This is a genomic window from Bradyrhizobium sp. CCBAU 25360 (assembly GCF_028128695.1).
Lineage (GTDB): Bacteria > Pseudomonadota > Alphaproteobacteria > Rhizobiales > Xanthobacteraceae > Bradyrhizobium > Bradyrhizobium ottawaense.
Window position 1 is genome coordinate 170394 of record NZ_LBJA01000045.1, and the last position, 56246, is coordinate 226639.

A 56246-nucleotide genomic window follows, 5' to 3' on the forward strand; every position below is an offset into this window, starting at 1 on the left:
TGGTCGACGTGACGCAGATGCCGGCGGGCGCGTTCGGCTACGTGCCGACGCCGGCGCTGGTTGCGCCGATCGAGTTCACGATGAAGCTGTCCGACTATGCCGCGCTCGGCGGGCACATGGACTATGTGAAGCCGCTCTCCGAGGTGCAGAGCGGCGACGATGTCCGCCAGCTGCCCTGGCAGAACCCGATCCCGGGACCGCGGGCATGACAAGGCTCCCGCAAATCGCATTGCTGTCTGATGGCCGGCGGCTGCATTTGCAGGATGGGCCGATCGATCTGGTCGTTGAGGCGAGGGGGCGCACGGACGATGTACGTGCGGCCTATGAGGCGGCCGCGCGCCGCTTCACCGGACTGCTCGACGAACTCTGCGCGGAGTTGCCGGAACTGCGGACGGCCGCCGGGAAGCGCACTTCGCTGAGGGGCGTGGTGGCGCGCCGGATGCACGCAGCGGTCGCGCCTTACGCCTCCGATTGCTTCATCACGCCGATGGCGGCTGTTGCCGGTAGCGTGGCTGAGGAGATTCTGGGCGCCATGCTGGGCGCTGTGACGCTGGATCAGGCCTATGTCAACAATGGTGGCGACATCGCGCTCCATCTCGGCAAGGGCGAGCATTTTTCGGTCGGCCTGATGGACCGACCCGATCGCGCTGGCGTGATGCGAACGATGAGGGTGGATGCGGATGACCCCGTGCGGGGCATCGCGACCAGCGGACGCCACGGCCGCAGTTTTTCGTTCGGCATTGCCGACGCCGTGACGGTGCTGGCGGCAACGGCGTCGCAGGCCGATGCGGCGGCGACGGTCATAGCCAATGCCGTCGACCTGCCCGGGCATCCCGCCATCATCCGAACGCCTGCAAACGAGCTTCAGCCCGACAGCGATCTCGGCTCGCGCCTCGTCACCCGCGACGTCGGCGAGTTGTCGCAGGACGAGGTCGGGACAACGCTCGAATCTGGCGCGGAATGTGCACGCCAATTGTTCGATCGCGGATTGATCGAGGGTGCCGTCTTGCAGCTTTGTGGTGATATGCTTGTCATCGGAGCTAAGGATATAGAAGAGCAACGAACGCGCCCGCATCTGCCGGAGAACGCCGTCTGTGCCTGAACAGGGAAGTGAAACATGAGCGCGATCATCCGCAAGATCGTCACCGTCGTCGAAGAGACGCAGATGGAGATGGGCCGCCAGGTCTCGCCGCCGACCCGGCGCGCGGCTGCGATCGCCGTGATCGAAAATCCCTTTGCCGGACAATATGTCGAGGACCTCTCGCCGCTGATCGCGATCGGGGAAGAGCTCGGTGAGCTCTTGTCGAAGCGCGCCGTGGCGGCGCTCGGCATCGATGGCGCGAAGGCGCAGAGCTACGGCAAGGCTGCCGCTGTCGGCGAGAACGGCGAGCTGGAGCATGCCGCCGCGATCCTCCACCCCAAGATGGGCGCGCCGGTGCGGAAAGTACTGAGCAAGGGCGCGGCCCTGATCCCGTCGTCGAAGAAGCGCAGCGGGCCGGGCACGACGCTCGACATCCCGCTTGGGCACAAGGACGCCGCGTTCGTGCGCAGCCATTTCGACGGCATGGAGGTGCAGATCAACGACGCGCCGCGGGCCAACGAGATCATGGTCGCGGTCGCCGTCACGGACAGCGGCCGGCCGCTGCCGCGCGTCGGCGGTCTTACCGTTGCGGAAGTGAAGGGCGAGGACGGTCTGAGATAGGGCTCGAAGCGGGAGGCGGGCACAGCCTCTCCGATGAGATCAGGCAGAAGACGTAAAGAGTTCAAAACTGGAGGTTGGGATGCGAGCAAGAAATTACTTCGTCGGCGCGGCCTTTGCGCTTCTGGCGGGCGGCATGGCTCATTCGGCCCTGGCGCAGGACATCAAGATCGGCGAGATCAACAGCTATTCGCTGCTGCCGGCGTTCACCGAACCCTATCGCAAGGGCTGGCAGCTCGCGGTCGAAGAGATCAACGCGGCCGGCGGTATCAATGGCAAGAAGCTGGTCGTGATCTCGAAGGACGACGGCGGCAAGCCGGCGGACGCGCAGACTGCGGCGAATGAGCTGGTGTCGAGCGAGGGCGTCGCGATGCTGACGGGTACGTTCCTGTCGAACATCGGCCTCGCCGTCAGCGACTTCGCCAACCAGAAGAAGGTGTTTTTCCTCGCGGCCGAGCCGCTGACCGATGCCGTCACCTGGTCGAAGGGCAACAAATACACTTTCCGCCTGCGCCCTTCCAACTACATGCAAGCGGCGATGCTGGTGGAAGCAGCCGCCAAGCTGCCCGCCAAGCGCTGGGCGACGATCGCGCCGAACTATGAATACGGCCAGTCCGCGGTTGCCGTGTTCAAGAAGTTGATGTCGGAGAAGCGCCCTGACATCCAGTGGGTCGACGAGCAGTGGCCGCCGCAGGGCAAGATCGACGCGGGTCCGGTGGTGCAGGCTGTTGCCGCCGCCAATCCCGAAGCGATCCTCAACGTCACCTTCGGCGCCGACCTCGTCAAGCTCGTGCGCGAAGGCAACACCCGCGGCCTGTTCAAGGGGCGCGAGGTTGTCTCGTTCCTGACCGGCGAGCCGGAATATCTCGATCCGCTCAAGGACGAGACGCCCGAGGGCTGGATCGTCACCGGTTACCCCTGGTACTCGATCAAGACGCCCGAGCACGACGCGTTCCTGAAGGCGTACCAGGCCAAGTACAACGACTATCCGCGCCTCGGCTCGATCGTTGGCTACCAGACCATCAAGGCGGCCGCCGCGATCCTGGCGAAGGCGGGCTCGACTGATCCGGAGAAGCTGATCACCGCGGCAGAGGGGCTGTCGATGCCCTCGCCATTCGGCGAGATCACCTTCCGCAAGATCGACCATCAGTCGACGCTCGGTGCCTTTGTCGGCAAGACCGCGCTGAAGGACGGCAAGGGCGTGATGGTGGATTCGTCCTACAAGAAGGGCTCGGACTATCTGCCCAGCGATGCCGAAGTCGAGAAGCTGCGTCCGAAGGATTGATCCCCGCTGCCGTAGGGTGGGTTAGCCCTGCAGATGCGCAAAGCGTATCTGCTCGGCGTAACCCACCTCTTTCGGTGCCACACGAGAAAAGGTGGTGGGTTACGCTGCGCTAACCCACCCTACGAGTTCCCCGAACCCGGACCGCCGATGGCCTTTTACGTCGTACAGTTTCTGACCGGTCTCGCCAGCGCGGCGTCGCTGTTCCTGGTGGCCTCGGGCCTGTCGATCATCTTCGGCGTGACGCGGATCGTGAATTTCGCGCATGGCGCCTTCTACATGATCGGCGCCTACATTGCCTTCACGCTGACGGAGCGCCTGTCGGGCGCATTTGGCTTCTGGGGCAGTATCGTGCTGGCCGCGATTGCCGTGGCGATGATCGGTGTGCTGGTCGAGATGGTGCTGCTCCGCCGCATCTATCACGCCCCCGAGCTGTTCCAGCTGCTTGCGACCTTCGGCCTGACCTTGATGGTCGAGGATCTCGTCGTCCTGATTTGGGGGCCCGACGATCTCGTCGGCCGTCGTGCGCCCGGATTCAAGGGGGCCATCGATTTCTTCGGCCAGAACATCCCGAGCTACGATCTGTTCCTGATCGTGCTCGGGCCCGTCGTGCTCGGCATTCTCTGGCTGCTGTTCCAGCGCACGCGCTGGGGCGTCCTGGTACGCGCGGCGACGCAGGACCGCGACATGGTCGCAGCGCTCGGCGTCAATCAGAAATGGCTGTTTACGTCGGTGTTCGCGGTCGGCGTCTTCCTCGCCGCGCTGGGCGGCGCGCTTCAGATCCCGCGGGATGCCGTGCATCACGCGATGGATCTGCGCATCATCGTCGAAGTCTTCGTCGTGGTCGTGATCGGCGGCCTCGGCAGCATCGTCGGCGCGTTCGTCGCGGCGGTGCTGGTCTCCGAGCTCAATGCCTTCGGCATCCTGATCTTCCCCAAGATTTCCATCATCCTGGTCTTCCTGGTGATGGCGGTGGTGCTGATCGTGCGACCCTGGGGTCTGTTCGGCAAACCGGAGGCGCCGGCGCGCAAGACGCCCGGTCTCACCGTCAATCCCTGGCGCCCGCTGACGTCGAACGAGCGGCTTGCAGCGCTTGCCGCGCTCGTGATCGCAGCGACGCTGCCGCTGTTCGCCGGCAACTATGCGCTGACCGTCGGCTCGGAGATCGCGATCTTCGTCATCTTTGCCGTCAGCCTCCACTTCCTGATGTCGGTCGGCGGGCTCGCGTCCTTCGGCCATGCCGCCTATTTCGGGCTCGGTGCCTACGGCGTCGCCTTCCTCGCCAAGATGGCGGGGTTGCCGATGATCGTGTGCCTGCTGCTCGGGCCGCTGCTCGGCTGCATGGGCGCGGCCGTGTTCGGCTTCTTCGCCGTGCAGCTCTCCGGCGTCTACTTTGCGATGCTGACGCTCGCTTTCGCGCAGATCGTGTGGTCGATCGCATTCCAGTGGGTGAGCGTCACCGGCGGTGACAACGGCATCTTGGGCGTTTGGCCGGAAAAATGGGCGGCTAGCCCGTCGCACTTCTATTGGCTGGCGCTCGGCGTTGCGGCGCTGGTGACCATCGCACTGCGGGCCATGGTATTCTCGCCATTCGGCTACGCGCTCCGCGCCACGCGCGACTCGCTCCTGCGTACGGAGGCGATCGGCATCAATGCCAAGCGCATCCAGTGGACCGCCTTCGTGATCGCAGGCACGACCGCCGGCATCGGCGGCGCGCTGTTCGCCTACCTCAAGGGCAGCGTCTTCCCTGACAATCTCGGCATCTCGCTCTCGGTCGATGCGCTGGTGATGGTGCTGCTCGGCGGTGTCGAGACGGTGTCCGGCGCGGTGATCGGCGCCATCGTCTACAAGGCCTTGAACATCTGGCTGGTCAGCCAGACCGATTTGTCGAAACTCGTGCTCGGCGGTTTCATCGTTCTGATCGTCGTCGTCTTCCCCAAGGGCATTGTCGGCATGCTGGAGATGCTGGCGCAGCGTCGCAGGAAGGCGTCGCCGCCGGGATCACCTCTGCTCGCCAAGCCGATCGAGTCTGCCGAATGAGTGTTGCACCCCCACTTCTTGCGGTCGAAGGTCTGACCAAATCCTATGGCGGCATCCATGCCGTGCGCGGCGTCGCGTTCTCGCTGCGCGCCGGCGAGATTTTGGCGCTGATCGGGCCGAACGGCGCCGGCAAGAGCACCTGCTTCGACATGCTCAACGGCCAGAACAAGCCTGATACCGGGCAAGTCCGTCTGCTCGGCGAAGAGACCACCGGGAAGAAGCCGCGCGAGATCTGGCGCATGGGTGTCGGGCGTACCTTCCAGATTACCGCGACCTTCGCCACCATGACCGTGCGCGAGAACGTGCAGGTTGCGCTGATCTCGCACGGGAGGCAGCTGTTCAATCTGTTCGGCTCGGCGCCGAAGTTCGACCGCGGCGAGGCCGGCCGTCTGCTCGAGCTGGTCGGCATGGGCGGCTATGCCGATCGCCCCTGTGGTGAGCTTGCCTATGGCGACCTCAAGCGGCTCGAGCTTGCGGTGGCGCTCGCCAACCAGCCCAAGCTGCTGTTGATGGACGAGCCGACCGCCGGCATGGCGCCGCGCGAACGCGTCGACCTGATGCGGCTGACCGCGAGCATCGCGCGGGAGAAATCGATCGGCGTGCTCTTCACCGAGCACGACATGGACGTGGTGTTCGAGCATGCCGACCGCATCATCGTGCTGAATCGAGGGACGCTGATCGCCGAGGGCACGCCGGCCGAGGTGCGCGGCAATCCGCAGGTGCAGGCGGTCTATCTCGGCGAGGGCCTGGTCTACGATGCCCGCCATCGCGACGGAGCATCAATATGAAGCTCACCGTCGAGGGCCTCAACAGCCATTATGGCCCGGCGCATATCCTGTTCGACATCGGCTTCGAGGTCGGCGAGGGCGAGGTGGTTGCGCTGCTCGGGCGCAACGGTGCCGGCAAGTCGACGACGTTTCGCTCGATCGTCGGCCTGGTCGCGCAACGAACCGGCCGCATCATGTTCGAGGGCAAGGACGTCTCGGCCAAGCCGACCCACGAGATCGTGCGCGAGGGGCTCGGCTATGTGCCGGAGGAGCGCCGGATATTCACCGACCTGACCGTCGAGGAGAATCTCGAAGTGGGCAGGCAGCCCAAGCGTCCGAACGCGCCGCATTGGACACGCGAAAAGCTGTTCGCGCTGTTTCCAAATCTCGGCGAGATGAAGAACCGTCCCGGCGGGCGCATGAGCGGCGGCGAGCAGCAGATGCTGACGATTGCGCGGACGCTGATGGGCAATCCGTCGCTGGTGCTGCTGGACGAACCCTCGGAAGGTCTGTCGCCGAAGATCGTGGAGCAGATGGTCGACGCCATCCTGACCATGAAGAAGGAGGGCGTCAGCATCGTCGTCTCCGAGCAGAATCTGCATTTCGCGCGGCTGATTTCGGATCGCGCCTACATCATCGAGCGCGGCCGCATCTGCTTCGGCGGCACCATGGCCGAGCTCGATGCGCGTCCGGATATCCGCGACGCGCATCTGTCGTTGTGAACGCAAAGGGAGGGGCAGCGAGCGGATGGCGAGAAGCGTCACGGCCAAGAAGAGCGTCAAACCGGGAAAACCGCCTTACGTGCTCGACGAGCAGGTCGGTTTCATCCTGCGCCAGGTCTGGCAGCGCCACAGCTCGATCTTCTCCCGCGATATCGGCACCAATCTGACGCCGACGCAGTGGGCGGCATTGTCGAAACTCGCCGAGACCGGGCCGTGCTCGCAAAACCAGCTCGGCCGGCTGACGGCGATGGACGTCGCGACCATCAAGGGCGTGATCGATCGGCTCACGGCGCGCGGGTTGACCGAGACCAGCCAGGATCCCGAGGACGGTCGGCGGCTCCTTGTCAGCCTGACGCGCGCCGGTCAGCAGCTTTCGGAGAAGGTCGCGCCGAACGCGCTGGCCATCACCCGCGAGACGCTGGCGCCGCTCGAGCCCAGGGAGCGCGAGATGCTGATGGCGTTGTTGAACAAGCTGCGGTGAGGGTGCCGTAGACGGTCTCGTAGAGTGGGCAAAGGCGCGAAGCGCCGTGCCCACCACTTCTCAATGGTGGGCACGCTTCGCTTTGCCCACCTACGGCAGTTGAACAAGGTGCGAGGACTGGCGACTAATCTCGATGGAGGGTCTGTCGAGGTCTTTATTCATGAGAGTCGCCACGAGATTTGTAATGCTCCTCACTCTCGGTGCGGCGCTGGCGGGCAGCGCGCCTGCCTTTGCCGCGCAGCCCTACGAAGGCTTCTGGGCGTCTACCAAAAAGGACTGCCGCGACGACGACAGCCCCAACCGCATGAGCATCGAGGGCGGCAACCGCCTCTACTGGTACGAGACGCGCTGCCGCGCCGGCGAGATCACCGCCGACGGAAAGCTCGGCTGGAAGATGAAGCTCGCCTGCGAAGGCGAGGGCGAGAAGTTTCGGTCCAATCCCCGGGTCTCCATCGCAACCGACGGCAAGCTGGTGATGGACAACGGACCGGTCGGGCAGGCTAAGCGCCAGACCTATGTGCGTTGTGAGATCGCGAACAAGCGCTGATCTCGAACGCTTATGTCTTGCCCGGCCATTTGGCGCGGTAGCGGATTTCGCTGCCGTCGGCGAGCCGCCGCCAGGTCCCGAACTCCGGCGTATGCGGCGCCCGGGCCGTCAAGTCGATCGGGTAGATTCGGCTCGGCTGGCCCTCGATATTGACGGCGAGCTGCCGGTGCGAGGTTCGAAACGCGAGCTCGACGTCGCCTGCGATGACGGGCTGGTCGCCGTCACGATAGAAGGCGGCCGGGGTCACTTCGCCCGGCATCGTGTTGAGGTCGGTCTGCAATTCGATGGTGATGCCCTGGGCTGATGTCGGCACCGTGACCCCGGCCGGAAAACGCACCTCGAATACGAGCAGGGGATTGCCGCCGTTCCGGTTGAGCCAGGGCGTCGCCGTCGCATAGGCGTAGGCGATGTAGATGCCGATCCCGGCGACGCAGAGCAGGACGACGACGCCGAGAGACTTCAGGCTGTTGCGCCCGACGCTGCCATTGCCTGCGTCCTCGCCTGAACGCGTCACCAGCCAGTTGGCAAACACCGCGCCGGCGATCGCGCCGATGGGGGAGTAGACGAACAGTCCCAACAGACCCGAGGTGATCGGGTCCGCGCGGTTGCCGAATTCGAACAGGGAAAACAGCACAAAGATCGCGACATAGCCCGCCACCGCGCCAGCAACGCCGAGGGCTATTCGCGATGAGTTCTTCATGTTTTCCTCGATGGTCCAGCAATCAAATGCCGCCACCGGGGGCTGCCTGCGTTAGACGCAGCAGGTCGCAGACTTGTTCAACGCCATCGAGGGAGGTGCGGAGCAGTGTGCCGCTCCGGCTGCGTCACTTCGCCACCACCTCCGGCACCTTGCCCGCCGGCGGGGTGTTGCGGCTGCGCTGGGTGCGCACGATGCCGTCGATGATGGTCATGCCGATGCCCGGGAGGTCGCCGAGCTGGACGCTCTCCAGGATGTTCTTGCCGGGCGAGTGCTGGGCCTTGTCCATGATGACGAAGTCGGCGGATCGCCCCACTTCAATGAGGCCGCAATCGAGTTCGCGCATCCGGGCGGTGTTGCCGGTGGCGAGACAAAAGGCGATCTCGGCCGGCAGCTCGCCGAGCGAGGACAGCATCGAGACCATGCGCAAAATGCCGAGCGGCTGCACGCCGGAGCCGGCGGGCGCGTCGGTGCCGAGGATGACCCGGTGCAGATCACCCATCTCGCGCGCGGTGCGCAGCGTGAACAGAGCGGAGCGCTCATTGCCGTTATGCACCAGCTCGAGACCGCGCTTGCAGCCCTCGCAGATGCAGCGGATCTGGTCGTCGGGAAGGGCGGTGTGGCCGCCATTGATGTGGCCGACCACGTCGGTGTCGGCCTCCAGCACGACGTCCTTGTCGATCAGGCCGGAGCCGGGGATCGAGGGGCCGCCGGTGTGGATGGTGCTCTGGATGCCGTATTTGCGTGCCCAGCCGACCATCTTGCGTGCGGTGGGACCGTCCTTGACGCCGCCGAGGCCGACCTCGCCGAGCAGCTTGACGCCGGCGGAGGCCAGCTCCTTGAAGTCCTCCTCGACCATCTCGCATTCGATCACCGGCGCGCCGGCGTGAACCTTCACGCCGCCCGGACGCAAGGTCCAGAACGCGCGCTGGGCGAAGATGGCCATCGCCTTCAGGCCGACGACGTCGCGGGGGCGGCCCGGCATGTGAACCTCGCCGGCCGAGATCATGGTGGTGACGCCGCCATGCAGATAGCTGTCGATCCAGTTGATCTGGTTCTGTCGCGGCGTCCAGTCGCCCGCAACGGGGTGGACGTGGCTGTCGATCAGGCCCGGCGCCACCGTGGTGCCCTGGGCGTCGACAATGGTGGTCGCGCCTTCGATGTCGACGTCCTTGAAGCGGCCGATCGCGGTGATCTTGCCGTTCTCGGCGACGATCGTGTCGCCATCCAGGATCGGCTTTTCCAGGGCGCCGGACAGGATCAGGCCGATGTTCCGGATCACGAGCTTCGAGGGTCCGGCGGCCTGGGGTGCGTCATGCGCCATGGAAGGGGCTCCTTATTCCTAACTGCAACGCTTTCGATCTTGGGCAGCCTTGACCGCGGGATCAAGCAGGATTATTCATTAGTATACGAATGATCGTGTACAAACGACGCATAGCTGCCCGCCTCGGAACCGCATTGGACGCGACAGGGAAGGTGAGATGAGCAATTTCAATCAGGAAAGTGTTTTGAGCGTCCACCACTGGACCGATACGCTGTTCTCCTTCAAGACCACCCGCAGCCCGACCTTCCGCTTCCGCAACGGCGAATTCACCATGATCGGGCTCAAGGTCGGCGAGAAGCCGCTGCTGCGGGCCTACAGCGTCGCCAGCGCCAATTACGAGGACACGCTCGAGTTCTTCTCGATCAAGGTGCCGGACGGTCCGCTGACCTCGCGGCTCCAGCATTTGAGGGAAGGCGACGAGATCATCGTCAGCCGCAAGGCCACGGGCACGCTGGTGATCGACAATTTGGAGGAGGGGCGCAACCTCTACCTCATCGGCACCGGCACGGGTCTTGCGCCGTTCCTGAGCGTGATCAAGGACCCCGAAACCTACGAGCGGTTCGAGAAGGTCGTGCTGCTGCACGGCTGCCGGCACGTCAAGGAGCTCGCCTATGGCGAGATGATCACCGAGACGCTGCCGAAGGACGAACTGATCGGCGAGTACATTCAGAATCAGCTGATCTACTATCCGACCGTGACGCGCGATCCCTTCCGCAACCGCGGCCGCATCACCGACCTCATCACCACGGGCAAGCTGTTCGCCGATATTGACCTGCCGGCGCTGGAGGCTGCCCACGACCGCGTCATGATTTGCGGCAGCCCGGCACTGGTCGCTGATACGCGCGTGCTCCTGGGAGAGCGCGGCTTTGTCGAGGGCAATCACGGCGAGCCGGCCCAATTCGTGGTCGAAAAGGCCTTTGCCGAGCGATAACGCGCAATTTTTGCTTGAGAAGACCGCATTTTCGCCGCGTCGGGCCCGTTGCGGCGCCGATTCGGCGCTTGATACACTGTGGGAACGAATCAGCGGAGTTCCCACATGGTTGCGGACAGCGACAGCAACATCGCCTGGCACCGGGTCCAGTTGAAGAAGAACCGCGCCGAGTTGAAGGCGCTGGAGACCGCGCGCTTCACGATGGGTGAGATCGCCTCCTCGAAGCGGAACGGCCAGACCCAGAAGGCGACCGCGGAACTCAAGCGCAAGATCGCCCAGTCCGAGCGCGTGATCGCCGATCACGACAAGCGCACGCGCCGTCCGCTCGGCACCGACATGCAGAGCCTCAGCAACGGCAGCTGGAGCCATTGGGACGCCTATACCAACCAGCAGCAGCGCAAGACCGGCCAGCGCTCGCCCGGGCGTGGATAGGTCTTCGTCTCCTCGCGCCAGTTCCGACCCTTGCGCGTTGGCCCGCCCATACCATTTGGGTGAGACGCCAACAATCACTCCGGTGATCCCATGACAGCGCGCCTCGATTTCACAAGCGAGGCCTTCTTTCGTGATCCGCCCAAGGCGATCGCGGCGTTGCGCATGTCCGGTCCTCTCGTCGCGACGCGATTTCCCCTGGTCGGCAATGTCTGGATCACCACGACCCATGACGCGACGGCACAGGTGCTGAAAGACGGCGCCACCTTCACGCTGCGCAAAGAGGATGGCGACGTCGCGAGTCTGCGCTGGTGGATGCCGAGCTTCGTCAGGACCATCGCCAACAACATGCTGACGATGGACGAGCCAGATCACACGAGGCTCCGCAGCATCGTGGACGAGGCCTTTCGCCGTCGTGCCATCGTCGCGATGGAGCCGCGCATCCGTGCCATTGCCGACGGCTTGGCCGACGAGCTGTTCGCGGAGGGACGGCCAGCAGATCTGGTCCAGCGCTACGCGCGCATCCTGCCGCTCGCAGTGATCTCCGAGCTTCTGGGATTGCCTCTGGCCGACCGGCCCAAATTCATCGCCTGGGGCAACGCGATGTCCTCGCTGACGAATGTCGTCAGCTTCTTTCGATTGCTGTGGGCCTTTCGCAAGATGCGGGCCTACCTCGAGCAGCAATTGCAGGCCGCGCGCGTGCAGGGCGGTGAAGGCCTGATCGCCGAACTGGTCCAGGTCGAGCGCGAGGGTGCTCAGATCACGCCGGATGAAATGGTCTCGATGGTGTTTCTGCTGCTTGCAGCCGGCTCCGAGACGACCACGCATCTCATCAGCGGTTCCGCCTACGAGCTGCTCAGGAATCCCGGCCTTCGCGATTGGCTGGAACAGGACTGGAGCCGCGCTGGGCTTGCGGTGGAAGAGTTCTTGCGTTTCGTCTCTCCGGTGCAATTTTCAAAACCGCGCTATGTGCGGCGGGACGTCGAGGTCGAAGGCGTGCGTTTGAGGAAGGGCGACCGTGTCATGGTGATGCTCGCCGCCGCAAACATGGATCCGGCGATGCATGATCGTCCCGAAAGCCTCGATCTCGAGCGCAAGCCGAACCGTCACCTCTCGTTCGGGACAGGAATCCATTTCTGCCTCGGCCATCAGCTGGCGCGCATCGAGGCGGCCTGCGCGCTGGAAGCGCTGTTCGTGCGCTGGCCGAAACTTGGTCTGGCCGTCGATCCCTCGCAGATCCATTGGCGCAAGCGGCCGGGGATTCGCATGATTGCGAAGCTTCCTGTCACGGCCGCGGTCCACGGAACATTTACCGCTGCGGCGCCGGCGATGGCTGATCGTTCTCCCGTTCGGGCGGAGTGAGGCTCTCTCTTCGGCAAATCGTCGCTGACCATGATCTGCTCGGAACAGCCTGTGGCGCTTGCTGTTGTCCACCGGGACCTGATGGCATGCGAAGGAACAGTTGCGTGTCCAGGGATTCCCATCTCTCAGAGAGGTTGGATCATGACCAGCAAAATGCCGAATGTTCCGCCGGACAATCAGAGCCGGAAGGGAACTGGCGACACTAAGCAAACGTCGGCCGATCAGACTCCGCGCGGCCAGCAGCGCGCGGAAAATCCGGACCAACAGGGCCAACAAGGCAACATCAAGCAGAACACGACCAATCAGGGACACCAGCAAGACCGTTGAGGAGGCGACATTCATGTCGACATCCACCAAGACACCCAGCAGCATTCGTCAGGGCGGCCCCGGGGCATCGCATGAGAACGCGAAGGCGCCGCTGGAGGTGAAGAAGCCGCCTGCGGACGATGAACAGCGAAGCCACAGCCGCGTCTCCGGTGGTGGAGGCGAGCAGGATTCCCATCACCGCCACGATGCGGCCGGCAAGGGCGGCGGCAGATAGACCACAGCGGCCGCCGCGACCGACGCCGGTGCAACGGGAGTACCGAGCTTTCAACGGGCGATCACTGCAAGAGGAGAGACTGATGCCAAGTGGGCACGGCAGCAAGACGCACTTCAGATCCGGCATGCATGGCAAGGGCGACGGCACCGGTGCATTGACCGAAGTGCCCAAGGACAAGATCGGCGATAACATGGTCCTGTCCAACCGCGACAAGGCCCAGCATTCGGACATTCGCGGCATGGACGGCAAGTCCATTCAGACCGAACAGTATCAGGATCATGCAGCCAACCGGCTCGACGAGACGCCGGAGACTGACGAGACCTGAGAGAGCCGTTCCTCCCGCTGAAACTTGCGGACCGGTCTTCAGCCGGTCCGCTTTTTTGTCGGCACGAGATCGCGCTCCCAGCCGAAGACGGAGCGGCCGTCGAGGTCGGGTGACGCCGCGCGCTCGCCGGCGATGTAGGTCTCGACCGACGGGCCGTGCGCGGTGCGTTCCAGCCGCCGTGCCTGATCATCTAGCCGCTTCATCGCCTGCATCTCTTCATCACGCCCGAGCTTGGCGTTCTGGATCGCGCCCTTCAGCACGCGGATGGTCTCGTCATAGACCTTGATCGGGACAGGGTAGGGATGCCGGTCCTTGCCGCCATGGGCGAGCGAGAAACGCGCGGGATCCCTGAAGCGATAGGGCGCGCCGTGCACGACCTCGGCGACCATCGCCAGCGAGCGCACGGTGCGCGCGCCGACGCCGGGCGTCAGCAGCAGCTCCGGGAAATCGACCGGGCCGCGTTCGGCGGCTGCGGCGAGGGTGCCGTGCAGGCGCCGCGCGAACACATCCTTCGGCCGGACATCGTGATGCGCGGGCATGATCAGATGCGGCAGCATGGCCTGCGCAGGCTCGGGCGCAGGCCCGGTGAGCCGCTCGAATTCAGTGAGGATTCGATCGGGGCCGAGATCGTTGAGGAGCTCGAGCTGCGCGCTCCGCGAGATATCGGCGCGGTGGTCGGTGAGATTGACGATCTCGCCTTGCTGCGGGCCGTCGATCGCGCTGTGCGGCGTATCGACAAAGCTCTTCAGCGCCTCGGAATGCCAGTGATAGCGGCGGGCCTGCCGCTTGTCGCCGTTCATGCCCTGCTGCACCACCGTCCATTTGCCGTCGGCGGTCACGAAGAAGCCGTGGAGATAGAGGTCGAAGCCGTCCTGCACGGCCGCGCTGTCGACCTTCGCCACCAGGCGGCTGGCGCTGGTGAGCTTTGCGCCGTCGAATCCAACGCGGTCGCCGAGCTGCATCAACTCGTCCGGCGTCTTGCGCGAATGCTGGCCGCGGCCGCCGCAGACATAGATGCCAAGCTCGTCCTGGAGCGGCCCGAGCCCGCGCTTCAGTGCGCCGATCACGGATGTCGTGATGCCGGAGGAGTGCCAGTCCATTCCCATCACGGCGCCGAATGACTGGAACCAGAATGGATGGGACAGCCGCTGGAGAAACGCATCGCGGCCGTAATGATGCACGATCGCCTGCGTGACGATCGATCCCAGCGAAGCCATGCGGCTCGCGAGCCACGGCGGAACCCGTCCGGTGTGCAAGGGAAGATCGGCGCTGCCGGTACGTCTGGTCATGGTGCTCACAAATTAGCGCAGTTCGGCGACGGTTGCATCTGCGGAATGCTGCGTTGCACGAGAGAGGGGAGCGAAGCCGGCCGGGAGGCGTTGAGCGGGCTATGCGAATGCAATGACGGGGACAATCGATGAATTTGCAGGCCCTGATGGCTGACATCGACAGGATGTTCGGCTGGATACCGTCGTGGTTTGTCGGCCTCGGCCTGGTTGTCGGCGCGATCTTGCTTGCGCTGTTCGTCTACCGGCTCGCCGTATGGCTGCTCGCGCGCGCCTTCGGAACCCGCCTTCCGCTCCTGAGCGTATTCATCGACCGCACCGCCGGCCCGGCCCAGCTGGCGCTTTGCCTGGCGGCCGTCGCATTGGTCCTGCCGCTTGCCCCGCTCGACGACATGATCCGCACGCCGCTGATGCGCCTGTTCGTCGTGGCCGTCATTGCCCTGATCGGCTGGATCTCGATCCGGATCGTGGACATGAGCGCGGCGCGCTATCTGCAGAATTTCCGCGACGTCAGCGAGAATTTCGTCGCGCGCAAGCACGTGACGCAAGTTCGCGTGTTCAAGCGCGTCACCGACACCATCATCGTCGTCATCACGGTGTCCACCGCGCTGATGACGTTCGATTCGGTGAGGCAATATGGCGTCAGCCTGTTCGCCTCCGCCGGCGCGGCCGGCATCATCGTCGGCCTTGCCGCCCGGCCGCTGCTCAGCAACCTGATCGCAGGCCTGCAGATCGCGATCACGCAGCCGATCCGCATCGAGGATGCCGTGATCATCGAGAACGAATGGGGCTGGGTGGAGGATATCGCCTCGACCTATGTCGTGATCCGGCTGTGGGACTGGCGCCGCATGGTGGTGCCGTTGTCCTATTTCATCGAGAAGCCGTTCCAGAACTGGACCCGCGACACCGCATCCCTGATCGGCGTGATCGCGCTCCACGTCGACTATCGTGCCGACGTCCCGCGCATCCGGCGTTGGCTGGAGGACGCCGTGAAACAGTCCAAGCTCTGGGATGGTGCCGTGGTCAATCTCCAGGTGATCGACGCGGACTCGCGGACCATCGAGCTCCGCGCGCTGGTCAGCGCGAGAAACGCGCCGCAGTCGTGGGACCTGCGCTGCGAGATCAGGGAAAAGCTCGTGGCCTTCATCCGCGACGAGATGCCGGAGGCGCTGCCGCGCGAGCGCGCGATCCTGATCCCGTCGACCGACGATGATGCCGATTTCCTACGGCCCGTTACGCCGGAGAAGATGCGGGCGAGGGCCCACAACTGAACAGGCCCTTGTTGCTGAGCCGAGGCTTGCTACGCGCGCGAAGTCCTGACCGCGCCGCGCAAGGCCGCCTGCTGCTGCTCACTGCGCGCGGATGTTGGCAGCCTTCAGCACCGGCTCCCATTTGGTCGCCTCTGCGTGCATGTAGGCGTCAAACTCCTTGGCGGAGGAGCCGACCGGAGCGGCGCCGATCTTGCCGAGCGTCGACAGCACGTTCGGGTCCTGCAGCGCTGCCTTGAGATCGGTTTCGAGCTTCGCCACGATCTCCGGCGGCATTTTTGCCGGACCAAGCACGCCCCACCACACCGAAACGTCGTAACCGGCGACGCCGGATTCTGCGACGGTCGGGACGTCAGGTAGCGCCTTGGAGCGTTCGGCCGAGGTCACCGCGAGTGCGCGCACCGGGCCGCCTTCGAGCTGACCGATCGCTTCCGCGAGCGGATTGATGCTGAGCGGGATTTCGCCTGCGATCACGGCGGTCAGCGCCGGCGCGCCGCCCTTGTAGGGGATCGCGACGATTTTGCTGCCGGACATGTGTTTCAACAGTTCGCCGGCCAGATGCGCCGAGGTGCCATTGCCGGACATGCCGTAGGAGAGCTTGTCCGGCTCCTTCTTCGCCCCAGCGAGGAGATCTCCGAGCGTCTTGTAGGGGCTGTCCTTGGCCACGACGATCGCGAGCGGTGAGGAGGCGACTTCGGTGATTGCGGTAAAATCCCTAAACGTGTCGTAGGGCACGCTCGGATAGATGAACTGGTTGAGCGGATGGCCGCTCGCGACCAGGATCAGCGTGTAGCCGTCGGGCGCGGCCTGTGTCAGCGCCTGCGAGGCGACGATCCCGCCGGCGCCTGGACGATTGTCGACCACCGGCTGCTGCCCCCAAGACTTGGCCAGCGCCTGGCCCAGCGTGCGCGCGAGCACATCGACCGCGCCGCCGGCCGCGTAGGGAACGAGGATGTGAACCGGCTTGCTCGGATAATTGTCGGCGGCCTGCGCGGCGCTGCCCGCCAGCAGCAAACCGGCGCCCAGCATCAATCCGCCGATTGTCTTGTTCAAACCCAGCATTTTCCCAGCACTCCTTGCGGGCGCGCATCCTTGCATCGGTCTTCGAGTCGTCTGGATGCCGCCATGGTTTTTGTTGACGAGACCTGATCTTTTGTACGATAGTACAAATCACATGGTACGCAAGCCCACCAGCAAGGAAACGGCCCGCAAGCCGAACATGCGCGAGGCGATCCTCGCCGCGGCCGAGGAGCTGTTCGCCACCAACGGCTTCAATGCCGTCTCGGTGCGCGACATCGCGCAGGCTGCCGGAGCCAATCCAGGCAGCGTCACCTATCATTTCAAGACCAAGGACGGCCTGCTGCTGGAGATCTACCGCCGCCATTGCGGGCCGATGAATTTGCGCCGTTCGGAACTGCTCGCCGCCGCGAGGCGCGTGCGTGATCTCCAGGACCGGCTGGAGGCGGTGGTGCGCGCCTATGTCGTGCCGGCTTTCACCTCAGGCAGCGATCTTGCCGGCGGCGGTGCGCGCTTCACGCGGCTGCGCGCCGTGATGTCGGCCGAAGGCAACGAGGTCGCGCGAAAAATCATCGCGCAGACATTTGACGACACCAGCCACGCCTTCATCGATGCGATCCACGAGAGCCTGCCGCACATTCCGCGCACCGACATCGTCTGGCGCAGTCACTTCCTGCTAGGCGCACTTTATTACTCGCTGGTGACGCCCGATCGCGTCTCGCGCCTGTCGCGCGGCGAAGCCGATGGCGGCGATGCCGCCAGCGCTATCGAGCAGCTGGTGCAGGCCACGGTTGCCTCCTTCCAGGCGCCGCCGCTCGATCATGTCGCGCCGTCGCGGCGGCGGCCGGTCGTCGGCAGCAGGACTTGAAAGAAGCCGTCTCGCTCGACGGTTGAAGTGATGACGATGATGTACACGCCCACCATTCCGCCGCCCGATCCGAACACGCGCACGCCCAAGTTCAAGCTGCCGAAGCTGTCATGCGACGCGCATTGCCACATCTTCGGTCCCGGTGCGAAATACCCTTATGCGCCTGACCGGTCCTACACGCCGCCGGACGCGCCGCTGGAGGATTTCAGGGCGTTGCATGCCAAGCTCGGCGTGGAGCGTGCGGTCATCGTCAATGCCAGCGTGCACGGCACCGACAACAGTGTGGCGCTTGATGCGATCGCTGAGAGCAACGGCGCCTACCGTGCGGTCGCCAATATCGACGACAGCATCACCGAGCGCGAGCTCCGTGTGCTGCACGAAGGTGGCTTCCGCGGCTGCCGCTTCAATTTCGTCCGCCATCTCGGCGGCGTGCCCGACAAGCGCGTGTTCGACCGTATCATCGCGATGGTCACGCCGCTTGGCTGGCACATCGACCTGCATTTCGATGCGATCGATTTGCCTGAATATGCCGACATGCTGACCAGGCTGCCGCTCAGCTACACCATCGACCATATGGGCCGTGTGAAGGCGGCGCAGGGGCTCGATCAGCTTCCGTTCAGGATCCTGATCGAGCTGATGCAGCGCGACGAGAAATGCTGGGTCAAGATCTGCGGCTCGGAGCGGGTGTCCTCCAGCGGTCCGCCCTTTACCGATGCGGTGCCGTTCGCGCGAAAGATCGTCGAGACCGCGCCGGATCGCGTCATCTGGGGCACCGACTGGCCGCATCCCAACGTCAAGGTGATGCCGAATGACGGCGACCTCGTCGACCTGATTCCGCTGTTCGCGCCCGAACCCGAGTTCCAGCAGAAGATCCTTGTCGACAATCCGGCGCGCCTGTTCGAGTTCGACCGATGACCGTGCTTGCAATCGACAAGCCGCGCGGGCGGCCCTGGTGGAGGGAGCTCTGGATCCAGGTGCTCATCGCCATGGCCGCCGGCATCGCGCTTGGGATCGCCAGTCCCGAGGCGGGCGCCAAGATGCAGCCGCTGGGGGATGCCTTCATCAAGGCGATCCGGATGCTGATCGCGCCGATCATCTTCTGCACCGTCGTGCACGGCATCGCCCATATGGCCGACACGGCGCGGGTCGGGCGCGTCGCCGTGAAGGCGATCGTCTATTTCGAGATCATGACCACGATCGCGCTGATCATCGGTCTCATCGCGATCAACCTGCTCAAGCCCGGCGTCGGCATGAACATCGATCCCGCCAGCATCAATGCCAGCGCGATCGAGCCTTATGTCAAGCAGACCAGCGTCATTGGCTTCGTGCCGTTCCTGATGAACATCGTGCCCGCGACGTTCATCGGCGCCTTTGCCGAAGGCAACATCCTCCAGGTGCTGTTCATCTCGGTCCTTTGCGGCTTTGCGCTGGTGCAGCTCGGCGAACGGGCCGCGCCGCTGGTCCATCTGATCGACATCGCTGCGAAAATGGTGTTCGCCGTCGTCGGTTTCGTGATGTGGGCGGCGCCGATCGGTGCCTTCGGTGCCATCGCCTTTACGGTCGGCAAGTTCGGCGTGGGATCGCTGGCCTCGCTCGGCAAGCTGCTCGGAGACTTCTATCTCACCTGTGTGGTCTTCATCGTCGTGGCGCTCGGCCCGGTGGCGCGGCTCTGCGGCTTCTCATTGCTCAAGCTGATCCGCTACATCTGGGAAGAGCTGCTGATCTGCATAGCCACGACATCGTCGGAGACGGTGCTGCCGCGGATGCTGACCAAGCTGGAGAAAGCGGGCTGCGAGAAGAGCGTGGTCGGGCTCGTCATCCCGACGGGCTATTCCTTCAATCTCGACGGCACCTGCCTCTACCTCGCGGCGGCCTCGGTGTTCCTGGCGCAGGCAACCAACACGCCGTTCGGGCTGGCCGATCAGATCGAGCTCTTGCTGATCCTGCTGGTGACCTCCAAGGGGGCGGCGGGGATCGCCGGCGCCGCCTTCGTCGTGCTGGCGGCGACGCTGTCGGCGACCGGCACCATCCCGGTGACGAGCGTTGCGCTGGTGCTCGGCATCCATCGCCTGATGTCGCAGGGCTTGACGCCGACCAACCTGATCGGAAACGCGGTCGCGACCATCGCGATTGCCAAATGGGAAGGCGCGCTCGACCGCGAGCGCCTGAGGCGCGTGCTCGACGGCGAGGAACAAGTGGCCGCTGCAGTCTGATGAAGTGGCTTCCGGCGTGACGCAGGCGGCCTATGATGGTTACGAACAAGAGAGGGGAGTTTCTCCCATGAAGACAGGTCTGGTCATCACCGCCCATCCCGGCGATTTCGTCTGGCGCGCCGGCGGCGCGATCGCGCTGCATGCGAAGAAGGGCTATCGCATGAAGATTGTCTGCATGTCCTTTGGCGAGCGCGGCGAGAGCCAGTTCGCCTGGAAGGAGAAGGGCGCGACGCTGGAATCGGTCAAGGCCGGCCGCAAGGACGAAGCGGAGCGCGCGGCAAAACTGCTCGGCGCGGAGATCGAGTTCTTCGATTGCGGCGATTATCCTCTCAAGCTCACCGAGGCGCATTTCGACCGCATGGTCGACATCTATCGCGAGCTTAATCCCAGTTTCGTGCTGACCCACGCGCTGGAAGACCCCTATAATTTCGACCATCCCAACGCGGCGCATTTCGCGCAGGAGACCCGCGTGGTCGCGCAGGCGATGGGTCACAAGCCCGGCGCGCAGTACAAATATTCGGCGCCGCCGGTGTTCCTGTTCGAGCCGCATCAGCCAGAGCAGTGCAATTACAAGCCGGATCTGCTCCTCAAGATCGACGAGGTCTGGAAGGAGAAGTACGAGGCGTTCCAGATTCTCGCTGCGCAAAAACACCTCTGGGGCTATTACGAGCGGGTCGCGCTCAACCGTGGTATTCAGGGCAGCCGCAACACCGGCGTGCCCATGACTTATGGCGAGGCCTATCAGCGCCTGTTCCCGACGGTTGCGGAGGAGCTGGCATGAAGCCGGTCGTCGTTCGCAACATTGAGCGGGCCGATCCCGCCGACATGGCCGAGTACGGTGTTTCGACCGTGCACGAGGCTTACGGCCGCATCGGCCTGATGAAGCCCTATCTGCGTCCGGTCTGGTCTGGTGCGTCGATTGCGGGGCCCGCCGTCACGGTGCTGGCGCAGCCCGGCGACAATTGGATGATCCATGTCGCGGTCGAGCAGTGCAAAAAGGGCGACATCCTCGTCGTCGGCTGCACCACCGACAATACCGACGGCATGTTCGGCGAATTGCTGGCGACCTCGCTGCAGGCACGTGGCGTGCAGGGGTTGATCATCGATGCCGGTTGCCGCGACGTCAAAGCGCTGCACGAGATGGAGTTTCCGGTGTGGTCGCGTGCGGTGTCGGCCAAGGGCACAGTCAAGGCGACGCTCGGCTCGGTCAACGTCCCCGTCGTTTGCGCCGGCGTCAATGTCGACCCCGGCGATATCGTCGTCGCCGATGACGATGGCGTCGTGGTGGTCCCGAAGCGCTATGCCGCCGAGGTCGCCGAGAAGGCGAGGAAGCGCAACGCGGACGAAGGCGGCAAGCGCGCGCGCCTTGCCTCGGGCGAACTGGGCCTCGACATGTACGGCATGCGCGAAGCGCTGGCGAAGGCCGGGCTCGTCTATGTCGACAATACCGAGGATGTCTAGAGCAACGGTGGGAGCGGGTGGATGGATCGTCTCAAGCTGAAGGCCGTGCTCGGCGGCCACCCCCATGTTCAGGCCGTGAAGAGCGGCGAACTCCGCTCCGATCTTTTCGATCTCGACTTCATCGCGTACACGCCGACCAACACCGCGTTCAAGCCGATGGTGCGGGAGCAGGCCTTCGAGGTCTGCGAGATGGCGATCGTCACCTATCTGATGGCGAAGGCGCACGGCAAGCCGCTGGTGCTGCTGCCGGCGACCATGCTCGGGCGCTTCCAGCATTCCTATGCGCTGTACAATCCCGCACATGGAATGCTCGGGCCGTCCGATCTCGAAGGCAAGCGAGTCGGCATTCGCTCGTTCACGACCACGACCGGCGCCTGGATCAGGGGCATCCTCGCCAACGACTATGGCGTCAATCTCGACAGGATCCGCTGGATCACCTTCGAGGATCCGCACGTGGCCGAATATGTCGACACCACCGAGCGCGCCCCGAAGGACAAGAAGATCTTGCAGATGCTGCTCGACGGTGAGCTCGATGCCGTCCTCGGCGAGACCTCCGACAATCCCAAGCTGAAGCCGCTCTTCCCCGATCCAGCCGCGGAGGCCGCCAAATGGTACGCGAGGCGCGGCGTCGTCCCGGTCAATCACCTCGTGGTCGTGACCGAGCAACTTGCGAAATCGCGGCCCGACGTCGTTGTGGGCGTTTATGATCTGCTCAAGCGGAACAAGGAGCAGGCGGGAGCAGTGGCAACGCCTGACCTTGTCCCGTTCGGGATCGAGGCCAACCGGAAGCCGCTGGAGCTGATCGTCGACTACGCATTCCAGCAGGCGCTGATCCCGCGCCGCTATGCTGTCGAGGAGCTGTTCGACGAGACGACACGAGGGCTGAACTGATGGTGGATCCGAAACGATGGCAGATCGGGCTGGTCGGCTACGGCGAAGTCGGCAAAATCTTGGCCGAGGATTTGCGCCAGCAGGACATCAAGGTCTCGGCTTATGACATCAAGCTCGGGGGCGAGCAGGGCGCGCCGCTGAAGGAGCATGCGGCGAAACACGGTGTGGCGCTTGCGGCCTCGCACGCCGAGTTGACGGCGAAATCGGACTTCATCATCTCCGCGGTTACCGCCAGCCAGGCCGTGCCGGTGGCGAAGGCCTGCGCCGCTGCGATCAACCAGGGCACCTGGTTCCTTGATTTCAATTCGGCCTCTCCGGGCGCCAAGCAGCGCGCCGCGGCGCTGATCGACGGCGGAGGCGGCCGCTATGTCGAGGGTGCGGTGATGACCTCGGTGCCGCCGTATCGCATCAAGGTGCCGCTGCTTCTCGGCGGCCCCGGCGCGAGAGAGATCGAGCCGCTGCTCAACACCATCGGTTTTGCCGCCAAGGTCGCGAGCGACAAGCTCGGCGTGTCCTCCGCGGTGAAGATGTGCCGCAGCATCATGATCAAGGGCCTGGAGGCGATGGTCATCGAGAGTTTTACGACCGCGCGTGCCTATGGGGTCGAGGATGCGGTGTTGGCCTCGCTCGCGGAGACGTTCCCCGGGATCAACTGGGAGAAGCAGGGCGCCTATTTCTTCCAGCGCGTGATCGAGCACGGTCGCCGGCGCGCCGAGGAGGTGCGTGAGGTCGCCGAGACCGTGCGTGAGGCGGGACTGACACCATGGTCCGCGCAGGGCACGGCAGAGCGTCAGGCCTGGGTGGCTGACCTTGCTGATGAAGGGCTGTTCGGCGTCAGGGGCACGGCGGAGTTCGCGCGCAGCGCTGATTGGCGTACCGAGGCAGATCGAATCCTGAGCAAGATCAAACGCTGACGCCGAACGCGTGGGTTGAGCTCAAAACCCTGTCGCTGCCGCGATAGTTCGAGATTTCGTCACGGGCGAGCTCGATCAGGTCGACCAGGCGCTTGGCCTCGCGGACGACTTGCTCCTTGGCGGGCGCGGTGCGGAACTCGGTGAGAATCATGCGGATGCACTTGTCGGCGGTATCCAGCGTCCAGAGCGCGCGGGTCATGTCGTCCTGCGTGTGGATCGCCGAGATATCGAGGCCAGATAGGACTTCGCCAATACCATTCAGTCGCTTGACGGCGGTTTCAGCCGGCGAGTTGGCCCGAATGGAGCGATAATCGATGCTACTGAATGCGCTGAACATATACATACTTCCCCACTGAACAGCTCGTTCAGTGCGTCCCCTTAGTATGATCCGGACGACCCGTTGCGCAATGCGCACAGCTACGGTCCGGGATTCTACCGGGCTCGGATCTGGGGACGTATCGGCCGTGAATCGGTACGAAACGGTCCGACGATCAGCCGTGTTCCCGACGATTTTACCGTTGGAGAGTCGACCGGAAACGCGTTCAGGCCCCAGGCCGGAACAGAGTGGGCCGCTGCCGTGCAAACGTCTGTCGGCCCTCCTTGAAGCCCATCATGACGTCGGGCAGCTCGGCGATGGCGAAGCGGCTGTCTTGCGTATCAAGCACGATGAGATCGGCGGGATTGCCGACCTTGATGCCGTAATCGTCGAGGTTCATCAGCCGCGCGGGCAGCTCGGTCACGAGATCGAGGCAGGTGTCGAAATCCCCGACCGAAGCGTGTGCGACATTGGCGTAGAAGTTCGCCATCCGCAGCAATGAGGCGTCGCCAAACGGGGTGAAGGGATTGAGGACGTTGTTGGTCGCGACCGAGCAAACCACGCCGTCGCCCGCGAGCTTGTGGGCGAGGGTCAGCCCGCGCGGAGCGTTGTGGGTGGCTTCGCGCCCCATGAGATAGAGATCGGTCGCGGGCAGCACGGTGACGGCGACGCCGGCTCTTGCCAGTTGTGCGGTGGCAGCCTTCATCCGTTCGGGCGGCAATGCCGAGAGCTTTGTCGCATGGCCGATCGCGACGCGGCCGTGATAGTTGCGCCGCTCGGTCTGGCGGCAGACCTCGTCGAGATGCCACCAGGAGGGATCGAGATCGAAATCCAGATGGAGGTCGACGTCGACGTCGAATTCCTGGGCGAGGTCGAAGATGCGCGCAACATGCGCGGTCGGATCGGTGTCGGTATAGGGACAGCCGCCGATCGTCTCGCCGCCGTCGCGTAGCGCCCGGACCAGCAGCTCCTCGGCTCCGGGATCGTTGGTGAGCCCCTCCTGCGGGAACACGCAGAGCGACAGGTCGAGGGCCCACGCATAGTCGCGCTTCAGCGCCTTCACCGCCTCGAAGCTGCGCAGGCCGATCCGCGGATCGATTTCCACATGCGTGCGCATGTGCGTCGTGCCGTGCACGATCGCGCGTTCGAGCACCTTGGCGCCGCGGGCGTAGACGTCCTCGACGGTGAAGTCGCGTTTCATCGCCGATACGGCTCGGATGGCGTCACCGAGACTGCCGTGATCGTGGCCGCAGCGGTCGAGCAGGCAGGCCTTGTCGAGATGGATGTGGGTGTCGACGAAGCCGGGCAGGGCGAGGTGCCCGCCGACATCGACCTCGACCGCTTCGCAGGCGAGCTTCGGCGCGATCGCGGCGATCCGGCCGCCCTTCACGCCGATGTCGACGGGCGCGGCGGATGATCGGAGCAGCGCGTTACGGAAGATCAGGTCGAAGGCGGGCTGGGTGATCATGGCTCTTGCGGACGGAATTTAGAGCAATCAGCCGGGATCGGCGGCTCCAGATTGTCGGCAGTGTAGCGAGGCAAATGTTCAAAATATATGCATGGATTGCGCGACAGTGGCGGTAATATTCCGCGAACCCAGGAGAGCCTGCCATGTCCGTTGCCGCCAGAGCCGAAACTGCTGATTTGTCCGACGCCGCGATCGTGGAGGCCTATCTCACGGCATCGATGATTCCCGATCCCGACGCTGCGGCGACCTATATGGCGCCGGGCACCGTGATCACCTTCACCGGCGGGCGCGAGTTCGATCATCCGCGCGGCCCGACCGGCTTCAACGCCAAGCGCTACCGCTGGGTCAAGAAGAAGATGGACCGGTTCGACGTCTGCCCCGGCGACGGCGAGACCGTGGTTTACAGCGTCGGTACGCTCTACGGCGAATGGAAGGATGGGACCCCGTTCGAGGGCAACCGTTACGTCGACCGCTTCGTGGTGCGCAATGGCAAGATCACCAGGATGGATGTCTGGAACGATAGCGCCGAGCGCATCCTGGTCCAGCGCGGCATCGACGCGTAAGGTCCGTCACGCCACAGGCGGAGCCGAACGGCCGCTCGTCATATCGAAAGCTGCGATAGCTGATAGGCGCGAGCCCATCTGGCGGCTGGCGTGCGCCTGCGCTATCAAATCCCGCGATTGCGCCCGGCATGGAGGCGCGAGCCCCTTTAGGAGCAGCCGATGCGTCTACCCACCGTTATCCTGGCCCTGACATGTCTTGCAGGCGCAGCTTCAGCCGAAGATTTGTCGGGCACGCTCCAGAAGGTCAAGGAGACCAAAAAGATCACCCTGGGCTATCAGGAGGCCTCGGTCCCGTTCAGCTATCTCGACGGCAACCAGAAGCCGGTCGGCTTCGCCATGGACATCTGCCTTAGGATCGTCGATGCCGTGAAGAAACAGCTGGGCATGCCCGACATCGTCGTCGACACGCTCGCCGTGACCTCGTCGAACCGGATCCCCTTGATGGTCAACGGCACGCTCGATCTGCACTGCTCGGCGACCACCAACAACGCCGACCGCCAGAAGCAGGTCGCCTTCACCAACACGCACTTCCTCAGCGCGACGCGCTTTGCAGCCAAGAAGTCAGCAAAGATCAACACCATCGACGATCTCAAGGGCAAGGCGGTCACGGCCGTGGCCGGCTCAGTCAATCTGACGCAGCTCGCCAAGGTCAATACGGAACGCAATCTCGGCATCAGTCTGATGCCGGCGAAGGATCAGGCCGAGGCCTTCCTGCTCTTGGAAACCGACCGCGCCCAGGCCTACGCACTCGACGACGTGCAGCTCGCGGTCGCGATTGCGCGCTCGAAGGAGCCGCAAGCCTTCATGATCAGCGAGGAGGCGTTCTCCAAGCCGGAGCCCTACGGCATCATGCTGCGGCGGGAGGATGCGCCGTTCAAGGCGCTCGCCGACCGCGCGACTGCGGAGCTCTATGCAAGCCCGGAGATCGAGGTGCTCTACAAGAAATGGCTGCAGTCCCCGACGCCGCCGAACGGCCTCAACTACAACGTCCCGATGTCGCCCGCCCTGCGCAACGCCTTCAAGAAGCCGAGCTGGAGCGCAGATCTGGACGTGTATCTGGCGAACTGAGGCGAGGGCGCCGAGGCGCGCGGGAAACGACCCGCGCGCCCTCGGCGAACACCGGATCTACGCGTTCGAATATTTCTTCAGCTCGAACCGGGCGATCTGGTTTCGGTGCACCTCATCCGGTCCATCGGCAAGCCGCAGCAAACGCGCGGTCGCATAGGCCTGCGTCAAACCGAAATCGTTCGAGGTGCCGCCGCCGCCATGGGCCTGGATCGCCCAGTCGATGATCTGGCAGGCCATGTTGGGCACGGCGACCTTGATCATCGCGATCTCCGCCTTCGCGACCTTGTTGCCGACCGTGTCCATCGCGTAGGCCGCGTTCAGCGTGAGCAGCCGGGCCTGCTCGATCATGATGCGGGATTCTGCAATGCGCTCTTGCGTCACCGTTTGCTCGGAGACCGGCTTGCCGAAGGCGACGCGGCTGCGCACGCGGCGGCACATCTTCTCCAGCGTGCGTTCGGCAAGGCCGATCAGCCGCATGCAATGGTGGATGCGGCCGGGGCCGAGGCGGCCCTGCGCGATCTCGAAGCCGCGGCCTTCGCCGAGCAGCATGTTCTCCTTGGGGACCCGCACATTGGTGAAGACGACTTCGGACGCCCGGTCAGGCACGCCGTAGAAGCCGAACACGGGCAGGGGGCGTTTCACCTCGATGCCAGGCGTGTCCATCGGCACCAGGATCATCGATTGCTGCTTGTGGCGGTCCGGATTGTCAGGATCGGTCTTGCCCATGAAGATGCAGATCTTGCAGCGCGGGTCGGTCGCATTGGTCGTGTACCATTTGCGGCCGTTGATGACGTAATGGTCGCCGTCACGCAGGATCGAACTCTCGATGTTGGTCGCATCGGATGAGGCGACCGCAGGCTCCGTCATGGCGAAGCAGGAGCGGATTTCGCCTGCGAGCAGCGGCTTCAGCCAACGCTCCTTGTCCGTCTCCGAACCGTAGCGCTCCAGCACCTCCATGTTGCCGGTATCGGGCGCCGAGCAGTTGAACACTTCGGGCGCCAGATGCGATCGGCCCATCACCTCGCAGAGCGGCGCGTATTCGAGATTGGTCAGGCCTGCGCCATGGCCGGACTCCGGTAGGAACAGATTCCAGAGACCTTCCGCACGCGCCAGCGGCTTCAACTCCTCGACGACGGGATAGACCTTCCAGGGCCCCAGCTCTTCCGCCTCGCGATAGAAGCGCTCCTCGTTCGGGTAGATGTGCCGGTCCATGAAGCTCTCGAGCTTGCGCTTGAGTTCGACGACTTTTGGCGACATCGGGTAAAGCATCTCTGGTCTCCTTATTGATCGGCGGCAGGATCAGCCGATTTCGAGATAATCCGGGCCGGGCAATTCCGGGAAGGGCGCCGTCGGCAGCGTCTGATACCAGAACGCGACGGAGGCGATGTCGTCCTGCAGCGGAAGGTATTTGGCCTCCTTGGTGCCCGACAACCAGCCCAGCGCCTGGATCGTCAAACGCAGATCGGAGCGGAAGCGCACGGGATCGGGGATGTGCCAGCGATACATGCCGAAGCGTTGCTGCGATTTGTAGACGCCGTCGGGGCGGATCACCTGGGGCAGGCCGGCATAGGGCGTGGTGAATTCCTGGTAGCGCGATTGCTGGCCCTGGCCGGAATGGGCGACATAGGGATCGAAATTATAGGCACCGCAGAAATAGTCCTCGGTGCCGGTGCCGCAGATCGTCGGGAAGTGACCGTCGCCGTCGATGAAGAACTTGATTTCGCCTTCGCCCCACCAGCCGTTGTTGTTGACACCCCAGGCCATGTAGGTGCCGACATAGTGGCCCGCGCCGCTGATGCCGTCGAGGATGGTATAGACCTCCTTGTAAGGCAGCGGGTTGGTGCGGCGGAATTGGGCATGGAAGTAGGCGCAGTCCTCCGGCACGTCGGTCAGGGTGTAGTTGATCTGGTAGTAGACGGTGAGTTGCTCCTCGCTGCGGTTCTCGAGCGTGAAGCGCGCGCGCTTGCGAAACGGCATCTCCCAATAGCAGTTGAAGGCGCGGCCGGGATTGACGCAGACCGCGAGGGAGGACACCTGCGCGAACTCTTCCCATCCGCAGGCGAAGAAATCGCCGGCCGGGCACTCGACGCTCGGCAGCGTTTGGTCGTCCCAGTAGATGCGCAGGATCGAATGCCGCAGCCGTCCGCGCGCCAGCGTCATCCAGATCTGCTGGATCGCGCCTTGCCCGGCGATGTCGCCGAGCGTGAAGGTCGTGCCCGGTTCGATGACGACGTAGGGCGAGACCTTCCAGCCCTGTCCGAGATCGCGGGCCTGGCGGGCGGCGGGGCCATCGACGGACATGCCGCCCTTGCCCTTCTCGCCGGTGAAGTTCTCGGGGCTGATCGAACGCGTCTGCGCGTTCGACAGGCGCGACAGATTGCCGAGATGCAGGCCCAATCCGGAAAACGCCATGATGTCCTCGATGCGGGGTTAGCGACCTCCCGATATATCGTCGCTGAATTGACCAAAAGGTGAAGATGATGGCGTCAGGGAAGACGACCGATGTCCGCCTTCGTAGCCCGGATTGCGCTGCGCTCCATCCGGGCTACAAGGTCGACGCCTCTGCGCGCGGCTCACGCGACGCGATACTCCCTGAACTTCTCGCGCAGAGCCGATTTCAACACCTTGCCGGTCCCCGTCATCGGGAATTCGTCGAGGAATTCGACCGCGTCCGGCATCCACCAGCTCGCGATTTTCGGGCGCATATGGTCGAGCAGCGTCTTGCCGTCGACGGTCGCGCCCTTCTTGCGGACGACGAGGAGGAGGGGACGCTCCTGCCATTTCTCATGGTTGATCGCGACCACGGCTGCCTGAAGCACGTCGGGATGAGACAAGGCGACGTCCTCGAGCTGGATCGAGGAGATCCATTCGCCGCCGGACTTGATCACGTCCTTGGAGCGGTCGGTGAGCGTGACGTGGCCCTGTGGGTCGATCACCGCCATGTCGCCGGTGATCAGCCAGCCGTCGCGGTCGAGGCCTTCGTCTAGCTTCATATAGCCGGAGGCGACCCAGGGGCCACGGGCGCGCAAATGGCCGACGGACTTGCCGTCGCGTGGCAACTCGGCGCCGCTGTCGTCGACGATGCGCAAGCTCGTGCCGAAGCAGGCGCGGCCAGACACCTGGCGCCGGTCGAACCTCTCCTTGTCGCCGAGATGCTCCGAGCCGGGCCTCAAGCCCGGCATCGAGCAGCCGAGCGCCTCGGTCATGCCCCAGGCCTGGATGTAGTCGATATGGTAGTCGCGCTTCAGTTTCTCGACCATGGCCCGCGGCGGCGCCGAGCCCGACGACAACGTTGCCCGCAGCGTGGAGAATTTGTTGCCGGTGCGGCCCAGCCAGTCGAGCAGGATCAGCCAGAAGCTCGGCACGCCCGCCGACAGCGTCACCTTCTCGCCTTCGAGCAATTCATAGAGCTTGTCGGGCTCGTAGTTGCGGCCCGGCAGCACCAGCTTCGATCCGGTGTAGGGAGCCGTGAACGGCATGTTCCAGCCATTGCCATGGAAGAGCGGCGCCATCGGCATCATCACCTCGCGCACGCCTTCGACATGTCCCGGCAGGAAGTCGAAATTGCAGCAGGTCATGGTCTGCAGGATCGCGGCACGGTGCGAATAGATCACGCCCTTGGGGTTGCCGGTCGTGCCGGACGTGTAGCAGATGGTGGAGGCGGACTTCTCGTCGAACTCCGGCCAGGTGAAGCCGGCCTCGTTCTCCTTGTCGAGAAGCTCCTCGTAGCAATGCACGTTGGCGAGCTTGGTCTCGGGCATCCGCTCGCGCGACGACATCACGACATAAGCTTCGATCGTCTTGAGCTGCGGCGCGATCGCCTCGACGATCGGCAGCGTGGCGCGGTCGATGAACAGCAGGCGGTCTTCGGCGTGGTTGATGATGTAGACGAGCTGCTCGGGAAACAGCCGCGGGTTGACGGTGTGCAGCACATAGCCCATGCCCGGCGCGGCATAGAACATCTCGAAATGACGATGCGTATTCCAGGCCAGCGTGCCGACGCGATCGCCCGGATTCATGCCGAGCCGCTTCAGCGCCAGCGCCATGCGCTTGATGCGCGGATGGGCATCGGCATAAGTGTAGCGATGAATGTCGCCCTCTATCTCGCGCGCCACGATCTCGGCCTCGCCGTGATAGTCCGCGGCATACTGGATCAGGCCGCTGATCAGAAGCGGCATGTCCATCATCAATCCCTGCATGGTCTCCTCCACGGCCACGTCGTTGCGTGGCGTTGCGCTTGTGATTTGCACGTGAGGTTAGCGGAACGTCACGCGGCGTTCACGCAAAAAACATTGGACGCGATTGCATGCGTCACTTTTTCAGGGCTAACTGATCCGAGCTGCCGGCGAAGCAGCGTTCTCCGTGGAGGAAATGCATGTCAGCGGAAAGACACAAGACCGGTGCAGCCGGCGAACCTACCGTCGATATTGCAGCCCTCCGCGCGCGCTACCGCGACGAGCGCGACCGCCGTTTGCGTGCCGAGGGCAAGGCTCAGTATGTCGAGGTAACAGGGGAATTCGGCCGCTACCTCGACGATCCCTGGGCTGATCCCGGATTTGCGCGCGCACCTGTCAGTGAAGAGACTGAAGTGCTCGTCGTCGGTGGCGGCTTTGGCGGGCTTCTCTGTGCCGCGCGTCTGCGCGAGGCCGGCATCGATGATTTCCGTATCGTGGAAAAGGCTGCGGACTTCGGCGGCACCTGGTACTGGAATCGCTATCCCGGCGCGGCCTGCGATACCGAGAGCTACATCTACCTGCCGCTGCTGGAAGAGACCGGCTACATGCCGGTGCGCAAATATGCGCGCGCCCCGGAGATCTACGAGCACTCCCGCCGCATCGGCCGCCATTTCGATCTCTACGATCGCGCGCTGTTTCAGACCGTCATCTCGCGGATGGCATGGCAGGAGCAGGAGGCGCGATGGCTGGTCGAGACCGATCGGGGCGATCGCATCCGTGCACGCTTCGTCATTCTCGCCGGAGGTCCGCTCAGCAGACCGAAGCTGCCGGGCATTCCAGGCATCGAGACCTTCAAAGGTCACAGCTTCCATACCAGTCGTTGGGATTACGGCTATACCGAAGGCAATGCGGATGGTGGACTGACCGGACTTGCCGACAAGCGCGTCGGAATCATCGGCACCGGCGCCACCGCCGTGCAATGCGTGCCGCATCTCGGCCGCGCTGCGAAGGAGCTCTATGTCTTCCAGCGCACGCCGTCAGCGATTGGCGTGCGTGACGACCGGTCGACGGATCAAGACTGGGCGCAGAGCCTCAAGCCCGGCTGGCAGCGCGAGCGCATGGACAATTTCACTGCCGTGATCTCCGGCGAGCCGGTCGAACGGGACCTGGTGCAGGACGGCTGGACCGGCCTGCTCGGCGAGATCCTGCTGGCGCCGCGTCGTCAGCCGCAGCCGGTGACCTCGATGGAAGAGGCACTGAAGGTCATCGAGCAGGCCGACTACCGCAAGATGGAGGAGATCCGCGCCCGCGTCGATGCGGTGGTCAAGGACACGGCGACCGCGGACGCGCTCAAGCCGTGGTACAAGGCGTTCTGCAAGCGGCCGTGCTTCCACGACGAATATCTCGATGTCTTCAATCGTCCCAACGTGCATCTCGTCGACACCAAAGGGCAGGGTGTCGATCGCATCACCGAGAACGCCGTCGTGGCCGGCGGCAAGGCTTACGAGCTCGACTGCCTGATCTATGCCAGCGGCTTCGAGGTCGGCACCGACTATGCCCGCCGCATGGGCTTCGAGGTCTACGGCCGCGACGGCATGAGCCTGACCGAGCGCTGGCAGGGCGGCGTCAAGACGATGCATGGGTTCTACAGCCGCGGCTTTCCGAACTGCTTCCTGATCGTCACGGTGCAGGCCGGCCAGAGCGCCAACTTCCCGCACATCATCGACGAGCAGTCGCAGCACATCGCCTATGTGATCGCCGAAGCGCGCAAGCGCAAAGCCCGAACGCTGGAGCCGACGCTGGCCGCGGAAAACGCCTGGGTCGAGGAGGTCGTCAAGGCCGCGCTCGGCCGCCAGACCTATCTCGCCGAATGCACGCCCGGATACTACAACAACGAGGGCGTGTTCGATCCGATCGCGGCAAGAAACAGCCAATATTGGCGCGGGCCGGTGGCCTTCCTGCGGCTGCTCGACAAATGGCGGAAGGAAGGCAATCTGGACGGCCTCGAATTGTCCTATGATCAGGCCATGGAGTCGGCGCGTTCCTCCGGGTAAGGTTGCGCCGAGCGGTACAGGACGGGAGATTGGGTATGACCACGGGCAGGGCTGTTGCGGGAGCGGTTGTTGGTGCGATGGCGCTGCTCGGGTGCCTGGCGTCCGCCGCCACGGCCGCGCAATGCGGCAGCTCGCCGGCGGGTTTTGAGGCCTGGAAACGAGAGTTCAGCGCAGAGGCGCAGGGCAAGGGCATCGGCCAGACCGCGCTCTCGGCGCTGATGCAGACCAACTACGCCAGTGCCACCATCGCCGCCGACCGCGGCCAGCGCAGCTTTTCGCTGACGCTCGACCAGTTTCTCGCCAAGCGCGGCGCCACCACTATCGTCGCCAAGGGGCGCCAGCTCAAGCAGTCGCAGGCTGCCTTGTTCGCCTCCATCCAGCAGCGCTATGGCGTCCCGCCCGGCCCGCTGATCGCGATTTGGGGCATGGAGACCGGTTTCGGCAGCCAGCGCGGCAACCAGAACATGCTGTCGTCGATCGCAACCCTGGCCTATGACTGCCGCCGTCCTGAATTCTTCACCGACCAGCTCTACGCGGCCTTGAAGCTGGTCGACCGCGGCACGCTGTCGGGGGCGACCCGCGGCTCCATGCATGGCGAGGTCGGCCAGACCCAGTTCATGCCCAAGAACATCCTGGCCTATGGCACCGGCAACCTCGAGGTGGCCGCCAACGCGCTGAACTCGACCGCGAATTTCCTTAAAGGTCATGGCTGGAAAGCAGGAGCCGGTTACCAGCCGGGCGAGCCGAATTTCGTCGCCATCGAGGCCTGGAATGCGGCCGGCGTTTATCAGAAGGCGATCGCGCTGATGGGCCGGCAGATCGACGAGGGCGGCGGAGCGGCGGCCTCACGCTGACGAAAACCCGTCCACTTCGCTCGAAAACGCTCCTGCTCAGCAAGGCGTGATGCGCCGACATGAGAAAGTTGTTGCCATCAGGAACCGAGGGCACGAGGTTTGCTTTGATCAGATTCAGGGCTGGGCATGAGGAGACTCAACATGGCAACCCAGATCGTGATGGACCAGACTGGCGATACGCGCCACGAGTTTGATCCTGGCAATGCCGAAGCGCTGGCGCGAGCCGAACGGCGCTTTCGGGAGCTGACTGGAGCCGGCTTCACCGCGGCCCTTCGCAACGGACCCGGCGAAGTCACTCGTATCAGATCGTTCGACCCGACCGCGCAGGAAACGCTGTTCTATCCCCGCCTGGTCGGCGGTTGATCTGAGCTGCTCATGATTACGGCGGTTTGGCTCCGCGCGCCGGCGCGTGCGCGTCTGCATGCGCTGCGTGAACTGTATCGGCGCTTCTTCGGCGAGAACACGCCGGATGCCCGTGGTCGCCGGCTGCTCTTCGATTGGCTCTCGCCCGCACAGCGCGCCCAATTCGAAGAGCACCGGTATTTCGACGTCATTGGATGCGACACCAGCAAGACCTATCGCATTCACTACGGCACCGCCGCCAATGTCCACGAAATCGACGGCGAGGGCCGCGCCACGATGGGATGGTGCTTCGTCCCGTCAGGCTTCCTGGTGCCGGGCGACGTGATGCTGGCGCAGAAGATCGCGCTCGAGACCGACGAGACAGGCGCGCTCTCTCTCGCCAACCGGTTTCCGCCGGCAACGCATTCGGAGCACTTCTACCGGCGGCCTTTCTAGCGGCCGAAACGGCGAAGCGGTCAGTGATGTGTGGTGCGGTAGGCGTCCAGCGCGTGCGCCGCAAAGACACCGGCGCTGCAAAGGGCGAGCAGGCCCGAGATCAGCTCGATCATAGCTCGTCCTCCCGTATTGAATGGGCAACGAGGTTGCGGCAGCAGGAATAGTCGTAGATCAGGTCGAGAAGGAATTGCATGGTAGCCGTCCCTGTATTTATTTTGACAACGACTTAAGCGGCCATCTGTTTCAGCGGTGTTTCGTCGCCTCGGGAAAGGGGTTTCGCGGGGAACCTCGGGGCTGGTTTTGTGCGCTGCGGTCCCGCCATTGCTGGAGCCCTTTGGCCGTCTCTTCGAAGGCGGCGCACGACATTGCGAGGCAAAATCATGGCGCAGGTCGAATGGTTCGACGATCTGGCGATCGGAATGCGGTTCAGGTCCCCCGAGGTCGAGGTCACCGAGGCCGACATCAAGCGCTTCGCGGCCGAGTTCGATCCGCAGCCGATGCATCTCGACCACGAGGCGGCCAAGGCGACCCTGTTCAAGGGCCTGGCGGCATCGGGATGGCACACCGCGGCGATAGCCATGAATCTCGCGATCCAGACACGCCCGTTCGGCCCGCATCCGCTGATCGGCGCCGGCGTCGACGGCCTGCGCTGGACGATGCCGGTACGGCCCAATGACCGCCTGCATCTGGTTGGGGAGGTGATGAGCCTGACGCCCTCGAAGTCGAAGCCGCAGGGTATCGCGCTGGTGAAATGGACCATGTTCAACCAGAGCGGCGAGGAGGTTTACACCTTCACTCCCATCGCGATCGTGCCGCGGCGGGGATAGGCACGGGCGCCGCCGTTCTGCCGGGGTAAGCCCTTGCGGCCCTCCCGCGGAGGTGGTCATCTCGGCCCGGGGAACGCGCTGGAGGCTGACATGAAACGATTCCTTCTTGCCGCTTTGCTGATCGCGACGGGCGCCTTAAGCGCCGGACCGGCGCTTGCGCAACAATCCAAGGTCGGCGACTGGACCATCGAAAAGCGCACGCAGGACACGCATTGCAATGCGAGCCGTGGCTACAAGGACAAGGAGGACGAGAACCGCGACTACGTCATCGTGATCACCTATTCCGAGAAGGCGATCGTGATCGTGATGATCTATGATGGCTGGGAATGGGAGAAGGTCGGAGAGATCCTTCGGGCCGATGTCGGCACTGACGATGCGGACATCATGAAGAAGGCGAAGTGGGAGGTCATGGACAAGACCACCGTGCGCGGCATCTTCGAGTACGACCAGTCGATGATGGACCGCCTGTCGAAGGCGAGACGCCTGACGCTCGATTTCGAGGACGATGACGACGACAGTATCGAGATGCAGGTACCGCGTGCCGGCGAAGCGCTGGCCGCGTTGAAGTTCTGCGAGGAGAATCGGAAATAGGTTGCCGCTGCCGGCCGTGAAGCGGGCAGGACGTGGCAACGAAGCGGGCGGCAGCGAACCGGCGCGTGACTCATCGCACACAGTCCGCGCGCTGTTCGCATTTATCCTAGTCTTTGGCGAAACAGTCCAAGCCGCACCCTGCGGTTGACGTTACGCAAGGACGATGTTCGATATTCCAGCATCTGGCTGCAACGTTTTTTCCTCGTCGAAGGCGGCAATTGACCGGCCCGTCTTCTCCGTCAGTTCCCGGATCGCGAGCTCTCCGTCTCGGACGGGCCGCACGCAGATCGCGTCGTCCGTCCGATGACGACCCATCAGGCAAACCGGTTCTCGTCTCTCATCGGCGAGATTTACGACGCGGCGGTTGACCCCGCCTTGCGCAGCGGCGCGCTGGAACAGGTTTCGCAGTTCGTCGGTGGTTGCGCCGCGATGATCCTGTCCAGGGATTCAGCACGGCTTACGATCGAGATTCAGCAGCATTTTGGAACCGACGCCCGCTTCCGCCAGCTTTATCGCGACCGGTATGTGGAGCTCGATCCTCTGCTCGACCGTCACCTCACCCTCGCGTCCGAACAGACGATCGGCGTGACCGACATCATGTCCCATGCTGATTTTCTCGAGACGAGCTTCCATCGCGAGTGGGTGGAACCGCAGGGGGCGATAGACCTCGCGACCGTCGCGCTCGAGAAGACGGCCGCGCGCACCACGATCCTGCAGGTGTTGCGCCACCGCTCCCGTGGAACCGTCGACGATGCGATGCGCGAGCGCATGCGGCTGCTCGCTCCGCACATCCATCGGTCGCAGATCATGGGCCGGCAGATCAGGGCGCGCTCGCATACGGTGGACGACCTTGCCGACGTCCTCGACGGATTGAACACGGCGATCTGCCTGCTCGATGCGGACGGCCGCGTCGTTCATGCCAACGCGGCATGCCGCCAGTTGTTCGCCGATGCCAATCTGCTTGCGATCGTCGGTGACCGGATCGTGGCCCGCAACACCCAGACCGATAAAATATTCCGCAGCCTGTGCGAATTCGATGAAGGCACACATTCTGCCGCTCGTCGTCAGATCGAACTTGCGACGTCGGCCGATGGGCAGCATTATCTGCTCCATGCTTTTCCGCTGAAGCGGGATCGCAGCCTGCCGCGGGACATTGCAGCCACGATGCTCTTCGTTCAAAGAGCTTCCATGCTGCCGCTGCTCGCAGCCGACGCGATCGCAGCAGCCTTCAGGCTGACGCCGTCTGAATTGCGCGTGCTGATGGCGATCATCGAGACCGGCGGTGTTCCCGACATCGCCGCAAAACTCGGCGTCGCCGAGACGACGGTGAAGACGCATCTCGGTCGCCTGTTCGAGAAGACGGGCGCCGGCAGGCAGGCTGATCTGGTGAAGATCGCCGCCGGCTTTGCCGTGCCGTTCGCGCGGCGAACGAGCGGCGATGACGGCGCCGCGTGATTCATTTCACATGCCTCGATGTTACGTGCCGCGTTCTCAATCCATTGTGATGATCGGCGCTCGCGGGTCATCCGAATGCAGGACGCGAGTCATTCGAGACTTTCGTATATCGCGCTTCTGATAATTGAAGAGCAGCGAGCGCCGCGAAGCTTGCCACCACGGCATCGAACGCGCGTGTGGAGGAAACGACAGCGCGTGGCCGGGTCTGCTCGTCGGCTGGAGAGATTGCAGTGAGCAGCATGGTTGATTTTTCCGTTCTCAATGTTTCAACGAACGAAATTCCCGAAAACGAGCGCATCCCGTTGCTTCGCGATTTCTATTGCCGCGGGGTGCTGAAGGCGGAGGTCGAGGCAAGGGATGGAAAGCCGGCCGCGGCGAGCTTCACCTCTCATGTCCTGCCGGAAGCCCAGTTGTTGATCGGGGGGCTGTGCGGAGCGCGGGTCATTCGCACCAAGCAACTGGTGGCCGATGGCGACGACAGCCTCGCCCTGATCGTGAACAGGTCCGGCGTTCTCGGCATATCCGAGCGGGGACACGATCTGAGGCTTCATGCAGGAGAGGCGGTGCTGACGAGCGCGGAGGACGTCACGACGTTCGAGCGGCTGTTGCTGGGAAGCTGCTTCTCGCTGCGCGTGCCGAGGCGCGTGCTGGCGCCAATGATCGTGGACGTCGACGATGCCGTGATGCGCATCATGCCTGAAAGCTCCGCCGGACTTAGGCTGCTGGTCGACTACGCGGTGACGCTGGTGCGGGAGAAGGCGTTCGCGACGCCCGTGCTGCGGCAGCTCGGGGTCGGGCATCTGCACGATCTGCTGGCGCTCGTCCTCGGTGCCACCGGAGAAGCGCGGGAGCTGGCCGGACGGCGCGGCGTCAAGGCGGCGCGGCTCCAGAAGGCGAAAGTCTCCATCGCCAACAATTGCTGGCGGCAGGATCTGTCAGTGGCCTCGGTTGCCCAGGAGCTCGGCGTGACGCCGCGCTATCTCCAGCGCCTGTTCGAGGCCGACGGCAAGACGTTCTCTTCCTTCTTGATCGAGCAGCGCGTCAAGCGCGCGCACCGCATGCTGCGGGAACCGGGGTATGCCGGGCGAACGGTGAGCTCGATCGCCTACGATGTCGGCTTCGGCGATCTCTCTTATTTTAACCGCTGCTTCCGGCGCACCTATAACGCGACGCCGAGTGACATCAGGAGCGGCGAGATGCCGTGACGGCGCGCCACTGGATTTCAGCCAACTGCCGATTTCAGCCAGCAGACAGGGATCCGACGTGATCCTTGATCGCGAAGCCATGACCCAAGCGTTGCGTGCGGCATCCGCAGCCGGAGTATTGAATGCGCCGTTTCTTTTTCGACCTCCTGGTAGGCAACATCGTGAAGATCGACCCGGGCGGCATGGTGTTCGAATGTGCGGAAGCGACATTCGTGGTGGCCAACGAGATGGCAAAACATCTCTTCGTCTGGCGCGACGATCTGCGCGATCGCGACGCCTGGATTCGCGTCAGGGACAACAGCGGCCGCGAAATCTATCGCGCGCCGGTCTGGGCGGAGTGCGCCGAGAAACAGGGTTGGGACCAGGCGTGAGTGCCGCTTCGGTGTAGCAACTCTGCACCAGTGCGGAACGAAGCGCCTTCGGTTCGTTCTCGGCTGAAGCGCGGTCGTTTCCGTCCAAGTCGGGCCATTGGCGTGCTTCTACCTTAGCGTTTGGCGAATCCAGGGTTCGCTGCCGAGCGCCTTCCAATGGAGGAGTCCGGCATCACCATGCCTGCGCTGCCATCAAGCGCGAGGTTTTCTGGGGAACGAAGGCGATGAATGTGACGGCTCTTGGCGACTTGGTGCAGCGGCATTTGGTGCGGCGATCGATGCGCTTTCTGGTGTTCGCTGCGCCGCTGCTGGCCGTCGATCGGGTCGAGGCTGCGTGCACGCCGGCGGCACCGGTCAGCAATGCGACCATCGTTTGCTCGGGTGATGTCGACGCTCAGCAGGCCCCCAACAACGGATATGGGACAAGCCTGGACGACAACAACATCTATCGGATCGAGGCCGGGGCCAAGGTGCACGGAAGCGCCTTCGGCATCCAGAGCGGCGATGGCAATGTCATCATCAATGCCGGCATCATCGACGGCGCGTTGGCGTCGGGTCTCAGCGGCCTCGGTATGACGGTGTCGAATCTCAGCGGCGCCACGATCACCGGCTTTCATGCGATTCTGGCGTCGACACTCACGCTCGACAATGCGGGCATGATTGCGAGCGAGGCCGGGGGAAGGGGGAGCGGGGTCGAAGCCACGACGTCCACTGTGCGAAATTCCGGCACGATCGCCGGCGTCGGGCCCGATACGATCGGGATCAACGGTACCACGGTCAACGTGGTCTCGAACACCGGAACGATCTCGGGAGATGCCCGCGGCATCAAGGGTACGACCCTCAACATCACCAATGATGCCTCCGGTATCATTTCGCAGATTGCAGCGACCGGCGGCGCGATCGAGGCCTCCGGTGTGGTGACGATGGCAAACGCAGGCAACATCGCCGGTCACGTGTTCGGCGTGTCCGGCAAGAACGTCAACGTGTCCAATTTCGCCTCCGGCACCATTGGTGCCGACGGCGGCGCGAGCAACGCCATTCGCGCCGACCTCGCGGCAAGCGTGACGAACAGCGGCACGATAACTAGCGTATCGAGCGCGATCTTTGGTACGAGCGTCACTGTGACCAACACAGGGCTGATTGCGTCGATACTCGGCTCCGGCATGAGCGCCGGCATGGTGAACCTGGACAATATCGGAAGAGTCACGGCAGATCGCGGCGTCAATGCACTCGTCGGCAACGTCAACAATTCCGGATCCATCATTGGGGATAGCGCAGCCGTCAGCGCCAACGTCGCCAATGTGACGAACACCGGCCTTCTTCAGGCCTCCAACCTCGGCGGCACCGGAATCTCCGCGATCCAGGCCAACGTCATCAATTCCGGCACCATTATCGCCAGTACGGGCATCTCTTCCAGCGACGGGGCGAACATCACGAATTCCGGTACGATCACTGGCACCAGCGGGACGGCAATCAAATTGTCGAGCAAGGCCGACACGGTGACGCTGCTGCCGGGCTCGAAGATCAACGGTGTGGTCGATTTCGGCTTCGGTGCCGACGTCGTCAACGTCAACTTCGTTCCTTTGAGCAGCCGGGTGGCGTCGCTGACGAGCATCGAGCTTCCGACCTTCGTCAACTTCAACGGCACCATCAACACCAACAGCGGGGGCTTCGATGGCCCGAAGGTCTTTGCCGGCGGCACACTCGCAACGCTCGATCCGACCGCGCTGGCACAGACCGACCGCACGCTGATGGACTTCACCGGCGGCGTCTCCTCGCTGGTGCAGGGCCGCCTGAGCGGCGGCGCGGGGCCCGCCGGCAGCAACATGATGGCGATGGCCTATGCCCCCGAGACGGCGCAGGCCGGACCCTTCACCAAGGCGCCTCGCAGCCTCTGGACGGATCCCGCGCCGATCACGGTCTGGGCCAACAGCTTCGGCGGCCAGCGCATTCAGGACGAGACCACCTCCACGCTGCGCGCGACCTCGACGGCGTGGGGCGGGGCGATCGGCATCGATCGCAAGGTGCGGCCGGACTGGCTGGTCGGCGCCTTCCTCGGTGGCGGGCAGGGCGGCCTCTCGGTCGATCTCAACTCGCAGTCGGTGGACACCAATTACGTGTTTGCTGGCGCTTACAGCCGGTTCGAATGGGCTTCGCAGTTCTTCGACCTCACGATCCAGGGCGGTAACGCCGACAACAGGTCGCGCCGACTGGTGCTGAACAACGCGGTCGTCGGCGGCATGGAGGCGGCAGCCGCGAACTACAGCGGATGGTACGTGAGTCCAGAAGTCGCCTACGGCTACAGACTCAACATCGGCAACGGCTACGTGCTGACGCCGACCGCGCGGCTGCGTTATGTCGCGGGCCGGTTCGACGGCTACAGCGAGACCGGTTCGGCGCAAGGGCTGTCGGTCGGTGGCCGCACGCTGCAGGACTTCGCGGAGCGCGGCGAGGTCGATCTCTCGCGGGTGACGAGCATTGCCGGCGGCGAGCTCAAGGCCAACATCCATGGCGGTGTCATCGCGCTCCAGCGCGTCGGCGACACCACCGTCAACACGGTGCTGCTCGGCCAGAATCTGTCGTTCGTCACCCCGGGCAGTCGCAGCCCGGTCGGTGCCGTCGCCGGCCTCGGCTTCGACTACCGCACCGGGCCCAACGTGTCCGTGTTTGGCGCGGTCGAGGGCATGATGATGTCCGACCAGAGCCGCACCGGCACGGCCAAGGGTGGCGTTCGCGTCGCGTTCTGAGCCGGCATCAGCCCTGGCGGCTCGAACGCGATGCCGCCGGCCGGGCGCCATCCGCCCGGCCGGCGCCTCCTCCGATCGGAGGATGTCGCATGCTACGGTTGTGTTATGCTCCCCGGCATTGATCATTCAGTGCCAATTTGAGCCATGCACGGATCGCAAAAGCTGCCAGATCTCGTCGAGTCCATCTACGATGCCGGGCTCGATCCTTCGCTGTGGAATAGCGCGGTGGCCGGCATCCGGGATTTCGTCGGCGGCCAGGCCTGCGGGCTGTTCTCGAAGGATTCGATCAGCAAATCCGGTGTCACGCATTACTATTGCGGGGCGGACCCGCACTACATCCAGCTCTATGCCGAGACCCATTCGAAGTTCGATCCGCTGACGGTCCTGCCGCCACACGGCAGGATTGTTAGCATTCCCGATCTCGTCAATTTCGAAGAGTACCGGCGCGGGCGCTTCTACCAGGAATGGATGCAGCCGCAGGGATGCAGCGACGCCGCCAATGTCGTGCTCGAGATGTCGAATGCGAACTGCCCGGTGATGATGACCGTGCTGTCGGGCCGCCGCATGGTCGATCGGCGCATGAAGCAGCGCCTCTCGCTGCTGGTGCCGCACGCCAGCCGCGCGCTGCTGATCAACCGCGCCATGACCGCGCAACTGACGCTGGCGACGGCACTGGCTGATGTCCTCGACAATTTGACGGTCGGGATCTTCCTGGTCGACGGCTTCTGCCGCCTGGTGCATGCGAATTCGGCCGGTCAGGACCTGCTCGCGGCCGATGATTTGGTGCGGTCCGTTGCCGGGCAACTCGTGACCAGCAGCGCTGTGGCCAATCAGGCGCTGCGCAAAGCGTTTGCAGGCCGCCGCGACGGCACATCGCTTGCCGCAGGCGGCCATGCGATTCCGCTATTGTCCGCCACCGGCGAGCGCTACGTCGCTCACATGCTGCCGTTGTCGTCTTTGCTGCGCAACGGCAGCGAGCGCGTGGTCGATGCCGCCGGTGCGCTGCTTGTGCGCAAGGTGTCGCTCGGTGGACAATCCTGCGGCGAATTGATCGCGCGAACTTTCGAGCTGACGCCGGCGGAGCTCCGCGTGTTCCTGTCGATCGTCGAGATCGGCGGCATCCCGGAGACGGCGGCCGCGCTCGGTATCGCGGAGACGACCGCGAAAACGCATCTGCATCGCGTCTTCGCCAAGACTGGCGTGTCCCGGCAGGCCGATCTGGTCAAGCTCGCGGCAGGATTTGCCAATCCGCTCGTCCACTGACAAACCGCCGTCGGCGTTGAACCTTTTTCTCCCGCGACAGACTCACAGGAGCCGCCGGGCACGAAGATCATTCCGCAAATCTCCGAATTTGACCATTGGCTCTTCCGATGCTCCGACCTCCACGACATTCCGAGCTGATCGAGAGCATCTATGATGCAGGACTCCACCCTGAGTTGTGGGGCGACGTCGTGGTCAAGCTCAATGCGTTCATCGGCAGCCAGGCCTGCGGCCTGATTTCGAAGGATACGGTCAGCAAGTCCGGGGCGACCCACTATTATTGCGGAGTCGATCCGCACTACATCCAGCTCTATTCCGGAACCTACTCCCGGTACGATCCGCTCGCCCAACTTCCTGGGTATGGCGAGGTGCGCAACATTCCGGACCTCGTGAATTTCGACGAGTACCGCCGCGGGCGTTTCTATCAGGAATGGCTGCGCCCGCAGGGCTGCATCGACGTCGCCAATGTGGTGCTGGAGCAGTCGAAGTCGCCGTGCCCGATGTTGCTGACCGTCATCCCGGGCAGGGAGATGCTGGGCGCCGAGCAGCGCGCGCGAATGCAGTTCCTGGTCCCGCATGCGAGCCGCGCGCTCATGATCAACCGCGCGATCGAGCGGAAGCAGCAGCGCGCGACCGCGCTGGCCGACGTCGTGGACCGCCTGAATGCCGGCGTCATCCTGCTCGATGCAGCCTGCCGGATCGTCCACAGCAATCCGGCGGCCGAGACGATCCTGGCCGCGGACGATGTCCTGCGCTCGATCTCGGGCAGGCTGGTGACGAGATCCTCCGAGGCCAATCTGGCCCTGCGCAATATCTTCCACGATCCCGGAGAGGTGGCCTTGGCGGCCGCTGAAGGTCGAAAGATCCCTCTGACGTCGCACGACGGTTCGCACTACGTCGCGCACGTGATTGCGTTGCCCTCGCTGCTGCGCGATGGCGCGACCGAGCGCACATCGGCCGTCGGGGCCTTGCTTGTCTGGAAGGCGGAACTCGACAGCCGCTCATGTGCCGGCCTGATCGACCGCACGTTCGAGCTGACGCCAGCGGAACTCAGGGTTCTGCAATCGATCGTCGAGGTCGGCGGTGTGCCGGAGACCGCGCTCGCATTGGGGATCGCCGAGACGACGGTGAAGACGCATCTTCATCGCGTCTTCGCCAAGACCGGCGTGTCCCGTCAGGCCGATCTCGTCAAGCTTGCAGCGGGATTCTCCAATCCGCTTCTGCACTGACACGCAGGCGCGTCGCGGGCTCTTCGCTGCAGCACGCCGACAGGTTCAAAGAGAGACATCATTAGAAAGTTATCGCGCGTCATTCGATCGAATGACGCGATTTTTTGCGTATCCTTCTACAGACGCGTCACACGATTTCTTGTTCGACCTATCAGACTTCTTTGTGAAGCAACTCACATCACGCTGGGGTGAATCTCATCATTCTCTCGCACAGGTTGAGAGGAGGTCGTCATGCGAAGGACGTCACTTGCCATGGCCGACAAGTTCCGCGACATCGTCGCTCGCATCGGCGCCGTGTTCCGCGAGCAGCGTAAGATCGACGCGCAGCGCGCATTGCAACGCTATCACCATTTGCTGGCGCAGCCCGGCGACACATTGCCTTTGAACGAAATCATTCCGGTCAGCAAGCAAGAGGATGTTTCAGGAAATGCCCACGGATCTGATGCGCGCGAGCGCGCCGCCGGCGAGCCCGCCTACGAGCGCGCGTAATTTCAACATCGTCGCGATTGCGCTGACCGGGGCGCTCGTCGCTCTTCAGCTGGTCGGGCTGGCGCTTCTGGAACGATCCCACGCCCACGCGATGCAAATGTCGTTTCCACGCGAACCGGCGGCCTGCACGGACACCCCGGATGTCGCCGTTCCGCAGATCCCCTACGATTGACCGGAGGACGGTCCGTGCCTGATGTCACGACTCTGATTCTGCTTAGCGTTGCCGTCTTCGCCGGCGCCTTCGTTTCGGGGCTCTCGGGTTTCGCGTTTTCGGCGGTCGCGGGCACGATCCTGCTGCGGATGTTTCAGCCGCTCGAAGCCGTGCCGTTGATGATGGCTTGCAGCATCGGCGTGCAGGCGACCAATCTGTGGGCGCTCCGGCGCAGCATCCGTTGGGAGGGCAGTCTGCTGCTGATCGTCGGCGGATTGATCGGCGTTCCCATCGCGGTGTCGCTGTTGCAGAGCGCGGATACGCATCTGCTCAGGCGCGGCTTCGGCATCATCGTCGCGCTCTATGCCGCGTATATGCTGCTGCGGCCGACGCTGGTCACGGCCGGAGAGGCCGTCGGCCGGCACTGGGTGGCGCTGATCGGATTTGGAGGAGGGCTCGTCGGCGGGCTGACGGCGATGCCGGGCGCAATCCCGACGATCTGGTGCGACATGCGCGGTATGCCCAAGAGCGAGCAGCGCGGCCTGGTGCAGCCGTTCATCGCGGCAATGCAGCTGTTTGCCATCGCGCTGCTGGTCGGGCATCAGGACCTGTCGTCAAAGGTCTTCGTCGACCTTGCTGTCAGCCTGCCGGCGTTGTTCGCCGGCTCGGCGCTTGGCGTGATCGCTTTCCACCGGGTCAACGAGACGGTCTTTCGCAAGACCGTGCTCGTTCTGTTGCTCGTGTCGGGGATATCCCTGATCTAGTGTCCTTGGACTTCGTGAAGTCCCTGGACCGGCGCCGCGCCGATGTCGCTGCCGTGATGCACCAGCGGCTTGTTACCGGTCACGGTCCGCAGCAGCACATAGAACACCGGCGTCAGGAACAGGCCGAACACGGTGACGCCGATCATGCCGGAGAACACGGCCACGCCCATGGCTCGCCGCATCTCCGAGCCCGCGCCGGTCGAGAGCACCAGCGGCAGCACGCCCATGATGAAGGCCATCGACGTCATCAGGATCGGGCGAAGCCTCAAGCGGCTCGCCTCGATCGCGGCGCGGATCGGCGTGCGCCCGGCGAATTCGAGCTCACGCGCGAACTCGACGATCAGGATCGCGTTCTTGGCCGAGAGCCCCACGAGAACGATCAGGCCGATCTGGGTGAAGACGTTGTTGTCGCCCTTGGAGATCCAGACGCCGAACATGGCGGCGAGCAGGCCCATCGGCACGATCATGATGATCGAGAGCGGCAGGGTCAGGCTCTCGTAGAGTGCGGCCAGCACCAGGAACACCAGCAGGATCGCCAGCGGAAACACCCAGAGGCCGGAATTGCCGGCGATGAACTCCTGATAGGTCAGGTCGGTCCATTCGAAGGCAAAGCCGGGTGGCAACGTCTCCGCCGCGATCCGGGTTGCCGCCTCCTGCGCCTGGCCCGACGAGAAGCCGGGGGCGGCGGCGGCGTTGATATCGGACGACAGGAATCCGTTGTAGCGGATCGCACGCTCCGGTCCCGCGCTCTGGCGGATATTGAGCAGCGCCGACAACGGCACCATGTCGCCCGAGGACGAGCGCACCTTCAACTGCCTGATGTCGTCGGCGCGTGCGCGGAACGGCGCGTCGGCCTGCACATAGACCGAGTAGGTGCGGCCGAACTTGTTGAAGTCGTTGACGTAGTAGGACCCGAGGTAGATCTGCAGCGTGTTGAAGACTTCAGTCACGGGCACGCCAAGCTGCAGCGCCTTGGTGCGGTCGATGTCGGCGAAGAGCTGGGGTACGTTGACCTGGAAGCTCGAGAACACGCCCGCGATCTCCGGCGCCTTCTGCATCGCCGCCATGAACGATTTCGTCGCTTCGTTCAAGGCCTCATAGCCGAGGCCGGCGCGGTCCTCGATCTGGAGCTTGAAGCCGCCGATGGTGCCGAGACCATTGACCGGCGGCGGCGGGAACATGGCGATGAAGGCCTCCTGGATGCCGGCGTACTTCTTGTTCAGGTCGGCCGCGATGGCATTCCCGCTCAGGGCCGGGCCCTTGCGCTCGTCGAATGGCTTGAGCGTCGAGAACACGATGCCGGCATTGGACGAGTTGGTGAAGCCGGAGATCGACAGACCGGGGAAAGCCACGGAACTCTCCACACCAGGCTGGGTCAGCGCGACGTCGCTCATCTTGCGGATGACCTCTTCGGTGCGGTCGAGCGTTGCGCCATCGGGCAGGCGCGCAAAGCCGACCAGATATTGCTTGTCCTGGCCCGGCACGAAGCCGCTCGGCACCTGCTGGAACAAGAGGGCGGTGAGGCCGACCAGGACCACGTAGAGCCCCATCACTGCGGCCTTGCCCGAGATCACCTCGGTGACGGTTCCGCTGTAATTATCCGAGGAGCGCGTGAAGGCCTTGTTGAAGCCGCGGAAGAACCAGCCAAGGCTCTTTTCCATGATGAGCGTCAGCCGGTCCTTCGGCTCGTTGTGTCCCCTGAGCAGCAGCGCCGACAGCGCCGGCGACAGCGTCAGCGAGTTGACCGCCGAGATCACGGTCGAGATCGCGATCGTGAGTGCGAACTGCTTGTAGAACTGTCCGGTGAGGCCGGAGATGAAGGCCAGGGGCACGAACACCGCGATCAGCACCATGGCGATGGCGATGATCGGGCCCGACACCTCGCGCATGGCCTGATAGGTGGCGTCGCGCGGCGACAGCCCGGCCTCGATGTTGCGCTCGACATTCTCGACCACGACGATGGCGTCGTCGACGACGATGCCGATCGCGAGCACGAGGCCGAACAGGCTGAGCGCGTTGATGGAGAAGCCGAACACGTGCATCACCGCGAACGTGCCGACGATCGACACCGGCACGGCCAGCAGCGGAATGATCGAGGCCCGCCAGGTCTGGAGGAACAGGATCACCACCAGCACCACCAGCGCGATCGCTTCCAGCAGCGTGTGGATGACGGCCTCGATCGAGGAGCGCACGAACTGGGTGGGGTCGTAGACGATCTGATAAGACACGCCTTCCGGCATGTTCTTCTTGATCTCGGCCATGGTGGCGCGGACGTTGTCTGAGATCTGCAGCGCGTTGGAGCCCGGCGCCTGGAAGATCGGGATCGCCACCGCCTGCTTGTTGTCGAGCAGCGAGCGCAGGCCATATTGCGAGGCGCCGAGCTCGATCCGCGCGACGTCGCGCAGCCGCACGACCTCGCCGCGCGTGCCGGTCTTGACCACGATGTCGCCGAATTGCTCTTCGCTGGAGAGCCGGCCTTCCGCATTGACGGACAGTTGCAGGTCGATGCCCTGCACGTTCGGGGAGGAGCCGACGACGCCGGCGGCGGCCTCGACGTTCTGCGCCTGGATCGATTTGACGATGTCGCTCGCGGTCAGGCCGTGCTCGGCCGCCTTCTGCGGATCGACCCAGACCCGCATCGAATAGTCACCGGCGCCGTAGAGCTGGACGTCGCCGACGCCGTCGATCCGCGCCAGGCGGTCCTTGACGTTGAGCACCGCGTAGTTGCGCAAATAGGTCATGTCGTAGCGGCCGTTCGGCGACAACAGATGCACGACCATGGTGAGGTCGGGCGAGGACTTCTTGGTGACGATGCCGAGCTGGCGCACCACGGCCGGCAGGCGCGGCTCGGCCTGCTGCACGCGGTTCTGCACCAGCTGCGTCGCCTTGTCGGGATCGGTGCCGAGCCGGAACGTCACCGTCAGCGTCATCGCGCCGTCGGTGGTCGCCTGGCTCGACATGTAGAGCATGTTCTCGACGCCGTTGATCTGCTCCTCGATCGGGGTCGCTACCGTCTCCGCGATCACCTTGGGATTGGCGCCGGGATAGGTGGCGCGCACCAGGACCGACGGGGGCACCACGTCCGGATATTCCGAGATCGGCATCGCGAACAGCGAGATCAGGCCGGCAAGGAAAATCAGGACCGACAGCACGCCGGCAAAAATCGGACGATCGATGAAGAATTTCGAGAGATTCATGGCTTTGCCCCTGGGCAATATCTTGTGCGTCTCCGACAGCTCCGCCGTCATTCCGGGGCGTGGGCGAAGCCCGCGAGCCCGGAATCCAGAGGTGAGGTGGTCGGAGTTTCGTAACTTCGAGATCCCGGGTTCGCGCTATGCGCGCCCCGGGATGACAGAGAACATTAGCGTTGCACCACGTCCTGGTTGCTGTGGTTCGAAGCCTGCTGCCCACGCGCGCCCATCGCTGCGACCTCCGTCTTGAGGAGGGCGCCCGGACGCACGCGCTGCAGACCGTTGACGACGATACGATCGCCGGACTTCAGGCCCGAGGTGACGATGCGAAGCCCGTCGACGGCGCTGCCGAGCGTGATCGGTCGGTAGACCGCGCGGCTGTCGTCGCCGACCGCCATCACGAACTTCTTGTCCTGATCGGTCCCGATCGCGCGCTCATCGATCATCACCAGCGTCTGCTGCTTCGGCTGGCCCATGCGCACGCGGGCGAACTGGCCGGGGATCAGACGCCCGTCCTCGTTCCGGAACACCGCGCGCACCCGGATGGTGCCGCTCTGGCCGTTGACCTGGTTGTCGATGAGCTGGATGTGGCCTTTCGCCGAGAGGCCGCCGGAGGTCGCCATCTCCACGGGGATCTGGTCGAGCTTGCCGCGTCCGCCCTTGGCGTCCGCGATCGAGTTCAGCGCACGCAGCACGACCTCTTCGTCCGCATCGAACGACGCATAGATCGGATTGACCGAGACCAGCGAGGTCAGCACCGGGGAGGCGGTGCCGGCAGCGACGAGATTGCCGACGGTGATCTCGATCTTGCCGACGCGGCCGTCCACGGGCGCGCGCACCTCGGTGTAGTCGAGATTGAGCTTTGCAGTCTGGAGCGTTGCCTCGGCCGCCTTCACGTTGGCGATCGCTTCGCGGTTGGCGTTCTCGCGCTGGTCGAAATCGCGGCGCGTCACGACGGCGTTGCCGACCAGCTGCGCGCCGCGTTCGACCTCGCTGGTGGTGAACACCACGCGCGCCTTTGCGGCCTCGAGCTGGGCGTTGGCCTTGTCGACCTCGGCGGCGTAAGGCGCCGGATCGATCTTGAACAGCACGTCGCCAGCCTTCACCAGCGCGCCTTCGGTGAAGTTGGTCGCAAGGATCGCACCGGCGACACGCGGGCGGAGCTCGACGCGGTTGATGGCTTCCAACCGGCCGGAGAAGTCGTCCCACAGCGCGGTCTGCCGCGGCTCGATCATGGCGACGGTGACGGGCACCGCCTGTTCAGCCGCGGCGGCCGTTGCGGTTGCCTGGGCGGAACGAAGATAGTGGCCGGTCGCAATCGTACCGGCTACGGCGAGGGCGCCCACGATGGCGACGCCGCCAAGAAGGCGGCGGAGACGGCCGGTGTGGGAGGTATGTTGGGAGGGGGGCATTTGCGCGCTCCAGATATGTAGTGTTCACTACAGATGTGGAGCTGGATCTCGCAGTGCAAGATACTTATGTACCATTCACTAAGAAAAATGTACGCCGATACCGCGACGATTGGAAGACACAAGAAAAAGAAAGCCAGAACAAATAGATAGGGCCGGCGTTAAGCTGATACCAGCCGCCGATTCCGAGGAGACAGGCACATGCGCATGGGACGCCCCCGCGAATTCAACGCCGAAACGGCGTTGGACCAGGCGATGGAAGTGTTTTGGCGCCATGGCTATGAGGGCGCCACCATCGCGCAACTGACCGAGGCCATGGGCATCAATCCGCCCAGCCTCTATGCCTGTTTCGGCAATAAGGAAGGTCTGCTGAAGGCTGCGCTCGATCGCTACACCAAGCTGCGCGGCGTCTGGATGGACGAGGTGGTGGCCGCATCCACCGCCCGTGACGTCGCCGAACGGATGCTGATGGGCATCGCCGAGAAGCAGACCGATCCCGCCAATCCGCCCGGCTGCCTGCTCGTGCAGGGCGGCATCGCCTGCGGTACCGGCTCCGAAAACGTCCCGTTCGAGCTCGCCGCCCGCCGCGCCCAGAACGAGGACCAGCTCCGCGACCGTTTTGTTCGTGCCAAGGCCGATGGCGATCTCAAGGAGAGCGCCGACCCCGCCGCACTCGCGCGCTACGTCTCGGCCGTCGCGGTCGGCATGGGCGTGATGGCATCCTCGGGCGCAGATCGCGAAGCGCTGCGGCAGGTGGCGAGCGTCGCCGTGCAGGCGGTCGAGGCGCAGTCGGCCGACCGAACGTGATGGCTGTAAGTGCCGTCGGCTGTCATCCCGCAGATCATGCAGACAGCGCCGGCGGCGGCACGAAGCCGCCGAACTCGCGCTCGATCAGTCCGGCGAGCGCCATCGTCGTACGATCCTCCAGATAGGGCCCGATGATCTGGGCGCCGACCGGCAGGCCCGACGACGTACGCTCGATCGGAACTGCGGTCGCAGGTAACCCGCAGGTGGAAGCGGGGTCGGCCCAGATGAAGCACGCATCGGAGTAATTGTAGAGCCGTCCATCGATGTCGAGCTGCCGGGCGTCGAACGGTTCGGAATGGTCATGCGGAAAGGCCGGCACTGCCGCTGCCGGATAGATCACCGCGTCGAATTCGCGGAAGAGCTCCTCCCACCGTTGCTGCAGCTGCAGGCGCGCCGCATCGGTCGCGAGCCATTCGCGATGGATCATGCCCCAGCCGCGGGCGCGTTCGGCCTGCAGGCTGCGGTCGTCGGGCGCGAGTGCCGCGGCAAGACCTCGCGCTTCTTCGATGGCGGCCGGTGTCAGGCGTGGGCTTCGCGCGGCGTTCAGCAGTCTCATGTAGAGCCGGGCCGACTCGGCGAGATCGGGCAGCGATGTGCTCGAGCGCGCCACCTGCGCGCCCGATCGGCCGAGCCGCTCGGCCAATCGTCCAATGGCTGAGCGCACCGCGTCGCCCGTCGGCATCAGTGGATGCGTGTCGACCACGAGGATCCTGAAATCCCGGAGCCGGTCGTGGCGCGGGGCCGGCAGCGCGAGGCGGTAGCCGACGCCGTCGCGCGTCTCGTCCGGGCCGGCGATCACGTCGAGCGCCAGCGCAAGGTCCGAAGCTGTGCGCGCCATCGGCCCAACGACCGCGAGATCGCCCTGGCCGGGGACGGGCGGTGCCGGCGGCAGGCTGTATCCGCGCAGCGGGACCAGGCCGAGGCTCGGCTTGTGTCCGAACACGCCGCAGAAATGCGAGGGGACCCGGATCGAGCCGCCGATATCCGAGCCGATGGAGAGTGGACCGAAGCCGGCAGCCAGTGCCGCGCCTGATCCGCCAGAGGAACCGCCGGGCGACCGGCCGAGGTCCCAGGGGTTGTTGGTCGTCCCATAGATCTCGTTGTAGCTCTGGAAATCCCGCAGCCCGATCGGGATGTTGGTCTTGCCGATGACGACGGCGCCGGCCGCCTTCAATCGCGAGACGACGAGGGCATCCTCCGCCGGCTGGAAATCCCTGAAATGCGGAAAGCCCCAATTCGTCGGCAGGCCCGCGACGTTGAAGGGTTCTTTCAAGGTCACGGGGATGCCGAGCAATGGCCGTTGCTCGCCGCGTCCAAGCGCGGCATCGGCGGCGCGCGCGGCCGCTCTCGCGCGGTCGAAATCGCGCACGATGACCGCGTTGATCCGCCCGTCCAGTGCCTCGATGCGCGCGATCGTGTGTTCGAGCAATTCCGAGGCAGATATCCTGCGCGCGCGCAGGGCGCTCGCCAGTGCTCTGATCGAGCCGTAGTTCAGGTCAGCAGCATCTGCGGTCATCACGAACTCCAATGTCTCTCATCGCGGCATCCACACTATCCCCGCTGCAGATCGCTCGGGGCACCGAACATGCGATTTTGAAAGGGGGATGAGGAGGCGGCGCAACGGGCACCAGATCTGCTTGCCGGGCACCGGTGCGGAGGCCCGGGCTTCGAAGCAGCTATGCCTTCCGCCCCGTTAACGGACCGGCGCGCTGGCGGGATCCACAATCGGCCATCAGGCGAGTCAGCGCCTGCTTTGCCCGACGTGTCAAACGTCCGCGCGGGCAGGCCTTGGCGGAGTGCGGCGCGAAATTCTTCAATGATTTGTACTTTGCATGGGGTTGTTTTCGCGTTTTTTGTTTGGGCGTCCCCCGGCCAGGGCATCAGCCGTCATAGGCCGTATCGATACGGGCGCTCCTAAGAATTCTTACACACAGTTCTGGCACGCTCCCGCGCGTCGAAGTTCCCGCAACCTGCATCGTCGCGTCTCACTGCGCGCACGAAAAGACGGGGCCCGCGGAGATCAAGGGGGCGTTGCTCATGACCGCACTTGCTTCGGACGCCGGTTGCGCGAAGCGCGGGATCGTGCCGATCCTGCTGTGCGTCGTGCCGTTCAGCCAGATTCCGCTCGATGCCTATACGCCCGGCCTGCCGCAGATGGTGGTGGATCTCGCCGCCGATCCCGCCTCGATGCAGAACACCGTCACCGCCTACATGCTCGGCATGAGTCTGGCGCTGGTGCCGGTCGGCATCGCCTCCGACACGCTGGGCCGCCGCAACGTCCTGCTCGCAGGCCTGTCGATGCTGATCGCGATGAGCATCGCCTGCGCGCTCGCCACCAGCGCCTCGCTGCTGCTGGGCTTGCGCTTCCTGCAAGGGATCGGCGGCTGCACCTGCCTCGTCGTGGCCTATGCGGTTGCGGCCGATTGCTATCGCGGCCGTGAGCTCACCGCGATCTCCGGCCTGCTTGGCGCGGCCTGGGGGCTGGCGCCGGTGCTCGCGCCCGCGGCCGGCGGCTTCATCGTCGAGCTGACGTCCTGGCGCGGTGTCTTCGTCATCATTGCGATTGCCGCGGCCATCGTCGCTGCGATCGTCGTGTTTCTTCTGCCCGAGACATTGCCGTCGGAGCGGCGCGCGCCGTTCGATCCGCGCCGCACGGCGGGTATCTTGCGCGAGGCGCTGGTCCGTCCAGGCTTTTTGGCTTTCGTGCTGGTCTTCGCCGCGGCGGCGAGCGCGCAGCTGGCGTTCGGCGTCGTCGCGCCGTTCTTCTACCAGACCGGCCTCGGTTACTCGGCGGCGATCTACGGCCTCGTCGCGCTCGGCCTCGGCGGGGTCAATCTCGCCGGCGAGCTCGGCTGCGCGCATTTTGCGCGCTTCATGCCGGCGCGCCTGCTGGGCTTCGGTGCCTTCGCGCTGTTTCTCGCCGGCTCCGCCGTGCTGACCGTAACAGGCATGGTCGTCGGTCTCGATTTCGCGTCGATCACGATCGGCGGTGCGCTGGTGCTCGGCGGCTGCGGCGTGCTGTGCCCGATGATGTACGGCATGGCGCTCGGCCTGTTCGAGCGCGACCACGGCCTGATCGGCGGTCTGATCAGCGCGCTCTGCTATCTCGCCGTGAGCGGCGCCATGGCGATCGCGGCAGTGTTGCCTGAGGCAACGCAGGCGCCGATCGGATGGCTCTATCTCGGCCTCTGCGCCATCGCGGGCACGCTGCTCGCGATGTCGCTGCCGTCAGTGCGCCAAGCCACACAATCTTAAGAAGGGGACCCAATCATGACCACGGTCGGTATTCGCGGCACGTTCTTCGACTTCGTCGACGATCCCTGGAAGCATGTCGGCAACGAGCAGGCCGCCGCGCGCTTTCACCAGGACGGTCTCATGATCGTCACCGATGGCGTCATCAAGGCGTTCGGACCCTACGAGACGATCGCCGCCGCGCATCCCGGCGTCGAGATCACCCACATCAAGGACCGCATCATCGTCCCGGGCTTCATCGACGGCCACATCCATCTGCCGCAGACCCGCGTGCTCGGGGCCTATGGCGAGCAGCTCCTGCCGTGGCTCCAGAAATGGGTCTATCCGGAAGAGCTGAAGTACCGGGATCGCAACTACGCGCGCGAGGGCGTCAAGCGTTTCCTCGACGCGTTGCTCGCGTCCGGCACCACCACCTGCCAGGCCTTCACGAGCTCCTCGCCTGTTTCAACCGAGGAACTGTTCGAGGAAGCGGCCCGCCGCAACATGCGCGTCATCGCGGGCCTCACCGGCATCGATCGCAACGCGCCGGCGGACTTCATCGATACCCCGGAGAATTTCTATCGCGACAGCAAGCGGCTGATCGCAGAATATCACAACAAGGGCCGCAATCTCTACGCCATCACGCCGCGCTTCGCCTTCGGTGCCTCGCCGGAATTGCTCAAGGCGTGCCAGCGCCTCAAGCACGAGCATCCGGACTGCTGGGTCAACACCCACATCTCCGAGAACCCGGCTGAATGCAGTGGCGTGCTGGTCGAGCACCCGGACTGCGAGGACTATCTCGGCGTCTACGAGAAGTTCGACCTCGTCGGGCCGAAGTTCTCCGGCGGCCACGGCGTCTATCTCTCGAACAACGAATTCCGGCGCATGTCGAAGAAGGGCGCGGCGGTGGTGTTCTGTCCGTGCTCCAACCTGTTCCTCGGCAGCGGCCTGTTCCGCCTCGGCCGCGCCACCGATCCGGAGCATCGGGTGAAGATGTCGTTCGGCACCGACGTTGGCGGCGGCAACCGCTTCTCGATGATCTCCGTGCTCGACGACGCCTACAAGGTCGGCATGTGCAACAACACGCTGCTCGACGGCAGCATCGATCCCACGCGGAAGGACCTTGCGGAAGCCGAGCGCAACAAGCTCTCGCCCTATCGCGGCTTCTGGTCGATCACGCTTGGCGGTGCCGAGGGCCTCTACATCGACGACAAGCTCGGTAATTTCGAGCCCGGCAAAGAAGCCGATTTCGTTGCGCTCGATCCGAATGGCGGGCAGATCGCCCAAGCGTGGCACCAATCGCTGATCGCCGAGGGCGCCGGCCCGCGCACGATGGACGAGGCCGCGAGCATGCTGTTCGCCGTGATGATGGTCGGCGACGATCGCTGCGTCGACGAGACCTGGGTGATGGGCAAGCGTCTCTACAAAAAAGGCTGAAGCCGCCGCGATGAGCACATCTCCTGACACGGCCGGCCAGCCGGTCGCCCTCGTCATCCAGCGCCGCATCGCTGACGAGGGCTTTGCCGCATTCGCGCGGTGGAACGGCGAGGTGGGCGAGGCGCTCAAGGCCTGGCCCGGTTTCCTGGGGCAGGAGGTGGTGCCGCCGCAACCGCCGGCGCATGTCGACTGGGTGACGATTTTGCGTTTCGCCAGTCCGGCCGCGGCGCGCGCCTGGCTCCAGAGCGAGTTGCGGGCGAAGCTGATCGCTGAGGTGCAGCGCTTCTTCGTCGGTTCGGAGGATGTCCACATCCTGCCCGACACCGGCGTTCAGCGTGATAGCGCGGTGTCGGCCGTCATCTCCTTCAAGGTGCTGGATGGACTCGAGGACGCGTTTCTGAAATGGCAGCAGCGCATCCAGGCCGCGGAGGCCGAGTTCAAGGGATTTTTGCGTCACAAGATCGAGCGGCCGATTCCAGGCTTGCGCGACGAATGGATCGTCATCCTGTCGTTCGACAGCGATGCCAACCTCAATGCATGGCTTGGCTCACCCGTCCGTCAGACCCTGCTGAAAGAGGGCGAGCGCTTCAACGCCGGCATGAACGTGAAGCGCGCGAGCTACGGCTTCAATTTCTGGTTCCCGGCCGGCAAGACTGGGGCTCCCGAGCAGGGCCCGGCCATGATCTGGAAGAGCAACCTCATCGTCCTCCTGGTGCTCTAC

General features: G+C 64.3%; 56 protein-coding genes (2 of these 56 cut by a window edge). 44 read left to right on the forward strand and 12 right to left on the reverse strand.

Annotated elements, in window-relative coordinates; translation table 11 throughout:
- The 9 genes from XH81_RS34875 to XH81_RS34915 form a co-directional block, all read left to right on the forward strand.
- Positions 1–209, forward strand: the 3' portion of a protein-coding gene (locus tag XH81_RS34875; RefSeq protein ID WP_028145241.1) for a hypothetical protein. 1249 nt of this gene lie to the left of the window's left edge; the window shows 209 of its 1458 coding nt (coding positions 1250–1458); its start codon lies off the left edge, out of view; it ends in the stop codon at positions 207–209.
- The gene (locus XH81_RS34880; protein ID WP_028145240.1) at positions 206–1102 is read left to right on the forward strand and encodes a UPF0280 family protein; all 897 of its coding nucleotides are present in this window, start codon (positions 206–208) and stop codon (positions 1100–1102) included. Before XH81_RS34875 ends, XH81_RS34880 begins: the two co-directional genes overlap by 4 nt.
- Positions 1103–1117: 15 nt before the next feature.
- Positions 1118–1702 carry an amino acid synthesis family protein gene (locus XH81_RS34885; protein ID WP_018320970.1) on the forward strand — a complete coding sequence of 195 codons (585 nt, stop codon included), beginning with the start codon at positions 1118–1120 and terminating at the stop codon, positions 1700–1702.
- Positions 1703–1781: 79 nt separating this feature from the next.
- Positions 1782–2984: an ABC transporter substrate-binding protein gene (locus XH81_RS34890; RefSeq protein WP_028145239.1), complete on the forward strand. Its 1203-nt coding sequence runs from the start codon at positions 1782–1784 to the stop codon at positions 2982–2984.
- 147 nt (positions 2985–3131) lie between these two features.
- Positions 3132–5021 (forward strand): ABC transporter permease, encoded by a 1890-nt coding sequence (locus XH81_RS34895; protein WP_028145238.1) that lies wholly within the window; start codon positions 3132–3134, stop codon positions 5019–5021.
- Positions 5018–5809, forward strand: a complete 792-nt coding sequence (locus XH81_RS34900) for an ABC transporter ATP-binding protein (protein ID WP_028145237.1) — start codon at positions 5018–5020, stop codon at positions 5807–5809. The genes XH81_RS34895 and XH81_RS34900 overlap by 4 nt, the downstream gene beginning before the upstream one ends.
- Positions 5806–6510, forward strand: coding sequence for an ABC transporter ATP-binding protein (locus XH81_RS34905; RefSeq protein ID WP_028145236.1), 705 nt, complete (start codon positions 5806–5808; stop codon positions 6508–6510). Before XH81_RS34900 ends, XH81_RS34905 begins: the two co-directional genes overlap by 4 nt.
- A 25-nt stretch (positions 6511–6535) precedes the next feature.
- Positions 6536–6991 (forward strand): MarR family winged helix-turn-helix transcriptional regulator, encoded by a 456-nt coding sequence (locus XH81_RS34910; RefSeq protein WP_028145235.1) that lies wholly within the window; start codon positions 6536–6538, stop codon positions 6989–6991.
- Between the two features lie 160 nt (positions 6992–7151).
- Positions 7152–7538, forward strand: coding sequence for a hypothetical protein (locus XH81_RS34915; protein ID WP_028145234.1), 387 nt, complete (start codon positions 7152–7154; stop codon positions 7536–7538).
- A gap of 10 nt (positions 7539–7548) precedes the next feature.
- Here XH81_RS34915 and XH81_RS34920 read toward each other — a convergent pair whose 3' ends face one another.
- Positions 7549–8238 carry a hypothetical protein gene (locus XH81_RS34920; RefSeq protein WP_028145233.1) on the reverse strand — a complete coding sequence of 230 codons (690 nt, stop codon included), beginning with the start codon at positions 8236–8238 and terminating at the stop codon, positions 7549–7551.
- Between the two features lie 124 nt (positions 8239–8362).
- Positions 8363–9559 (reverse strand): amidohydrolase family protein, encoded by a 1197-nt coding sequence (locus XH81_RS34925; protein ID WP_028145232.1) that lies wholly within the window; start codon positions 9557–9559, stop codon positions 8363–8365.
- A gap of 157 nt (positions 9560–9716) precedes the next feature.
- Here XH81_RS34925 and XH81_RS34930 point away from each other — a divergent pair, with 157 nt between their 5' ends.
- The 6 genes from XH81_RS34930 to XH81_RS34955 all read left to right on the forward strand — a co-directional run bounded on the left by XH81_RS34930 (position 9717) and on the right by XH81_RS34955 (position 13147).
- Positions 9717–10490: a ferredoxin--NADP reductase gene (locus XH81_RS34930; protein WP_028145231.1), complete on the forward strand. Its 774-nt coding sequence runs from the start codon at positions 9717–9719 to the stop codon at positions 10488–10490.
- Positions 10491–10595: 105 nt separating this feature from the next.
- A complete protein-coding gene (locus tag XH81_RS34935) occupies positions 10596–10922 on the forward strand; it encodes a hypothetical protein (RefSeq protein WP_028145230.1) in 327 nt (108 codons plus the stop codon).
- Positions 10923–11012: 90 nt separating this feature from the next.
- Positions 11013–12281 (forward strand): cytochrome P450, encoded by a 1269-nt coding sequence (locus XH81_RS34940; protein WP_028145229.1) that lies wholly within the window; start codon positions 11013–11015, stop codon positions 12279–12281.
- Positions 12282–12422: 141 nt separating this feature from the next.
- A complete protein-coding gene (locus XH81_RS34945; RefSeq protein ID WP_028145228.1) occupies positions 12423–12608 on the forward strand; it encodes a hypothetical protein in 186 nt (61 codons plus the stop codon).
- Between the two features lie 13 nt (positions 12609–12621).
- On the forward strand, positions 12622–12822 hold the full coding sequence (locus XH81_RS34950) for a hypothetical protein (RefSeq protein ID WP_028145227.1): 201 nt from the start codon (positions 12622–12624) through the stop codon (positions 12820–12822).
- Positions 12823–12904: 82 nt separating this feature from the next.
- Positions 12905–13147, forward strand: a complete 243-nt coding sequence (locus tag XH81_RS34955) for a hypothetical protein (protein ID WP_028145226.1) — start codon at positions 12905–12907, stop codon at positions 13145–13147.
- 38 nt (positions 13148–13185) lie between these two features.
- Here XH81_RS34955 and XH81_RS34960 read toward each other — a convergent pair whose 3' ends face one another.
- Positions 13186–14436: a DUF763 domain-containing protein gene (locus XH81_RS34960; protein WP_028145225.1), complete on the reverse strand. Its 1251-nt coding sequence runs from the start codon at positions 14434–14436 to the stop codon at positions 13186–13188.
- Positions 14437–14564: 128 nt separating this feature from the next.
- On the opposite strand from XH81_RS34960, the gene XH81_RS34965 reads away from it, so the two are divergent.
- Positions 14565–15704 carry a mechanosensitive ion channel family protein gene (locus XH81_RS34965; protein ID WP_028145224.1) on the forward strand — a complete coding sequence of 380 codons (1140 nt, stop codon included), beginning with the start codon at positions 14565–14567 and terminating at the stop codon, positions 15702–15704.
- 78 nt (positions 15705–15782) lie between these two features.
- Here the strand turns inward: XH81_RS34965 and XH81_RS34970 are convergent, their stop codons facing one another.
- A complete protein-coding gene (locus XH81_RS34970) occupies positions 15783–16763 on the reverse strand; it encodes a tripartite tricarboxylate transporter substrate binding protein (RefSeq protein WP_028145223.1) in 981 nt (326 codons plus the stop codon).
- A gap of 112 nt (positions 16764–16875) precedes the next feature.
- Between XH81_RS34970 and XH81_RS34975 the strand changes: the two genes are divergently transcribed.
- The 7 genes from XH81_RS34975 to XH81_RS35005 all read left to right on the forward strand — a co-directional run bounded on the left by XH81_RS34975 (position 16876) and on the right by XH81_RS35005 (position 23065).
- Positions 16876–17586, forward strand: coding sequence for a TetR/AcrR family transcriptional regulator (locus XH81_RS34975; RefSeq protein ID WP_097668147.1), 711 nt, complete (start codon positions 16876–16878; stop codon positions 17584–17586).
- Between the two features lie 30 nt (positions 17587–17616).
- Positions 17617–18501: an amidohydrolase family protein gene (locus tag XH81_RS34980; RefSeq protein ID WP_028145221.1), complete on the forward strand. Its 885-nt coding sequence runs from the start codon at positions 17617–17619 to the stop codon at positions 18499–18501.
- Positions 18498–19799 carry a C4-dicarboxylate transporter DctA gene (gene dctA, locus XH81_RS34985; protein WP_028145220.1) on the forward strand — a complete coding sequence of 434 codons (1302 nt, stop codon included), beginning with the start codon at positions 18498–18500 and terminating at the stop codon, positions 19797–19799. The genes XH81_RS34980 and dctA overlap by 4 nt, the downstream gene beginning before the upstream one ends.
- 67 nt (positions 19800–19866) lie before the next feature.
- Positions 19867–20580, forward strand: coding sequence for a PIG-L deacetylase family protein (locus XH81_RS34990; RefSeq protein WP_027517331.1), 714 nt, complete (start codon positions 19867–19869; stop codon positions 20578–20580).
- Positions 20577–21260, forward strand: a complete 684-nt coding sequence (locus XH81_RS34995; protein WP_028145219.1) for a 4-carboxy-4-hydroxy-2-oxoadipate aldolase/oxaloacetate decarboxylase — start codon at positions 20577–20579, stop codon at positions 21258–21260. The genes XH81_RS34990 and XH81_RS34995 overlap by 4 nt, the downstream gene beginning before the upstream one ends.
- Positions 21261–21281: 21 nt before the next feature.
- Complete coding sequence (locus XH81_RS35000) at positions 21282–22151, forward strand: hypothetical protein (RefSeq protein WP_028145218.1); 870 nt, start codon at positions 21282–21284, stop codon at positions 22149–22151.
- A complete protein-coding gene (locus XH81_RS35005) occupies positions 22151–23065 on the forward strand; it encodes a DUF1932 domain-containing protein (RefSeq protein ID WP_028145217.1) in 915 nt (304 codons plus the stop codon). The genes XH81_RS35000 and XH81_RS35005 overlap by 1 nt, the downstream gene beginning before the upstream one ends.
- Here the strand turns inward: XH81_RS35005 and XH81_RS35010 are convergent.
- Positions 23055–23402 carry a hypothetical protein gene (locus tag XH81_RS35010; RefSeq protein WP_049801675.1) on the reverse strand — a complete coding sequence of 116 codons (348 nt, stop codon included), beginning with the start codon at positions 23400–23402 and terminating at the stop codon, positions 23055–23057. The genes XH81_RS35005 and XH81_RS35010 overlap by 11 nt on opposite strands.
- A 205-nt stretch (positions 23403–23607) precedes the next feature.
- Entirely contained in the window at positions 23608–24849 is a 1242-nt protein-coding gene (locus XH81_RS35015) for an amidohydrolase family protein (protein WP_028145215.1), read from the reverse strand.
- A 143-nt stretch (positions 24850–24992) separates the two neighbouring features.
- On the opposite strand from XH81_RS35015, the gene XH81_RS35020 reads away from it, so the two are divergent.
- Both XH81_RS35020 and XH81_RS35025 read left to right on the forward strand, forming a co-directional pair.
- Entirely contained in the window at positions 24993–25412 is a 420-nt protein-coding gene (locus tag XH81_RS35020) for a nuclear transport factor 2 family protein (RefSeq protein WP_028145214.1), read from the forward strand.
- A gap of 159 nt (positions 25413–25571) precedes the next feature.
- On the forward strand, positions 25572–26480 hold the full coding sequence (locus tag XH81_RS35025) for an amino acid ABC transporter substrate-binding protein (protein ID WP_271596800.1): 909 nt from the start codon (positions 25572–25574) through the stop codon (positions 26478–26480).
- A 57-nt stretch (positions 26481–26537) separates the two neighbouring features.
- On the opposite strand, the gene XH81_RS35030 is transcribed toward XH81_RS35025, so the two are convergent.
- The 3 genes from XH81_RS35030 to XH81_RS35040 form a co-directional block, all read right to left on the reverse strand.
- Complete coding sequence (locus tag XH81_RS35030) at positions 26538–27749, reverse strand: acyl-CoA dehydrogenase family protein (protein ID WP_028145212.1); 1212 nt, start codon at positions 27747–27749, stop codon at positions 26538–26540.
- 30 nt (positions 27750–27779) lie between these two features.
- The gene (locus XH81_RS35035) at positions 27780–28892 is read right to left on the reverse strand and encodes a glycoside hydrolase family 172 protein (RefSeq protein ID WP_028145211.1); all 1113 of its coding nucleotides are present in this window, start codon (positions 28890–28892) and stop codon (positions 27780–27782) included.
- A 161-nt stretch (positions 28893–29053) separates the two neighbouring features.
- The gene (locus XH81_RS35040) at positions 29054–30679 is read right to left on the reverse strand and encodes a long-chain fatty acid--CoA ligase (RefSeq protein WP_028145210.1); all 1626 of its coding nucleotides are present in this window, start codon (positions 30677–30679) and stop codon (positions 29054–29056) included.
- 176 nt (positions 30680–30855) lie between these two features.
- Between XH81_RS35040 and XH81_RS35045 the strand changes: the two genes are divergently transcribed.
- From XH81_RS35045 to XH81_RS35115, 15 genes are all read left to right on the forward strand, one after another.
- On the forward strand, positions 30856–32709 hold the full coding sequence (locus XH81_RS35045) for a flavin-containing monooxygenase (RefSeq protein WP_028145209.1): 1854 nt from the start codon (positions 30856–30858) through the stop codon (positions 32707–32709).
- A gap of 35 nt (positions 32710–32744) precedes the next feature.
- Complete coding sequence (locus XH81_RS35050) at positions 32745–33563, forward strand: lytic murein transglycosylase (RefSeq protein ID WP_028145208.1); 819 nt, start codon at positions 32745–32747, stop codon at positions 33561–33563.
- A 141-nt stretch (positions 33564–33704) separates the two neighbouring features.
- Positions 33705–33926, forward strand: a complete 222-nt coding sequence (locus XH81_RS35055; RefSeq protein ID WP_018319783.1) for a hypothetical protein — start codon at positions 33705–33707, stop codon at positions 33924–33926.
- A gap of 12 nt (positions 33927–33938) precedes the next feature.
- A complete protein-coding gene (locus XH81_RS35060) occupies positions 33939–34361 on the forward strand; it encodes a hypothetical protein (protein ID WP_028145207.1) in 423 nt (140 codons plus the stop codon).
- 380 nt (positions 34362–34741) lie between these two features.
- On the forward strand, positions 34742–35188 hold the full coding sequence (locus tag XH81_RS35065; RefSeq protein ID WP_028145206.1) for a MaoC family dehydratase: 447 nt from the start codon (positions 34742–34744) through the stop codon (positions 35186–35188).
- A gap of 90 nt (positions 35189–35278) precedes the next feature.
- A complete protein-coding gene (locus tag XH81_RS35070) occupies positions 35279–35779 on the forward strand; it encodes a hypothetical protein (protein WP_028145205.1) in 501 nt (166 codons plus the stop codon).
- Positions 35780–36082: 303 nt separating this feature from the next.
- Positions 36083–37234 (forward strand): LuxR C-terminal-related transcriptional regulator, encoded by a 1152-nt coding sequence (locus tag XH81_RS35075; RefSeq protein ID WP_028145204.1) that lies wholly within the window; start codon positions 36083–36085, stop codon positions 37232–37234.
- Positions 37235–37473: 239 nt separating this feature from the next.
- Positions 37474–38439 carry a helix-turn-helix transcriptional regulator gene (locus XH81_RS35080; RefSeq protein ID WP_038974169.1) on the forward strand — a complete coding sequence of 322 codons (966 nt, stop codon included), beginning with the start codon at positions 37474–37476 and terminating at the stop codon, positions 38437–38439.
- Positions 38440–38561: 122 nt separating this feature from the next.
- Positions 38562–38810, forward strand: coding sequence for a DUF6894 family protein (locus XH81_RS35085; protein ID WP_028145202.1), 249 nt, complete (start codon positions 38562–38564; stop codon positions 38808–38810).
- Between the two features lie 224 nt (positions 38811–39034).
- Positions 39035–41557 carry an autotransporter family protein gene (locus tag XH81_RS35090; RefSeq protein WP_028145201.1) on the forward strand — a complete coding sequence of 841 codons (2523 nt, stop codon included), beginning with the start codon at positions 39035–39037 and terminating at the stop codon, positions 41555–41557.
- Between the two features lie 144 nt (positions 41558–41701).
- On the forward strand, positions 41702–42820 hold the full coding sequence (locus tag XH81_RS35095) for a helix-turn-helix transcriptional regulator (RefSeq protein WP_097668150.1): 1119 nt from the start codon (positions 41702–41704) through the stop codon (positions 42818–42820).
- A 107-nt stretch (positions 42821–42927) separates the two neighbouring features.
- On the forward strand, positions 42928–44046 hold the full coding sequence (locus XH81_RS35100) for a helix-turn-helix transcriptional regulator (protein ID WP_028145199.1): 1119 nt from the start codon (positions 42928–42930) through the stop codon (positions 44044–44046).
- Between the two features lie 252 nt (positions 44047–44298).
- Positions 44299–44535, forward strand: coding sequence for a hypothetical protein (locus XH81_RS35105; RefSeq protein ID WP_244429067.1), 237 nt, complete (start codon positions 44299–44301; stop codon positions 44533–44535).
- Positions 44462–44707 carry a hypothetical protein gene (locus XH81_RS35110; RefSeq protein WP_240536293.1) on the forward strand — a complete coding sequence of 82 codons (246 nt, stop codon included), beginning with the start codon at positions 44462–44464 and terminating at the stop codon, positions 44705–44707. Before XH81_RS35105 ends, XH81_RS35110 begins: the two co-directional genes overlap by 74 nt.
- A gap of 14 nt (positions 44708–44721) precedes the next feature.
- A complete protein-coding gene (locus tag XH81_RS35115) occupies positions 44722–45450 on the forward strand; it encodes a sulfite exporter TauE/SafE family protein (RefSeq protein ID WP_028145196.1) in 729 nt (242 codons plus the stop codon).
- Here XH81_RS35115 and XH81_RS35120 read toward each other — a convergent pair.
- The gene (locus XH81_RS35120) at positions 45447–48647 is read right to left on the reverse strand and encodes an efflux RND transporter permease subunit (RefSeq protein WP_028145195.1); all 3201 of its coding nucleotides are present in this window, start codon (positions 48645–48647) and stop codon (positions 45447–45449) included. The two genes, XH81_RS35115 and XH81_RS35120, sit on opposite strands and share 4 nt — an antisense overlap.
- Positions 48648–48811: 164 nt before the next feature.
- Complete coding sequence (locus tag XH81_RS35125; RefSeq protein WP_028145194.1) at positions 48812–50053, reverse strand: efflux RND transporter periplasmic adaptor subunit; 1242 nt, start codon at positions 50051–50053, stop codon at positions 48812–48814.
- A 198-nt stretch (positions 50054–50251) separates the two neighbouring features.
- Here XH81_RS35125 and XH81_RS35130 point away from each other — a divergent pair, with 198 nt between their 5' ends.
- Positions 50252–50857, forward strand: coding sequence for a TetR/AcrR family transcriptional regulator (locus XH81_RS35130; RefSeq protein ID WP_028145193.1), 606 nt, complete (start codon positions 50252–50254; stop codon positions 50855–50857).
- A 34-nt stretch (positions 50858–50891) separates the two neighbouring features.
- Here the strand turns inward: XH81_RS35130 and XH81_RS35135 are convergent, their stop codons facing one another.
- The gene (locus tag XH81_RS35135) at positions 50892–52373 is read right to left on the reverse strand and encodes an amidase (RefSeq protein ID WP_179879860.1); all 1482 of its coding nucleotides are present in this window, start codon (positions 52371–52373) and stop codon (positions 50892–50894) included.
- 521 nt (positions 52374–52894) lie between these two features.
- On the opposite strand from XH81_RS35135, the gene XH81_RS35140 reads away from it, so the two are divergent.
- The 3 genes in view from XH81_RS35140 to XH81_RS35150 are tightly spaced (at most 15 nt apart) and all read left to right on the forward strand, a layout consistent with a single transcriptional unit that may run on beyond the window.
- The gene (locus XH81_RS35140) at positions 52895–54112 is read left to right on the forward strand and encodes a multidrug effflux MFS transporter (RefSeq protein ID WP_028145191.1); all 1218 of its coding nucleotides are present in this window, start codon (positions 52895–52897) and stop codon (positions 54110–54112) included.
- A gap of 15 nt (positions 54113–54127) precedes the next feature.
- Positions 54128–55525 (forward strand): guanine deaminase, encoded by a 1398-nt coding sequence (guaD, locus tag XH81_RS35145; RefSeq protein ID WP_028145190.1) that lies wholly within the window; start codon positions 54128–54130, stop codon positions 55523–55525.
- A gap of 10 nt (positions 55526–55535) precedes the next feature.
- On the forward strand, positions 55536–56246 hold the 5' portion of the coding sequence (locus tag XH81_RS35150) for an antibiotic biosynthesis monooxygenase (protein WP_028145189.1). The gene runs 273 nt beyond the window's last position; the window shows 711 of its 984 coding nt (coding positions 1–711); it begins with the start codon at positions 55536–55538; its stop codon lies off the right edge, out of view.

Coding starts and splice junctions, on each gene's coding strand:
- XH81_RS34970 (WP_028145223.1), bottom strand. CDS start 16,763: ATGCTGGGTTTGAACAAGACAATCGGCGGATTGATGCTGGGCGCCGGT.
- XH81_RS34900 (WP_028145237.1), top strand. CDS start 5,018: ATGAGTGTTGCACCCCCACTTCTTGCGGTCGAAGGTCTGACCAAATCC.
- XH81_RS34885 (WP_018320970.1), top strand. CDS start 1,118: ATGAGCGCGATCATCCGCAAGATCGTCACCGTCGTCGAAGAGACGCAG.
- XH81_RS34895 (WP_028145238.1), top strand. CDS start 3,132: ATGGCCTTTTACGTCGTACAGTTTCTGACCGGTCTCGCCAGCGCGGCG.
- XH81_RS35100 (WP_028145199.1), top strand. CDS start 42,928: ATGCTCCGACCTCCACGACATTCCGAGCTGATCGAGAGCATCTATGAT.
- XH81_RS34995 (WP_028145219.1), top strand. CDS start 20,577: ATGAAGCCGGTCGTCGTTCGCAACATTGAGCGGGCCGATCCCGCCGAC.
- XH81_RS34980 (WP_028145221.1), top strand. CDS start 17,617: ATGACGATGATGTACACGCCCACCATTCCGCCGCCCGATCCGAACACG.
- XH81_RS35090 (WP_028145201.1), top strand. CDS start 39,035: ATGAATGTGACGGCTCTTGGCGACTTGGTGCAGCGGCATTTGGTGCGG.
- XH81_RS34975 (WP_097668147.1), top strand. CDS start 16,876: ATGGTACGCAAGCCCACCAGCAAGGAAACGGCCCGCAAGCCGAACATG.
- XH81_RS34935 (WP_028145230.1), top strand. CDS start 10,596: ATGGTTGCGGACAGCGACAGCAACATCGCCTGGCACCGGGTCCAGTTG.
- XH81_RS35045 (WP_028145209.1), top strand. CDS start 30,856: ATGTCAGCGGAAAGACACAAGACCGGTGCAGCCGGCGAACCTACCGTC.
- XH81_RS34930 (WP_028145231.1), top strand. CDS start 9,717: ATGAGCAATTTCAATCAGGAAAGTGTTTTGAGCGTCCACCACTGGACC.
- XH81_RS34920 (WP_028145233.1), bottom strand. CDS start 8,238: ATGAAGAACTCATCGCGAATAGCCCTCGGCGTTGCTGGCGCGGTGGCG.
- XH81_RS35035 (WP_028145211.1), bottom strand. CDS start 28,892: ATGGCGTTTTCCGGATTGGGCCTGCATCTCGGCAATCTGTCGCGCCTG.
- XH81_RS35125 (WP_028145194.1), bottom strand. CDS start 50,053: ATGCCCCCCTCCCAACATACCTCCCACACCGGCCGTCTCCGCCGCCTT.
- XH81_RS35005 (WP_028145217.1), top strand. CDS start 22,151: ATGGTGGATCCGAAACGATGGCAGATCGGGCTGGTCGGCTACGGCGAA.
- XH81_RS34915 (WP_028145234.1), top strand. CDS start 7,152: ATGAGAGTCGCCACGAGATTTGTAATGCTCCTCACTCTCGGTGCGGCG.
- XH81_RS34880 (WP_028145240.1), top strand. CDS start 206: ATGACAAGGCTCCCGCAAATCGCATTGCTGTCTGATGGCCGGCGGCTG.
- XH81_RS35135 (WP_179879860.1), bottom strand. CDS start 52,373: ATGACCGCAGATGCTGCTGACCTGAACTACGGCTCGATCAGAGCACTG.
- XH81_RS35060 (WP_028145207.1), top strand. CDS start 33,939: ATGATTACGGCGGTTTGGCTCCGCGCGCCGGCGCGTGCGCGTCTGCAT.
- XH81_RS34990 (WP_027517331.1), top strand. CDS start 19,867: ATGAAGACAGGTCTGGTCATCACCGCCCATCCCGGCGATTTCGTCTGG.
- guaD (WP_028145190.1), top strand. CDS start 54,128: ATGACCACGGTCGGTATTCGCGGCACGTTCTTCGACTTCGTCGACGAT.
- XH81_RS35020 (WP_028145214.1), top strand. CDS start 24,993: ATGTCCGTTGCCGCCAGAGCCGAAACTGCTGATTTGTCCGACGCCGCG.
- XH81_RS35070 (WP_028145205.1), top strand. CDS start 35,279: ATGAAACGATTCCTTCTTGCCGCTTTGCTGATCGCGACGGGCGCCTTA.
- XH81_RS35080 (WP_038974169.1), top strand. CDS start 37,474: ATGGTTGATTTTTCCGTTCTCAATGTTTCAACGAACGAAATTCCCGAA.
- XH81_RS35095 (WP_097668150.1), top strand. CDS start 41,702: ATGCACGGATCGCAAAAGCTGCCAGATCTCGTCGAGTCCATCTACGAT.
- XH81_RS35085 (WP_028145202.1), top strand. CDS start 38,562: ATGCGCCGTTTCTTTTTCGACCTCCTGGTAGGCAACATCGTGAAGATC.
- XH81_RS34910 (WP_028145235.1), top strand. CDS start 6,536: ATGGCGAGAAGCGTCACGGCCAAGAAGAGCGTCAAACCGGGAAAACCG.
- XH81_RS35010 (WP_049801675.1), bottom strand. CDS start 23,402: ATGTTCAGCGCATTCAGTAGCATCGATTATCGCTCCATTCGGGCCAAC.
- XH81_RS35065 (WP_028145206.1), top strand. CDS start 34,742: ATGGCGCAGGTCGAATGGTTCGACGATCTGGCGATCGGAATGCGGTTC.
- XH81_RS35030 (WP_028145212.1), bottom strand. CDS start 27,749: ATGCTTTACCCGATGTCGCCAAAAGTCGTCGAACTCAAGCGCAAGCTC.
- XH81_RS35055 (WP_018319783.1), top strand. CDS start 33,705: ATGGCAACCCAGATCGTGATGGACCAGACTGGCGATACGCGCCACGAG.
- XH81_RS35140 (WP_028145191.1), top strand. CDS start 52,895: ATGACCGCACTTGCTTCGGACGCCGGTTGCGCGAAGCGCGGGATCGTG.
- XH81_RS35000 (WP_028145218.1), top strand. CDS start 21,282: ATGGATCGTCTCAAGCTGAAGGCCGTGCTCGGCGGCCACCCCCATGTT.
- XH81_RS34950 (WP_028145227.1), top strand. CDS start 12,622: ATGTCGACATCCACCAAGACACCCAGCAGCATTCGTCAGGGCGGCCCC.
- XH81_RS34945 (WP_028145228.1), top strand. CDS start 12,423: ATGACCAGCAAAATGCCGAATGTTCCGCCGGACAATCAGAGCCGGAAG.
- XH81_RS34960 (WP_028145225.1), bottom strand. CDS start 14,436: ATGACCAGACGTACCGGCAGCGCCGATCTTCCCTTGCACACCGGACGG.
- XH81_RS35040 (WP_028145210.1), bottom strand. CDS start 30,679: ATGCAGGGATTGATGATGGACATGCCGCTTCTGATCAGCGGCCTGATC.
- XH81_RS35025 (WP_271596800.1), top strand. CDS start 25,572: ATGCGTCTACCCACCGTTATCCTGGCCCTGACATGTCTTGCAGGCGCA.
- XH81_RS34955 (WP_028145226.1), top strand. CDS start 12,905: ATGCCAAGTGGGCACGGCAGCAAGACGCACTTCAGATCCGGCATGCAT.
- XH81_RS35130 (WP_028145193.1), top strand. CDS start 50,252: ATGCGCATGGGACGCCCCCGCGAATTCAACGCCGAAACGGCGTTGGAC.
- XH81_RS35120 (WP_028145195.1), bottom strand. CDS start 48,647: ATGAATCTCTCGAAATTCTTCATCGATCGTCCGATTTTTGCCGGCGTG.
- XH81_RS35105 (WP_244429067.1), top strand. CDS start 44,299: ATGGCCGACAAGTTCCGCGACATCGTCGCTCGCATCGGCGCCGTGTTC.
- XH81_RS34925 (WP_028145232.1), bottom strand. CDS start 9,559: ATGGCGCATGACGCACCCCAGGCCGCCGGACCCTCGAAGCTCGTGATC.
- XH81_RS34890 (WP_028145239.1), top strand. CDS start 1,782: ATGCGAGCAAGAAATTACTTCGTCGGCGCGGCCTTTGCGCTTCTGGCG.
- XH81_RS35050 (WP_028145208.1), top strand. CDS start 32,745: ATGACCACGGGCAGGGCTGTTGCGGGAGCGGTTGTTGGTGCGATGGCG.
- dctA (WP_028145220.1), top strand. CDS start 18,498: ATGACCGTGCTTGCAATCGACAAGCCGCGCGGGCGGCCCTGGTGGAGG.
- XH81_RS34905 (WP_028145236.1), top strand. CDS start 5,806: ATGAAGCTCACCGTCGAGGGCCTCAACAGCCATTATGGCCCGGCGCAT.
- XH81_RS34940 (WP_028145229.1), top strand. CDS start 11,013: ATGACAGCGCGCCTCGATTTCACAAGCGAGGCCTTCTTTCGTGATCCG.
- XH81_RS35110 (WP_240536293.1), top strand. CDS start 44,462: ATGTTTCAGGAAATGCCCACGGATCTGATGCGCGCGAGCGCGCCGCCG.
- XH81_RS35015 (WP_028145215.1), bottom strand. CDS start 24,849: ATGATCACCCAGCCCGCCTTCGACCTGATCTTCCGTAACGCGCTGCTC.
- XH81_RS34965 (WP_028145224.1), top strand. CDS start 14,565: ATGAATTTGCAGGCCCTGATGGCTGACATCGACAGGATGTTCGGCTGG.
- XH81_RS35075 (WP_028145204.1), top strand. CDS start 36,083: ATGACGACCCATCAGGCAAACCGGTTCTCGTCTCTCATCGGCGAGATT.